The sequence below is a fragment of the Bradyrhizobium iriomotense genome (assembly GCF_018129405.1).
GTDB lineage: Bacteria > Pseudomonadota > Alphaproteobacteria > Rhizobiales > Xanthobacteraceae > Bradyrhizobium > Bradyrhizobium iriomotense_B.
Genome location: NZ_JAFCLP010000027.1, coordinates 1 through 57,228 on the forward strand (window position 1 = coordinate 1; position 57,228 = coordinate 57,228).

The 57,228-nt window shown below is 65.2% G+C and carries 50 protein-coding genes and 1 tRNA gene (1 of these 51 only partly in view); 26 read left to right on the forward strand and 25 right to left on the reverse strand.

Annotated features, from left to right (window positions below; genetic code table 11):
• Nucleotides 1-562: 562 nt before the first annotated feature.
• Nucleotides 563-934 carry a DUF2794 domain-containing protein gene (locus tag JQ592_RS34480; protein ID WP_211407163.1) on the forward strand — a complete coding sequence of 124 codons (372 nt, stop codon included), beginning with the start codon at nt 563-565 and terminating at the stop codon, nt 932-934.
• A 217-nt stretch (nt 935-1,151) separates the two neighbouring features.
• On the opposite strand, the gene JQ592_RS34485 is transcribed toward JQ592_RS34480, so the two are convergent.
• From JQ592_RS34485 to JQ592_RS34500, 4 genes are all read right to left on the reverse strand, one after another.
• Nucleotides 1,152-1,682 (reverse strand): GNAT family N-acetyltransferase, encoded by a 531-nt coding sequence (locus JQ592_RS34485; RefSeq protein ID WP_211407164.1) that lies wholly within the window; start codon nt 1,680-1,682, stop codon nt 1,152-1,154.
• Between the two features lie 317 nt (nt 1,683-1,999).
• Nucleotides 2,000-2,791, reverse strand: a complete 792-nt coding sequence (locus JQ592_RS34490; protein ID WP_026312126.1) for a Bax inhibitor-1/YccA family protein — start codon at nt 2,789-2,791, stop codon at nt 2,000-2,002.
• 269 nt (nt 2,792-3,060) lie between these two features.
• Nucleotides 3,061-5,631, reverse strand: coding sequence for an ABC transporter permease (locus JQ592_RS34495; protein WP_211407165.1), 2,571 nt, complete (start codon nt 5,629-5,631; stop codon nt 3,061-3,063).
• Entirely contained in the window at nt 5,628-6,350 is a 723-nt protein-coding gene (locus JQ592_RS34500; RefSeq protein ID WP_211407166.1) for an ABC transporter ATP-binding protein, read from the reverse strand. Before JQ592_RS34500 ends, JQ592_RS34495 begins: the two co-directional genes overlap by 4 nt.
• Before the next feature lie 55 nt (nt 6,351-6,405).
• Between JQ592_RS34500 and JQ592_RS34505 the strand changes: the two genes are divergently transcribed.
• The 12 genes from JQ592_RS34505 to JQ592_RS34560 all read left to right on the forward strand — a co-directional run bounded on the left by JQ592_RS34505 (nt 6,406) and on the right by JQ592_RS34560 (nt 20,492).
• Nucleotides 6,406-7,041: an arylesterase gene (locus tag JQ592_RS34505; protein WP_211407167.1), complete on the forward strand. Its 636-nt coding sequence runs from the start codon at nt 6,406-6,408 to the stop codon at nt 7,039-7,041.
• Between the two features lie 174 nt (nt 7,042-7,215).
• Nucleotides 7,216-7,752, forward strand: a complete 537-nt coding sequence (gene thpR, locus JQ592_RS34510; RefSeq protein ID WP_211407168.1) for an RNA 2',3'-cyclic phosphodiesterase — start codon at nt 7,216-7,218, stop codon at nt 7,750-7,752.
• Between the two features lie 180 nt (nt 7,753-7,932).
• Entirely contained in the window at nt 7,933-9,120 is a 1,188-nt protein-coding gene (gene zapE, locus JQ592_RS34515; protein WP_211407169.1) for a cell division protein ZapE, read from the forward strand.
• A 247-nt stretch (nt 9,121-9,367) separates the two neighbouring features.
• Complete coding sequence (gene mdh, locus JQ592_RS34520) at nt 9,368-10,336, forward strand: malate dehydrogenase (protein WP_008145224.1); 969 nt, start codon at nt 9,368-9,370, stop codon at nt 10,334-10,336.
• Between the two features lie 206 nt (nt 10,337-10,542).
• A complete protein-coding gene (gene sucC, locus JQ592_RS34525; protein WP_211407170.1) occupies nt 10,543-11,739 on the forward strand; it encodes an ADP-forming succinate--CoA ligase subunit beta in 1,197 nt (398 codons plus the stop codon).
• Nucleotides 11,740-11,743: 4 nt separating this feature from the next.
• Entirely contained in the window at nt 11,744-12,223 is a 480-nt protein-coding gene (locus JQ592_RS34530) for a DUF1579 family protein (protein ID WP_211407171.1), read from the forward strand.
• Nucleotides 12,224-12,259: 36 nt separating this feature from the next.
• Nucleotides 12,260-13,144, forward strand: coding sequence for a succinate--CoA ligase subunit alpha (gene sucD, locus JQ592_RS34535; RefSeq protein WP_211407172.1), 885 nt, complete (start codon nt 12,260-12,262; stop codon nt 13,142-13,144).
• Between the two features lie 137 nt (nt 13,145-13,281).
• Complete coding sequence (locus tag JQ592_RS34540; RefSeq protein ID WP_211407173.1) at nt 13,282-16,239, forward strand: 2-oxoglutarate dehydrogenase E1 component; 2,958 nt, start codon at nt 13,282-13,284, stop codon at nt 16,237-16,239.
• 171 nt (nt 16,240-16,410) lie between these two features.
• Nucleotides 16,411-17,655, forward strand: coding sequence for a 2-oxoglutarate dehydrogenase complex dihydrolipoyllysine-residue succinyltransferase (gene odhB / locus JQ592_RS34545; RefSeq protein WP_211407174.1), 1,245 nt, complete (start codon nt 16,411-16,413; stop codon nt 17,653-17,655).
• Between the two features lie 52 nt (nt 17,656-17,707).
• A complete protein-coding gene (locus tag JQ592_RS34550; RefSeq protein ID WP_211407175.1) occupies nt 17,708-18,469 on the forward strand; it encodes an SDR family oxidoreductase in 762 nt (253 codons plus the stop codon).
• Between the two features lie 57 nt (nt 18,470-18,526).
• Nucleotides 18,527-19,927: a dihydrolipoyl dehydrogenase gene (gene lpdA / locus JQ592_RS34555; protein ID WP_211407176.1), complete on the forward strand. Its 1,401-nt coding sequence runs from the start codon at nt 18,527-18,529 to the stop codon at nt 19,925-19,927.
• Nucleotides 19,928-19,961: 34 nt separating this feature from the next.
• Nucleotides 19,962-20,492: a hypothetical protein gene (locus JQ592_RS34560; protein ID WP_211407177.1), complete on the forward strand. Its 531-nt coding sequence runs from the start codon at nt 19,962-19,964 to the stop codon at nt 20,490-20,492.
• A gap of 239 nt (nt 20,493-20,731) precedes the next feature.
• On the opposite strand, the gene JQ592_RS34565 is transcribed toward JQ592_RS34560, so the two are convergent.
• Nucleotides 20,732-21,322, reverse strand: coding sequence for a DUF4337 domain-containing protein (locus JQ592_RS34565; protein ID WP_211407178.1), 591 nt, complete (start codon nt 21,320-21,322; stop codon nt 20,732-20,734).
• Nucleotides 21,323-21,409: 87 nt separating this feature from the next.
• On the reverse strand, nt 21,410-22,375 hold the full coding sequence (locus JQ592_RS34570; RefSeq protein ID WP_211407179.1) for a tyrosine recombinase XerC: 966 nt from the start codon (nt 22,373-22,375) through the stop codon (nt 21,410-21,412).
• 120 nt (nt 22,376-22,495) lie between these two features.
• Between JQ592_RS34570 and JQ592_RS34575 the strand changes: the two genes are divergently transcribed.
• Nucleotides 22,496-24,706 carry a primosomal protein N' gene (locus tag JQ592_RS34575; RefSeq protein ID WP_211407180.1) on the forward strand — a complete coding sequence of 737 codons (2,211 nt, stop codon included), beginning with the start codon at nt 22,496-22,498 and terminating at the stop codon, nt 24,704-24,706.
• Nucleotides 24,707-25,052: 346 nt separating this feature from the next.
• On the opposite strand, the gene JQ592_RS34580 is transcribed toward JQ592_RS34575, so the two are convergent.
• Nucleotides 25,053-25,550 carry a septal ring lytic transglycosylase RlpA family protein gene (locus JQ592_RS34580; RefSeq protein ID WP_211407181.1) on the reverse strand — a complete coding sequence of 166 codons (498 nt, stop codon included), beginning with the start codon at nt 25,548-25,550 and terminating at the stop codon, nt 25,053-25,055.
• 651 nt (nt 25,551-26,201) lie between these two features.
• On the opposite strand from JQ592_RS34580, the gene JQ592_RS34585 reads away from it, so the two are divergent.
• From JQ592_RS34585 to JQ592_RS34610, 6 genes are all read left to right on the forward strand, one after another.
• The gene (locus tag JQ592_RS34585; protein ID WP_211407182.1) at nt 26,202-26,762 is read left to right on the forward strand and encodes a F0F1 ATP synthase subunit delta; all 561 of its coding nucleotides are present in this window, start codon (nt 26,202-26,204) and stop codon (nt 26,760-26,762) included.
• On the forward strand, nt 26,762-28,291 hold the full coding sequence (gene atpA, locus JQ592_RS34590; RefSeq protein WP_211407183.1) for a F0F1 ATP synthase subunit alpha: 1,530 nt from the start codon (nt 26,762-26,764) through the stop codon (nt 28,289-28,291). The genes JQ592_RS34585 and atpA overlap by 1 nt, the downstream gene beginning before the upstream one ends.
• A 145-nt stretch (nt 28,292-28,436) precedes the next feature.
• The gene (locus JQ592_RS34595; protein ID WP_211407184.1) at nt 28,437-29,312 is read left to right on the forward strand and encodes a F0F1 ATP synthase subunit gamma; all 876 of its coding nucleotides are present in this window, start codon (nt 28,437-28,439) and stop codon (nt 29,310-29,312) included.
• A gap of 34 nt (nt 29,313-29,346) precedes the next feature.
• A complete protein-coding gene (gene atpD, locus JQ592_RS34600) occupies nt 29,347-30,789 on the forward strand; it encodes a F0F1 ATP synthase subunit beta (RefSeq protein WP_211407185.1) in 1,443 nt (480 codons plus the stop codon).
• A 109-nt stretch (nt 30,790-30,898) separates the two neighbouring features.
• Complete coding sequence (locus JQ592_RS34605) at nt 30,899-31,306, forward strand: F0F1 ATP synthase subunit epsilon (protein WP_211407186.1); 408 nt, start codon at nt 30,899-30,901, stop codon at nt 31,304-31,306.
• Nucleotides 31,307-31,458: 152 nt separating this feature from the next.
• Nucleotides 31,459-33,117: an adenylate/guanylate cyclase domain-containing protein gene (locus JQ592_RS34610; protein WP_211407187.1), complete on the forward strand. Its 1,659-nt coding sequence runs from the start codon at nt 31,459-31,461 to the stop codon at nt 33,115-33,117.
• 94 nt (nt 33,118-33,211) lie between these two features.
• Here JQ592_RS34610 and JQ592_RS34615 read toward each other — a convergent pair whose 3' ends face one another.
• The 10 genes from JQ592_RS34615 to proB all read right to left on the reverse strand — a co-directional run bounded on the left by JQ592_RS34615 (nt 33,212) and on the right by proB (nt 43,022).
• Nucleotides 33,212-33,712 carry an RNA pyrophosphohydrolase gene (locus JQ592_RS34615; protein ID WP_211407188.1) on the reverse strand — a complete coding sequence of 167 codons (501 nt, stop codon included), beginning with the start codon at nt 33,710-33,712 and terminating at the stop codon, nt 33,212-33,214.
• Between the two features lie 164 nt (nt 33,713-33,876).
• Nucleotides 33,877-34,383 (reverse strand): RNA pyrophosphohydrolase, encoded by a 507-nt coding sequence (locus JQ592_RS34620; RefSeq protein ID WP_211407189.1) that lies wholly within the window; start codon nt 34,381-34,383, stop codon nt 33,877-33,879.
• Between the two features lie 73 nt (nt 34,384-34,456).
• The gene (locus tag JQ592_RS34625; protein WP_211407190.1) at nt 34,457-35,668 is read right to left on the reverse strand and encodes a divergent polysaccharide deacetylase family protein; all 1,212 of its coding nucleotides are present in this window, start codon (nt 35,666-35,668) and stop codon (nt 34,457-34,459) included.
• A gap of 144 nt (nt 35,669-35,812) precedes the next feature.
• Complete coding sequence (locus JQ592_RS34630; protein WP_211407191.1) at nt 35,813-37,168, reverse strand: S41 family peptidase; 1,356 nt, start codon at nt 37,166-37,168, stop codon at nt 35,813-35,815.
• Complete coding sequence (locus JQ592_RS34635; RefSeq protein WP_211407192.1) at nt 37,165-38,514, reverse strand: murein hydrolase activator EnvC family protein; 1,350 nt, start codon at nt 38,512-38,514, stop codon at nt 37,165-37,167. Before JQ592_RS34635 ends, JQ592_RS34630 begins: the two co-directional genes overlap by 4 nt.
• 33 nt (nt 38,515-38,547) lie before the next feature.
• On the reverse strand, nt 38,548-39,030 hold the full coding sequence (rlmH, locus tag JQ592_RS34640) for a 23S rRNA (pseudouridine(1915)-N(3))-methyltransferase RlmH (RefSeq protein ID WP_211407193.1): 483 nt from the start codon (nt 39,028-39,030) through the stop codon (nt 38,548-38,550).
• A 96-nt stretch (nt 39,031-39,126) separates the two neighbouring features.
• The gene (gene rsfS / locus JQ592_RS34645) at nt 39,127-39,483 is read right to left on the reverse strand and encodes a ribosome silencing factor (protein WP_211407194.1); all 357 of its coding nucleotides are present in this window, start codon (nt 39,481-39,483) and stop codon (nt 39,127-39,129) included.
• A gap of 208 nt (nt 39,484-39,691) precedes the next feature.
• Nucleotides 39,692-40,336 carry a nicotinate-nucleotide adenylyltransferase gene (locus tag JQ592_RS34650; RefSeq protein ID WP_211407195.1) on the reverse strand — a complete coding sequence of 215 codons (645 nt, stop codon included), beginning with the start codon at nt 40,334-40,336 and terminating at the stop codon, nt 39,692-39,694.
• A 22-nt stretch (nt 40,337-40,358) separates the two neighbouring features.
• Nucleotides 40,359-41,666 carry a glutamate-5-semialdehyde dehydrogenase gene (locus JQ592_RS34655; protein WP_211407196.1) on the reverse strand — a complete coding sequence of 436 codons (1,308 nt, stop codon included), beginning with the start codon at nt 41,664-41,666 and terminating at the stop codon, nt 40,359-40,361.
• A 234-nt stretch (nt 41,667-41,900) separates the two neighbouring features.
• Nucleotides 41,901-43,022 carry a glutamate 5-kinase gene (gene proB, locus JQ592_RS34660; RefSeq protein ID WP_211407197.1) on the reverse strand — a complete coding sequence of 374 codons (1,122 nt, stop codon included), beginning with the start codon at nt 43,020-43,022 and terminating at the stop codon, nt 41,901-41,903.
• 212 nt (nt 43,023-43,234) lie between these two features.
• On the opposite strand from proB, the gene JQ592_RS34665 reads away from it, so the two are divergent.
• A complete protein-coding gene (locus JQ592_RS34665) occupies nt 43,235-44,200 on the forward strand; it encodes a Bug family tripartite tricarboxylate transporter substrate binding protein (protein ID WP_211407198.1) in 966 nt (321 codons plus the stop codon).
• A gap of 171 nt (nt 44,201-44,371) precedes the next feature.
• On the opposite strand, the gene JQ592_RS34670 is transcribed toward JQ592_RS34665, so the two are convergent.
• From JQ592_RS34670 to JQ592_RS34680, 3 genes are all read right to left on the reverse strand, one after another.
• Nucleotides 44,372-46,003: an alkaline phosphatase family protein gene (locus JQ592_RS34670; RefSeq protein ID WP_211407199.1), complete on the reverse strand. Its 1,632-nt coding sequence runs from the start codon at nt 46,001-46,003 to the stop codon at nt 44,372-44,374.
• Nucleotides 46,004-46,254: 251 nt separating this feature from the next.
• Complete coding sequence (obgE, locus tag JQ592_RS34675; protein WP_211407200.1) at nt 46,255-47,295, reverse strand: GTPase ObgE; 1,041 nt, start codon at nt 47,293-47,295, stop codon at nt 46,255-46,257.
• Nucleotides 47,296-47,380: 85 nt separating this feature from the next.
• The gene (locus JQ592_RS34680) at nt 47,381-47,863 is read right to left on the reverse strand and encodes a MaoC family dehydratase (protein ID WP_211407201.1); all 483 of its coding nucleotides are present in this window, start codon (nt 47,861-47,863) and stop codon (nt 47,381-47,383) included.
• 254 nt (nt 47,864-48,117) lie between these two features.
• Between JQ592_RS34680 and JQ592_RS34685 the strand changes: the two genes are divergently transcribed.
• Nucleotides 48,118-49,032, forward strand: coding sequence for a DMT family transporter (locus JQ592_RS34685; protein ID WP_211407202.1), 915 nt, complete (start codon nt 48,118-48,120; stop codon nt 49,030-49,032).
• Nucleotides 49,033-49,235: 203 nt separating this feature from the next.
• On the opposite strand, the gene JQ592_RS34690 is transcribed toward JQ592_RS34685, so the two are convergent.
• The 3 genes from JQ592_RS34690 to rplU form a co-directional block, all read right to left on the reverse strand.
• A complete protein-coding gene (locus JQ592_RS34690) occupies nt 49,236-49,829 on the reverse strand; it encodes a GNAT family N-acetyltransferase (protein ID WP_211407203.1) in 594 nt (197 codons plus the stop codon).
• Nucleotides 49,830-49,978: 149 nt separating this feature from the next.
• Nucleotides 49,979-50,248 (reverse strand): 50S ribosomal protein L27, encoded by a 270-nt coding sequence (gene rpmA / locus JQ592_RS34695; protein WP_018643862.1) that lies wholly within the window; start codon nt 50,246-50,248, stop codon nt 49,979-49,981.
• A gap of 102 nt (nt 50,249-50,350) precedes the next feature.
• On the reverse strand, nt 50,351-50,725 hold the full coding sequence (rplU, locus tag JQ592_RS34700) for a 50S ribosomal protein L21 (protein ID WP_063684958.1): 375 nt from the start codon (nt 50,723-50,725) through the stop codon (nt 50,351-50,353).
• A 329-nt stretch (nt 50,726-51,054) separates the two neighbouring features.
• Here rplU and JQ592_RS34705 point away from each other — a divergent pair, with 329 nt between their 5' ends.
• Complete coding sequence (locus JQ592_RS34705) at nt 51,055-52,188, forward strand: ROK family protein (protein WP_211407204.1); 1,134 nt, start codon at nt 51,055-51,057, stop codon at nt 52,186-52,188.
• Nucleotides 52,189-52,424: 236 nt separating this feature from the next.
• Here JQ592_RS34705 and JQ592_RS34710 read toward each other — a convergent pair whose 3' ends face one another.
• Nucleotides 52,425-53,288, reverse strand: coding sequence for an alpha/beta fold hydrolase (locus JQ592_RS34710; RefSeq protein ID WP_211407205.1), 864 nt, complete (start codon nt 53,286-53,288; stop codon nt 52,425-52,427).
• Between the two features lie 137 nt (nt 53,289-53,425).
• Here JQ592_RS34710 and JQ592_RS34715 point away from each other — a divergent pair.
• Nucleotides 53,426-53,515 (forward strand) — tRNA-Ser (locus JQ592_RS34715).
• A 35-nt stretch (nt 53,516-53,550) separates the two neighbouring features.
• Here the strand turns inward: JQ592_RS34715 and JQ592_RS34720 are convergent.
• Nucleotides 53,551-54,462, reverse strand: a complete 912-nt coding sequence (locus JQ592_RS34720) for a LysR family transcriptional regulator (RefSeq protein ID WP_211407206.1) — start codon at nt 54,460-54,462, stop codon at nt 53,551-53,553.
• A gap of 109 nt (nt 54,463-54,571) precedes the next feature.
• Between JQ592_RS34720 and JQ592_RS34725 the strand changes: the two genes are divergently transcribed.
• Both JQ592_RS34725 and JQ592_RS34730 read left to right on the forward strand, forming a co-directional pair.
• Nucleotides 54,572-56,212: an FAD-dependent oxidoreductase gene (locus tag JQ592_RS34725; RefSeq protein WP_211407207.1), complete on the forward strand. Its 1,641-nt coding sequence runs from the start codon at nt 54,572-54,574 to the stop codon at nt 56,210-56,212.
• 79 nt (nt 56,213-56,291) lie between these two features.
• A protein-coding gene (locus JQ592_RS34730; RefSeq protein ID WP_211407208.1) for a Bug family tripartite tricarboxylate transporter substrate binding protein crosses the window boundary here: on the forward strand, nt 56,292-57,228 show its 5' portion. 44 nt of this gene lie beyond the right edge of the window; the window shows 937 of its 981 coding nt (coding positions 1-937); it begins with the start codon at nt 56,292-56,294; the stop codon falls past the right edge of the window.

Here is a 57,228-nt window from a genome sequence, read left to right on the forward strand (position 1 = left end):
CCCCACCGAATCACAGCATCGCCGCCGTGGCAAATACTGATTCCTACCAAAAGAATCTCACGCTCTCAGGATGAGGGGAGAGAGTGTTGGCTCTGATGGGAGAAAGGTCGGTCGCCGTCGGAAACATCCCGACACAAACAAAAAAGGACCAACTCGCGTTGGCCCTCCTTGTCGCGCGTACAGACCCGATCCTGTTCGACCCCGGGGGGCTGGGGGCTGAGGAATCCGGAACCGAAAGGACCGGGTCAACGCACATAACTCTTTTCGCAATGCAGGGCGGCAGGCGCTGGGCGGAAAAGCGGCGAGACTAAGATTCTTGCGCACGATCCCGTGACGGTTCGTCGCGACAGAGTTCTACCCCTGCGTGTGGCCTGGCCCGCACCCGATTCCTCCGGTTGAGCCCCAAGACTCTTTGGAGACTCTTGGGCCTGTTTCCCGGGTTCCATCGAGAGCCCTTGCGGAGGACAGCGGTTGGCGCAATCATGCAATTGTCATGATCCGCGGTTCCGGGGACGGTTTTCGCGGACGAGGGTCATGCCTGTGCGATGAGGAGGCGCTTCCCATGAGCCTGATGCCGGAGGATGCCGATCCAAGCGGGCAGCGCGCGGCGGCGCATCCCGCCGCTGCGAACGCGCAACCGAACCGGGTGACCTTCAACCGGCTCGAGCTGCACCGTATTCTCAATCTCTATGGCCGCATGGTTGCCGACGGCGAGTGGCGCGACTACGCCATCGACTTCCTGAAGGACCGTGCGGTGTTCTCGGTGTTTCGCCGCGCCTCGGAAGTGCCGATCTATCGCATCGAGAAGGATCCGCGCCTCGCACGCAAGCAGGGCATGTACAGCGTGATCTCGGCGACCGGTCTGATCCTGCGCCGCGGCCACGAGCTCGAGCGCGTGTTGCTGGTGATCGACCGCAAGCTGGCGGTGGTGTAGCGGCACGGCCAGTGCCGTAGGGTGGGCAAAGCGAAGCGTGCCCACCGCTCTCGGCGATCGAGGAAAGATGGTGGGCACGGCGCGTTGCGCCTTTGCCCACCCTACGACACCAGTCATGTGGCGAAGTCTTCGTAGCCCGGATGAGCGAAGCGACATCTGGGACTTTGCTTGCCGCGGTCCCGGGTATCGCTGCGCTCACCCGGGCTACGGGACTGCCCTACTTTGTTGGCACCGTGCGCGCGCCCTCGCCGAGGTCACGCTGCATCATCACCGTATCCAGCCAGCGGCCGAATTTCAGCCCGACATTTGGGTGCGTGCCGATCATCTTGAAGCCGCCCCTGGTGTGCACGCCGATCGAGCCGGCATTGGCGGAATCGCCGATCACCGCGATCATCTGGCGGAAGCCGCGCGCCTCGCATTCGGTGATCAGCCGCTCCAGCAGTAATGAGCCGACGCCGCGGCGGTGGAAGGAGGGATCGAGATAGATCGAGTTCTCGACCGTGAAGCGGTAGGCCGGCCGCGGCCGGTAGGCGCCTGCATAGGCGTATCCGGCCACGCGCCCGTCGAGGATGGCGACGAAATAGGGATAGCCGCCGTCCACCAGCGCGCGGTAGCGGCGCGTCATCTCGGCAAGGTCAGGCGGATCCAGCTCGAACGTCGCCGTGCCCTCGCGGACGGCCTGCTGGTAGATGGCGGTGATGGCGGGGAGGTCGGCCTCGGTTGTGGGCCTGATTTCAGGTGCGGACATGAGGAGAAGATTAGAGCCTTCCCGCGGCCGCCGGAAGGGGCCTCGGCGCATCCACACCCGTCATTGCGAGCGGAGCGAAGCAATCCAGAAATGCATCCGCGGAGGAACTCTGGATTGCTTCGCTGTGCTCGCAATGATGAGGAGAGGCTGCTCCCTTGTAGCCCGGATGGAGCGCAGCGAAATCCGGGGCACGTCTCTCCGCGGATACCGCGTTCCCGGATTGCGCTGCGCTCCATCCGGGCTACGGCGCGCTCTCGCCCCAAACAAAAACCCCGGCCTCTCGGCCGGGGTTCGTGTTGTTCTCTCGGGTCTATCGCTTAGTCGCGCTGGCCGAGGAGCTGCAGGAGCAGCGTGAACAGGTTGATGAAATTCAGGTACAGCGACAGCGCGCCGGTGATGGCCGCACGCTCTGCGATGTCACCGCCGGCCGAGGCATAGCCGTAGATGTAGTCGTTCTTCAGCCGCTGCGTATCCCAGGCGGTGAGGCCCGCGAACACCAGCACGCCGACCACCGACACGATGAACTGCAGCATCGAACTCGCAAGGAACAGGTTCACCAGGCTCGCGATGATGATGCCGATCAGGCCCATGAACAGGAACGAGCCCATGCCGGTCAGGTCACGCTTGGTGGTGTAGCCGTAGAGGCTGAGCGCGCCGAAGGTCGCCGCGGTGATGAAGAACACCCGCACGATCGAGGTGTGGGTGAACACCAGGAAGATCGACGACAGCGAGATGCCCATCAGCGCCGAGAACACCCAGAACAGGATCTGGGCGGTCGAGGGGGCGAGACGGTTGATGCCCGCCGAGATCACGAACACCATCGCGAGCGGCGCGAGCATGAACAGCCACTTCAGGGGGCTGACGAACATCGCGTAGCCGAACGGCGTCAGGAACAGCTTGCCGACGCGGACGGCGTCCGCCGTCGGAACGTCGGTCACGGCGGCCATGTAGACGCCGAGCGCAGCAAGGCCCGTGATGGCCAGGCCAATGCTCATGTAATTGTAGATGCGCAGCATATATGCGCGCAGGCCGGCATCGACCGTCGCGGCGTCAACACGCCCGGCGGCCCTGCCGAAAGGAGAAGCGTAGTTACGGTCTAGGTCCGACATGGTCGAATTCCCGCTGGTTGGCCGGTCCGGCATGAGGGTCGCCATGCCGCCGGTTCGTCAAACTTTATCTCGGATACCGCTGCCTGCCGACTAAATTTTGGCTAACAATCGGGGCTCCGAACCCATTCGATATGTGGGAAACTAACACATTCGCTGCAACCGTCCACGCGCGGCTGAATGTCGCCCTTGGCTGCAATCCAGACGGGCAGGCGTGGTTAATCGCAGGAATCGTGCGATTTTGCTCCCGCGCGGCCGGCCGCTACCATTTGTCACAAATTCCGCAACACCGTGGCGGGCTTTTTGTTCAACGCCAGCAGCGTGCCGGCGAGCCCGAGCCCGACCGTGACGATCAGGGCGGCCACCACCACGCCGGCCGCGCTGCCGGCCTGCCAGACGAAGCTGAGCGTCATCAGGCGTGTCACGATCATCCAGGCCGCGATGCTGCCGGCGATCACGCCGAACACGGCAGTGGCAAGCCCGATCAGGAGGTATTCGAGCGCATAGGCGCCGAGCAGCCGCAGACGCGTCGCGCCCAGCGTCTTGAGGATCACCGCATCGTAGACCCGGTGACGGTGGCCGGCAGCGAGGGCCCCGCCCAGCACCAGGATCGCCGAGATCAGGGTCACGGCGCTGGCGCCGCGGATCGCCAGCGCCAGATTGGTCACGACCGAGCCGACCGTCTCCATCACCTCGCGCACGCGCACGCTCGTCACCATGGGATAGGCGTCGGCCACCTCCTTGATGATCTTGCCGTCGCCCGCGGCATCGCCGCCGGCCTCCGTCAGCGTCGCGATATGGGTGTGAGGTGCGCCCTTGAAGGCGTTGGGCGAGAATACTAGGACGAAATTGATGCCCATCCCCTGCCAATCGATGTTGCGCAGATTGCTGATCTTGGCCGGGATGTCGCGGCCGAGCACGTTGACCACGACCTCGTCGCCGAGCTTGAGGCCGAGCCCGTCGGCGATCTTCTTCTCCATCGAGACCAGCGGCGGGCCGGAATAGTCCGCGCTCCACCACTCGCCCTCGACCACCTTGGACCCCTTCGGCAGCTCAGCTGTATAGGTCAGGCCGCGGTCGCTCTGCAGCACCCATTCGGAATCGGTGGTCGGCTTGAGCTCCTCGGCGCGCACTCCGCGCGCGGCGACGATGCGCCCGCGCAGCATCGGCACGTCCTCGACCTTCGCGCCCGGCGCGATCTGCCGCAGATAGCCGTCGAACTGCTCGGCCTGCGTGCTCGGGATGTCGATGAAGAAGAATGACGGTGCGCGGTCGGGCAGCGCTGCGAGGAACTGCCGTCGCAGATTGCCGTCGATCTGGGTGATGGTGACGAGCACGGCGAGCCCGAGGCCCAGCGACAGCACCACCGACGGCGTCAGCGCGCCCGGCCGGTGGATGTTGGCGATCGCAAGCCGCAGCATCGGCAGCCGCGTCCGCGGCAGCCGCCGCGCGATTGTCATCAGCAGGGCGGCGATGCCGCGCAGCAGGGCGAACACGACGACGGAGGAGGCCACGAACACCGCGGCGATGCGCTTGTCGAACGAGAGCCCGATCACGACCGCGACGAGCAGTACGATCACGATGCCCATGAACACGAGATAGCTCGCGCGGGGCCGGTGCCATTCGGAGCTGATGGTGTCGCGGAACAGCGCCGCCACCGGCACGTCATGCACGCGCCCGAGCGGCCACAGGCCGAAGGCGAGCGCGGTCAATAGGCCATAGACGAAGGACAGCGCAAGCTCGTCGGCATGCACGGCCGGCACCACCGGCAGCGGCAGCAGCTTGCCGAACAGCCCGACGATGGCGAAGGGCATGGCGGCGCCGAGCGCCAATCCGATCACGGACCCGATCGCGGCCAGCAGGAGAACCTGCGCCAGATAAATCCCGAACACGTCGCGGCCCGTGGCGCCGACGGCCTTGAAGGCCGCGATCACCTCGAGCTTGCGGTCGATATGGCTCTTGACGGCGTTGGCGACGCCGACACCGCCGACCAGCAGCGCGGCGAGGCCGACCAGCGTCAGGAACTGCGTGAAGCGGCTGATGTTGCGCTCGAGCTGCGGCGAGGCATTGGACCGGCTGCGGACCTCCCAGCCGGCCTGCGGCGCGGCGCTCCGGGCATCCGCGATGAAGGCCTCGGTGGCGCGCTCGCTGTTGGCTGTGTCGGGCAGCTTCACCCGGTAGACCCAGCGCACCAGGCTGCCGGGCTGGATCAGCCCGGTGGCGCGCAGGCCCGCCTCGCTGATCAGGAAGCGCGGGCCGAAGCCGATGCCGCCGGCGAGCTTGTCGGGCTCGGCCTCGACGGTGGAGCGGATCTGGAAGGTCGCAGAGCCAATGGTGACGCGGTCGCCGGTCTTCAGCGAGAGCCGTGCCAGCAGCGTCGGATCGGCGGCGGCGCCGAACGCGCCGTCGTGCTCGGCGAGTAAGTCTGACATCGGCAGCTGTGGTGCCAGCGTGAGCTGTCCCAGCATCGGATAGGTGTTGTCGACCGCCTTCATCTCGACCAGCGCGAGCTTGCCGTCAGCCGAGCGCGCCATGCCGCGCAGCGTTGCGGCAGTCGAGACCGTGCCGCGCGAGCGCAGGAAGGCGACCTCCTCGGGCTTGGCCTCGCGCTGGAACAGCACGAAGGAGACGTCGCCGCCGAGCAGCGTGCGGCCCTCGCGGGCGAGTCCGTCGGAGAGACTCGCCGAGACCGAGCCGACGCCGGCGATCGCCATCACGCCGAGCGCGATGCAGGCGATGAAGACGTAGAAGCCGCGCAGGCCGCCGCGCAGTTCGCGCAGCGCATAGCGCAGCGACAGCGCGACGGCGTTCGGCTTCGCGAACGGTTCGGCAGCGGCGCTCATGCGGGGGCAGACTGCGTGTCGATGCGGCCCGAGCGCAAGCGGATGACGCGATCGCAACGATGCGCCAGCGAGGAATCGTGCGTGACCAGCACCAAGGTCATGCCGCGCTCGGCATGCTTGGTGAAGAGCAGGTCGACGATCTGCTTTCCGGTGGCTTCATCGAGATTGCCGGTCGGCTCGTCCGCGACGAGGATGGCGGGATCGGGCGCCAGCGCACGGGCCAGCGCAACGCGCTGCTGCTCACCGCCGGAGAGCTGCGACGGATAATGATGCAGGCGATCGCCGAGGCCGACCGATTGCAGCTCCTCCGCCGCGCGCTTTGCGGCGTCGGGATTGCCGGCAAGCTCGAGCGGCACCGCGACGTTCTCCAGCGCCGTCATGGTCGGGATCAGATGGAAGGACTGGAAGACGATGCCGACCTGGCGGCCGCGGAAGCGCGCCAGCGCGTCCTCGTCGAGGGCATTGAAAGCCGTGCCGCTCACCACCACCTCTCCGCTATCAGGACGCTCCAGCCCCGCCATCACCATCAGCAGCGTGGATTTGCCCGAGCCTGACGGGCCGATCAGGCCGATCGTCTCGCCCGAGGCGACGCGCAGGCTGATGTCCTTGAGGATGTGAACGCGTGCCGCGCCCGTGCCCAATGAGAGATTGACGTTGGAGATGGCGATGGTGTCCATCGCGGTCGTGGCGAGCGAAGAGGGATAGATGCGAGTGTCCATGGTGCGGTCATATGGCAACTCCGATAGCGCGGTCGAGAGGCGTTACGGATTGTTCATGCACATAGCCGTGTTGATGCTCGCCTTCATGACAATTGCGAACCCGGCCTGGGCGGGCGCGACAAAGCCGGTCAAGCTTGTCGTTCTCGGCGATTCCTTGAGCGCCGGCCTTGGCCTTCCGGCCCAGGAGGCGTTCCCCCAGAAACTTCAAAAAGCCTTGCAAGCCAAGGGCATAGCGGTCGACATGACCAATGCCGGGGTGTCCGGCGACACCACCTCCGGCGGCCGCGACCGGCTCGACTGGTCCGTGCCTGATGGAACCGATGGCGTGATCGTCGAGCTCGGCGCCAACGACGCGCTGCGCGGCATCGACCCCGCCCTGACGCGCACGGCGCTGACCGACATCGTGCAGCGGCTCAAGGCGCGGAAGATTCCAGTCATGCTGTGCGGTATGCTGGCGCCGCCGAATTACGGCGCCGAATACGCGGCGCGCTTCAATTCGATTTATCCGGATCTGGCGAAACAATTCGACGTGCCGCTCTATCCGTTCTTCCTCGAGGGCGTTGCGGCCGACGCCAAGCTCAACCAGGCCGACGGTATCCATCCGACCGCGGCGGGCGTCGACATCATCGTCGGCAACATCATGCCCACGGTGGAGGCATTCCTCGGCACGATAACCGAGCAACGGCGTTGAAAAGCAGGCAACACTAACCCTAATTCCCAGGGTTTTCCCGGGGTGGGCCGCGCGATGCTTCGCAGAGTCACACAACTGCGATAGGAATCAGGGTACCGGTGATTCGTCGCCGGCTCTAATTTGGATATGGTTCTCGCCTCGAGGGCTGTAGCCAAGCATCGGGAGTGCGAAACGATGCCGCGTTTGTTCACTGGTCTGGAAATTCCGGCCGACATCGGCCAGTCGCTTTCCAACTTGCGGGGCGGCCTTCCCGGCGCCCGATGGATCGATCCCGAAAATTATCACGTCACCCTGCGCTTCATCGGCGACATCGACGGCGTCTCCGCCAACGAGATCGCCTCGATGCTGTTTCGCGTCGATCGCAAGCCGTTCGAGGTGAAGGTGCAGGGCCTGCAAAGCTTCGGCGGCCGCAAGCCGCGCGCGGTGGTCGCAACGATCGCGCCGAGCAAGCCGCTGATGGAATTGCAGGCCGAGCTCGAGCGCATGATGCAGCGGATCGGTCTCAACCCCGAGGGCCGCAAGTTCATCCCGCACGTCACGCTGGCCCGGCTGCACGACGCCTCCGACCGCGACGTCGCCGACTATCTGTCGCTGCGCGGCTACTTCCCGAGCAAGGCGTTCATGGCCGAACGCTTCGTGCTGTTTTCCTCGCGCGCCTCCACCGGCGGCGGCCCGTATATCGTCGAGGACGCCTACGAGCTGTGTGAGTAGCGCAGCTCTCGTGCCCCGGCCGCAGAGCCGGGGCCCAGCGTTCCGCGATGAACGAAATAGTGGGTCCCGGCTCTGCGCAGCAGCGTTACACGCTGCAGCGCGTCCGGGACACGAAACGCGCATACCCCGCCCACCAATTCGCGGCTTGCAATTTCCGCCCATCTCTGGCGGTAAGGGGCCATGCTCTCCACCCCCAATTCCTCATTCCGTGAGGCATACCAGGCCGAGATCGCGTCCGGCGCGATCGAGCCGGACGCTGCGCAGGCCGAGGTCGCCGAAGCCTATGCGGCGCTCGACCTGCGGCTCGCAAGTTACAAGCCCGCGCGCAAGCAGGGCCTGCTCAGCCGCCTGTTCAGCAGCAGTGACAAGGACGATGCGCCGCGCGGCCTCTACATCCACGGCGAGGTCGGCCGCGGCAAGACCATGCTGATGGATCTGTTCTTTCAGCACTCCTCGGTCGAGCACAAGCGCCGCGCGCATTTCCACGAATTCATGGCGGATGTGCATGAGCGCATCTACGACTATCGCCAGAGCATCGCGCGCGGCGAGATCGCCGACGGCGACGTCATCGCGCTGACGGCGACTGCGATCTTCGAGGAGAGCTGGCTGCTCTGCTTCGACGAATTCCACGTCACCGACATCGCGGACGCGATGATCCTGGGACGCCTGTTCGCGAAATTGTTCGAGCTCGGCACCGTCGTGGTCGCGACCTCCAACGTCGCGCCCGACGATCTCTACAAGGGCGGCCTCAACCGCTCGCTGTTCCTGCCCTTCATCAAGCAGATCACCGACCACATGGACGTCGCGCGGCTCGATGCGCGCACCGACTTCCGGCTGGAGAAGCTGCAGGGCGTGCCGATGTGGCTGACGCCGGCCGATGGCGATGCGGATGCCGCGCTCGACCGCGCCTGGTCGCGGATGTCGGGCGGGGCCAAATGCAGGTCGCGCGACATCTTGATCAAGGGCCGCATCCTGCACGTGCCGTGCTCGGCCCACGGCGTGGCGCGGTTCTCGTTCGCCGATCTCTGCGAGAAGCCGCTCGGCGCATCCGACTACCTCAGGCTGGCGCACGACTATCACACCATCCTGGTCGACCATATTCCAGTGATGGACTTCTCCCAGCGCAACGCCGCCAAGCGCTTCATCACGCTGATCGATACGCTCTATGACAATGCCGTGAAGCTGATGGCCTCGGCTAACGCCAACCCGATCTCGCTCTACCTCGCCACCGAGGGCACCGAGGCCATGGAGTTCAAGCGGACGGCGTCGCGCCTGATCGAAATGAGCTCGGAATCCTATCTGGCGCTGCCTCACGGCCGCAAGGATTCCACCGCGAGCGGCTCCACCAAGGGCCTGGTGGAGACTTAAGTCCTATTCCCGTCGAAGGTACCGCTGTCATTCCGGGGCGCCCGCGCAAACGCGGGCGAACCCGGAATCCCGAGATTGTCGCGAGATTCCGGGCTCGCGACTTTCGTCGCGCCCCGGAATGACAGGGCTGCGTGCCCGAGGCATCGGCAAGCCCGACAAATGGGCATCCGCCGACTTGAACGCGGGAAGCGAAAGGGATAACCACCCATCAGTTTTCCCTCCTCACGTGTCTAAAGGACAGGTTCACATGGCGCGCGACAAGATTGCTTTGATTGGCTCCGGTCAGATCGGCGGAACGCTGGCTCACCTCATCGGCCTGAAAGAACTGGGCGACGTCGTGATGTTCGACATCGCCGAGGGCGTGCCGCAGGGCAAGGCGCTCGACATCGCGCAGTCCTCGCCGGTCGACGGCTTCGACGCCCACTACACCGGCGCGAACTCCTACGAAGCGCTCGACAACGCCAAGGTCTGCATTGTCACCGCCGGCGTGCCGCGCAAGCCCGGCATGAGCCGCGACGACCTCCTCTCCATCAACCTCAAGGTCATGGAGCAGGTCGGTGCGGGCATCAAGAAGTACGCTCCCGACGCCTTCGTCATCTGCATCACCAATCCGCTCGACGCGATGGTCTGGGCGCTGCAGAAGGCTAGCGGCCTGCCGCACAAGAAGGTCGTCGGCATGGCCGGCGTGCTCGACTCCGCGCGCTTCCGCTACTTCCTGGCCGATGAATTCAACGTCTCCGTTGAAGACGTCACCGCCTTCGTGCTCGGCGGCCACGGCGACACCATGGTGCCGCTGGTGAAGTACTCCACCGTTGCCGGCATCCCGCTGCCCGACCTCGTCAAGATGGGCTGGACCTCGCAGGCGCGCCTCGACGAGATCGTCGACCGCACCCGCAACGGCGGCGCCGAGATCGTTAACCTGCTCAAGACCGGCTCGGCCTTCTATGCGCCGGCGGCCTCCGCGATCGCGATGGCCGAGAGCTATCTGCGTGACAAGAAGCGCGTGCTGCCCTCGGCCGCCTACCTCAACGGCGAATACGGCGTGAAGGACATGTATGTCGGCGTGCCCGTCGTGATCGGCTCCAAGGGTGTCGAGCGCGTCGTCGAGATCGAGCTCGCCGGCAAGGACCGCGAAGCCTTCGACAAGTCGGTCGGCGCCGTACAGGGCCTGGTCGACGCCTGCAAGAAGATCGCACCCGATCTTCTCGGCCGCTAAGGCGCAAACAATCCCGCCGAAGATCGAAAACCGGTCTTCGGCGGTTTCACTTCCGGACCCCGCTTGACCGGGGCGGGTTCCGGCTCAGCAGTCCAGAGATCGATGTCAAAGAATCCGGGTTGCAGTTCCTGTGGTATATGGTATGCCAGCCACAAGACTGAGGTGGGCCCAAGAGGTCACCGCCCGCGGGTTCAGGGAGCGACCATATGAATATCCATGAATATCAGGCCAAAGCGCTGCTGGGTGAGTTCGGCGTGCCGATCTCCAAGGGCGTGCCGGTCCTCAAAGCGGCCGACGCGGAAGCTGCGGCCAAGGCGCTGCCCGGTCCGGTCTGGGTGGTGAAGAGCCAGATCCATGCCGGTGGCCGCGGCAAGGGCAAGTTCAAGGAAGCCTCGGCCGGCGACAAGGGCGGCGTCCGCATTGCCAAGTCGGCCGCGGAGGTCTCTGAATTCGCCAAGCAGATGCTGGGCGCGACGCTGGTGACCGTGCAGACCGGCCCCGCCGGCAAGCAGGTCAACCGCCTCTACATCGAGGACGGCTCCGACATCGACAAGGAATTCTACCTGTCGATCCTGGTCGACCGCGAAACCTCGCGCGTCTCCTTCGTCGTCTCGACCGAAGGCGGCGTCAACATCGAGGACGTCGCGCACAACACGCCCGAGAAGATCGTCACCTTCTCGGTCGATCCCGCCACCGGCATCATGGGCCATCACGGCCGCACGGTCGCGAACGCGCTGAAGCTCTCCGGTGATCTCGCCAAGCAGGCGGAAAAGCTCACCGCGCAGCTCTACGCGGCCTTCGTCGCCAAGGACATGTCGATGCTGGAGATCAACCCGCTGGTCGTGACCAAGCAGGGCCAGCTCCGCGTGCTCGATGCCAAGGTCTCTTTCGACGACAACGCGCTGTTCCGTCACCCCGAGGTGCTCGCGCTGCGCGACGAGACCGAGGAAGACGCCAAGGAGATCGAGGCGTCCAAGTACGACCTCAATTACGTCACCCTCGACGGCAACATCGGCTGCATGGTCAACGGCGCGGGTCTCGCCATGGCGACGATGGACATCATCAAGCTCTACGGCATGGCGCCGGCCAACTTCCTCGACGTCGGCGGCAGCGCCAGCGTTGATAAGGTTGCGGCTGCCTTCAAGATCATCACCGCCGATCCCAACGTGAAGGGCATCCTGGTCAACATCTTCGGCGGTATCATGAAGTGCGACGTGATCGCCGAGGGCGTCACGGCTGCGGTGCGCCAGGTCGGCCTCACCGTCCCGCTGGTGGTCCGCCTCGAAGGCACCAATGTCGAGCTCGGCAAGAAGATCATCCTTGAATCCGGACTGAACGTGGTGCCCGCCGACAATCTCGACGACGCCGCGCAGAAGATCGTGAAGGCCGTCAAGGGAGGCTAAGGCCATGACCCAGGACCATCTCGCCGCATCATCTCCGCTCCCCGAGCACACGCGCCTCGCCGCGTTCGCCGGCGAATGGGATGGCGAGGAGGTGGTCTTCCCGTCGCGCTGGAACGCGGGCGGGCCGGCCACCTCTCACGTCGTCGCGCGCATGGACCTGAATGGATTTTATCTGATCCAGGACGCGGTGCAGATGCGCGACGGCAAGCAGAGCTTCGCCACCCACGGCATCTTCACCTACGACCGCGACGACCGGACCTACAAATTGTTCTGGTACGACTCGCTCGGTTACACGCCGCCCTCGCCCGCCTCCGGCGGGTGGGTCGGCCAGACCCTGACGCTGGTGCGCGGCTCGCTCCGCGGCAATGCGCGCCACGTCTACGAGATCATCAATGAGGATTCCTACTCGTTGAAGATCCAGTTCTCGCCGGACGCGGAAGGCTGGGCTGACGTCCTCACCGGCGTCTACCGCCGCATCCACTGACCCTCTCACTCTGTTAGTTTCGCGAAAGCAGACCTCATGTCCATCCTGATCGACAAGAACACCAAGGTCATCTGCCAGGGCTTCACCGGCAAGAACGGCACGTTCCATTCCGAGGCCGCGATCGCCTACGGCACCAAGATGGTCGGCGGCACCTCGCCGGGCAAAGGCGGCTCGACGCATCTGGGCCTGCCGGTGTTCGACACCGTGCGCGATGCGCGTGAGAAGACCGGCGCCGATGCGTCGGTGATCTACGTGCCGCCGCCGGGCGCGGCGGACGCGATCTGCGAAGCCATCGACGCCGAGATCCCGCTGATCGTCTGCATCACCGAGGGTATTCCGGTCGTGGACATGGTCCGCGTGAAGCGTTCGCTGATCGGCTCCAAGTCGCGCCTGATCGGGCCGAACTGCCCGGGCGTCATGACCGCCGGCGAGTGCAAGATCGGCATCATGCCCGCCAACATCTTCAAGACTGGCTCGGTCGGCATCGTCTCCCGCTCGGGCACGCTGACCTATGAAGCCGTGTTCCAGACCTCCCAGGAAGGCCTCGGCCAGACCACCGCGGTCGGCATCGGCGGCGACCCGGTCAAGGGCACCGAGTTCATCGACGTCCTCGAAATGCTGCTGGCCGACCCCAAGACCGAATCGATCATCATGATCGGCGAGATCGGCGGTTCCGCCGAGGAGGACGCCGCCCAGTTCCTCAAGGACGAGGCCAAGCGCGGCCGCAAGAAGCCGATGGTCGGCTTCATCGCCGGCGTCACCGCCCCTCCCGGCCGCCGCATGGGCCATGCCGGTGCGATCATCTCGGGCGGCAAGGGCGACGCCGGTTCCAAGACCGAGGCGATGAAATCGGCAGGGATTACAGTGTCCCCGTCGCCCGCCCGCCTCGGCCATACGCTTGCCGAAAAGTTGAAAGGCTAATTCACTTCTTCGTACTTTTCCGGGCGAAGTTTCGCAGCAAATAGGGTAAAGGGTGCCTGTCGCGCCGAGCCTCTGCCGGGGAGCTCGGCGCCAGCGCCGTTTGTTATGCGCGAACCGAAATCGCCAGGAACTCAAGTATGTCTCGCCAGGACGCGAACGCAGCCTTTGCCCTGTCATCGTTTTTGCAGGGCACCAACGCCACCTACATCGACGAAATCTACGCCCGCTACGAGAAGGACCCGTCCTCGGTCGACGCCGAGTGGCAGGAGTTCTTCAAGAGCCTCAACGACCAGCCCGCCGACGTCCGGAAGAACGCGGAAGGCCCGTCCTGGGAGCGGGACAACTGGCCGCTGTCACCCAAGGATGATCTGACCTCCGCGCTCGACGGCAACTGGGCCGAAGTCGAGAAGGCGGTCGGTGCCAAGATCGCCGCCAAGGCGCAGGCCAAGGGTGCCGAGATCTCCTCCGCCGACGTGCTTCAGGCCACGCGCGACTCCGTCCGCGCCTTGATGCTGATCCGCTCGTACCGCATGCGCGGCCACTTCCACGCCAAGCTCGATCCGCTCGGCATCGAAGCCCAGCGCAACCGCGAAGAGCTCGACCCTCGCACCTACGGCTTCAGCGAAGCCGATTTCGACCGCAAGATCTTCCTCGATCACGTTCTCGGCCTCGAATATGGCTCGCTGCGCGAGATCACCGCGATCTGCGAGCGCACCTACTGCCAGACGCTCGGCGTCGAGTTCATGCATATCAGCAATGCCGCGCAGAAGGCCTGGATCCAGGAGCGGATCGAGGGACCCGATAAGGAGATCTCGTTCACTCCTGAAGGTCGCAGAGCCATCCTGACGAAGCTGGTCGAAGCCGAGGGTTTCGAAAAGTTCTGCGACACCAAGTTCACCGGCACCAAGCGCTTCGGCCTCGATGGCGGTGAAGCGCTGATCCCCGCGCTCGAGCAGATCATCAAGCGCGGCGGCAATCTCGGCGTGAAGGAAATCGTGCTCGGCATGCCGCATCGCGGCCGCCTCAACGTGCTGACCCAGGTGTTGGGCAAGGCCCATCGCGCGCTGTTCCACGAGTTCAAGGGCGGCTCGGCCAACCCCGACGCGGTCGAAGGCTCGGGCGACGTCAAGTACCACCTCGGCGCCTCCTCGGACCGCGAGTTCGACGGCAACCGCATCCATCTGTCGCTGACCGCCAACCCCTCGCATCTCGAGATCGTCGATCCCGTCGTGCTCGGCAAGGTCCGCGCCAAGCAGGACCAGCACGGCGATCCCCCGGACATGCGCATCTCGGTGATGCCGCTGCTGATGCACGGCGACGCCGCGTTCGCCGGCCAGGGCGTGGTCGCGGAATGCTTCGGCCTGTCGGACCTGAAGGGCTACCGCACAGGCGGCTCCGTGCACTTCATCGTCAACAACCAGATCGGCTTCACCACCTATCCGCGTTATTCCCGTTCTTCGCCTTATCCGTCGGATGTGGCGAAGATGATCGACGCGCCGATCTTCCACGTGAACGGCGACGATCCGGAAGCCGTGGTGTTCGCGGCCAAGGTCGCGACCGAGTTTCGGCAGAAGTTCCACAAGCCGGTCGTGATCGACATGTGGTGCTATCGCCGCTACGGCCACAACGAGGGCGATGAGCCCGCGTTCACCCAGCCCGTGATGTACAAGCGGATCGCGGCACATCCCTCGACCCTCACTCTCTACTCCAAGCGCCTGATCGCCGACGGCGTGGTCACCGAGGGCGAGGTCGACAAGCTGAAGGCCGACTGGCGCTCGCGGCTCGACGCCGAGTTCGAGGCCGGCACCTCCTACAAGCCGAACAAGGCCGACTGGCTCGACGGCAAGTGGTCCGGCTTCAAGATCGCCGACCAGGAAGAGGATGCGCGGCGCGGCGTCACCGGCGTCGACATCGCCACGCTGAAGGACATCGGCCGCAAGATCACCAAGGTGCCGGACGGCTTCCGCGTTCACCGCACCATCCAGCGTTTCCTCGACAACCGCTCGAAGGCGATCGACACCGGCGCCGGTATCGACTGGGCGACCGGCGAGGCGCTGGCGTTCTGCTCGTTGCTCAACGAAAACCATCACGTCCGCCTGTCCGGACAGGATTCGGAGCGCGGCACCTTCTCGCAGCGCCATTCGGTCCTGATCGACCAGGAAGACGAGAGCCGCTACACGCCGTTCAACCATCTCGGCCACGAGCAGGGCCACTACGAGGTCATCAACTCGCTGCTGTCGGAAGAGGCCGTGCTCGGCTTCGAATACGGCTACTCGCTCGCCGAGCCGAACACGCTGACGCTGTGGGAAGCCCAGTTCGGCGACTTCGCCAATGGCGCGCAGGTCGTGTTCGACCAGTTCATCTCCTCGGGCGAGCGCAAATGGCTGCGCATGTCCGGTCTCGTCTGTCTGCTGCCGCACGGCTATGAGGGCCAGGGACCGGAGCACTCCTCGGCGCGCCTCGAGCGTTACCTGCAGATGTGCGCGGAAGACAACATGCAGGTGGTCTACCCGACCACGCCGGCGAACTACTTCCACGCGCTGCGCCGGCAGCTGCATCGCGAGATCCGCAAGCCGCTGATCATGATGACGCCGAAGTCGCTGCTGCGTCACAAGCGGGCGGTGTCGCGTCTCGAAGAGCTCGCGAAGGGAACGACCTTCCACCGCATCCTCTACGATGACGCCCAGATGCTGCCGAGCGAAGCCGTCAAGCTCGTTCCCGACGAGAAGATCCGCCGCATCGTGCTGTGCTCCGGCAAGGTCTATTACGACCTCTACGAGGAGCGCGAGAAGCGCGGCATCGACGACATCTACCTGATGCGCGTCGAGCAGCTCTATCCGGTGCCGCTGAAGGCGCTGGTGGCCGAGCTGTCGCGCTTCAAGAAGGCCGAGCTGGTGTGGTGCCAGGAAGAGCCCCGCAACATGGGTGCCTGGCACTTCATCGAGCCCTATCTGGAATGGGTGCTGAACCAGGTGAACGGTGTGAGCCGGCGTCCGCGTTATGTCGGCCGCGCCGCTTCCGCCGCGACCGCCACGGGTCTGATGTCCAAGCATCAGGCTCAGCTGAAGGCGTTCCTGGACGAAGCACTGAGCTGAACTTTTTGAACTGCGTCATGCCCCGCCTTGTGCGCCATCGCGCACCGGAGCGGGGCATCCAGTAGCCGTGACGTGAATGCGAACGTCCCGGCTTGCTGGATGGCCTGCTTTTGGCCGGCCGATGACACCTGAATTCATGACCGCTACTGGCGATCCCTTAAGGAAGAGACCATGACTGAAATTCGTGTGCCGACGCTCGGCGAATCCGTCACCGAGGCCACCATCGGCCGCTGGTTCAAGAAGGCCGGCGATCCCGTCGCTGTCGACGAGCCCTTGGTGGAGCTCGAGACCGACAAGGTCACCATCGAAGTCCCCGCGCCCTCCGCGGGCACGCTGAGCGAGATCATCGCCGCCGATGGCGCGACCGTTGCGGTCGGCGCGCTGCTCGGCCAGATCACCGACGGTGCCGGCGCTGCCAAGCCCGCCGCCGCGCCGGCCAAGGCTGCTGCGCCTGCCGCCGCCGCTGCTTCTGCGCCCGCGCCGGCGCCCGCTGCCGCCAAGGCGCCGCCGGCCGATGCGCCGCTCGCTCCGTCCGTGCGCAAGCTGTCGGCCGAGACCGGCATCGATGCCTCCACCGTTCCCGGCTCCGGCAAGGACGGCCGCGTCACCAAGGGCGACATGCTGGCTGCGATCGAGCGCGCCGCGTCCGCGCCGACCCCGGTCAACCAGCCCGCCGCCGCCGTGCAGGTGCGCGCGCCGTCGCCGGCCGATGACGCCGCCCGCGAAGAGCGCGTCAAGATGACCCGCCTGCGCCAGACCATCGCGCGGCGCCTGAAGGACGTGCAGAACACCGCGGCCATGCTGACGACCTTCAACGAGGTCGACATGACCAACGTCATGGCGCTGCGCGCGCACTACAAGGACGCGTTCGAGAAGAAGCACGGCGCCAAGCTCGGCTTCATGGGCTTCTTCACCAAGGCCGTCGTGCAGGCGCTCAAGGACATCCCGGCCGTCAACGCCGAGATCGACGGCAGCGACCTGATCTACAAGAACTACTATCACATCGGCGTCGCCGTCGGCACCGACAAGGGCCTCGTCGTGCCCGTGGTGCGCGACTGCGACCACAAGTCGATCTCTGACATCGAGAAGGGCATCGCCGATTTCGGCCGCCGCGCCCGTGACGGCCAGCTCAAGATCGACGAGATGCAGGGTGGCACCTTCACCATCACCAATGGCGGCATCTACGGCTCGCTGATGTCGACCCCGATCCTGAACGCGCCGCAGTCCGGCATCCTCGGCATGCACAAGATCCAGGAGCGGCCGATGGTCGTCGGCGGCAAGATCGAGGTCCGCCCGATGATGTATCTGGCGCTGTCCTACGATCACCGCGTCATCGACGGCAAGGAAGCCGTCACCTTCCTGGTTCGCGTCAAGGAGAGCCTGGAAGATCCGGCGCGCCTGGTGCTCGATCTCTGATCCCTGATGCTCTGCGAGCGCCGTCGCCATTCGCGACGGCGCATGTCGAACCATGGAGGCGCGCGTGACGGATAAAGTCGTTGTCATCACCGGCGGCAGCCGCGGCATCGGGCGGGCGACCGCGATTGCGGCGGCCGCGCGCGGCTTTCGCGTCGTGGTCGGCTATGCCAGCAACAAGACCGCGGCCGACGAAGTCGTAGCTACGATCGAGGCCAGCAACGGCAAGGCCATCGCGGTGAAATGCGATGTCGCCGAGGAAAGCGACATCCTCAACCTGTTCAGGGAAGCCGACAAGTTCGGCACGCTCGGGGCGCTCGTCAACAATGGCGGCATCGTCGGCAAGAGCGGCGTGCGCGTCGACGAGATGTCGGCCGAGCGCATCCAGCGCGTCATGGCCGTCAACGTCACCGGCTCCATCCTCTGCGCGCGCGAAGCCGTGAAGCGGATGTCGACCAAGCACGGCGGCAAGGGCGGCGTCATCGTCAACCTGTCCTCGGTGGCGGCCCGTCTCGGCGCACCCAATACCTATGTCGACTACGCCGCGTCCAAGGGCGCGGTCGATTCCTTCACGGTTGGCCTCGGCTACGAAGTCGCAAACGAAGGCATCCGCGTCGCCGCGATCCGTCCCGGCCTGATCGACACCGATATCCACGCTGCCGGCGGCGAGCCCGACCGCGCCCATCGTCTGGCCCACATGGTGCCGATGAAGCGCGTCGGCACCGCCGACGAAATCGCCAACGCCATCGTCTGGCTGCTGTCGGACGAGGCCTCCTACGTCACCTCAGCCATTCTCGATGTGTCCGGCGGACGCTGACGCGCCGCGCGGACGCTGACACATCCTCATCACGCTAAACCTACGGGACTTTCTCTCATGGCTACCTACGATCTCGTCGTCATCGGCACCGGACCGGGCGGTTATGTCTGCGCAGTGCGCGCTAGCCAGCTCGGCATGAAAGTCGCCGTGGTCGAAAAGAACGCAACGCTCGGCGGCACCTGTCTCAATGTCGGCTGCATGCCGTCCAAGGCGCTGCTGCATGCCTCCGAGATGTTCGAGGAAGCCGGGCACTCCTTCGCCAAGATGGGCGTGTCGGTGTCGTCGCCGAAGCTCGATCTGCCCGCGATGATGAACTTCAAGCAGCAGGGCATCGACGGCAACGTCAAGGGCGTCGAGTTCCTGATGAAGAAGAACAAGATCGACGTGCTCAAGGGTACCGGCAAGATTCTCGGCACCGGCAAGGTCGAGGTCTCCGCCGACGGCAAGTCGCAGGTGGTCGAGACCAAGAACATCGTGATCGCCACCGGCTCCGACATCGCGCGCCTGAAGGGTATCGAGATCGACGAGAAGCGCATCGTGTCGTCGACCGGCGCGCTGTCGCTGGAGAAGGTGCCAGGCAGATTGCTGGTCATTGGCGCTGGCGTGATCGGGCTCGAACTTGGCTCTGTGTGGCGGCGGCTTGGATCCGAAGTCATGGTGGTCGAATTCCTCGATCGCATTCTGCCCGGCATGGACGGCGAGATCGCCAAGCAATTCCAGCGCATCCTTGAAAAGCAGGGATTTGCATTCAAGCTGGGTTCGAAGGTCACCGGCGTCGAAGTGAACAGCAAGGCATTGCTCGCGAAAATCGAGCCGGCTGCCGGCGGTGCCGCCGAGACCATCGAGGCCGATGTCGTCCTGGTCTGCATCGGCCGCACGCCCTACACGGACGGGCTCGGCCTGAAGGAGGCCGGCGTGGCACTCGACCCGCGCGGCCGCGTCCAGATCGACCCGCATTTCGCCACCAGCCTGAAGGGCGTCTATGCCATCGGCGACGTCGTCGCCGGCCCGATGCTCGCGCACAAGGCCGAGGATGAGGGTGTTGCGGTCGCGGAGATCATCGCCGGCCAGGCCGGCCACGTGAACTACGATGTGATCCCGGGCGTCGTGTATACCACGCCGGAAGTGTCCTCCGTCGGCAAGACCGAGGAGGAGCTGAAGCAGGCGGGTGTCGCTTATACCGTCGGGAAGTTTCCCTTTACCGCCAACGGCCGCTCCAAGGTCAACCAGACCACTGATGGCTTTGTGAAAATTCTCGCAGATGCGAAGACCGATCGCGTGCTCGGCGTGCACATTATCGGCATTGAGGCCGGCGAAATGATCCATGAAGCCTGCGTTCTCATGGAGTTTGGTGGCAGTGCGGAAGATCTCGCGCGCACCTGCCACGCCCATCCGACCCGCTCGGAGGCCGTCAAGGAAGCCGCGCTTGCAGTCGGCAAGCGGGCCATCCATATGTAGGCTCGCGCCTAGCGACGAATCGGGCGGGAAACACATGCTGCGCCGCCTTCTTCAACCGGTCTGGGTCCTGCTTGCGATCGTCTTCCTGATCGAAGCCTGGCTGTGGGACCACCTCGAACCGATCGTCGCGCGGGTTGTCGCAGCCATCCCGCTCGCACGTTTCAAGCAATGGCTGACGGAGCGCGTCGACGCGCTGTCGCCGGCCATGACGCTGATCGTGTTCGCGGTCCCCATCATTCCGCTGTTTCCGCTCAAGCTGGTCGGCCTGTGGCTGCTCACGCATGAGTACTGGACCAGCGCGGTCTTCACGATCATTTTCGCGAAAATGCTCGGCGTCGGCGTCACCGCCTTCGTGTTCGACGTCACACGCGACAAGCTTTTGGAGATGCACTGGTTCGAGCGGATCTACGATCTCGTGATGAAGGTGCGCGCCAAGGCGCACCTGCTGGTCGACCCGATCAAGCGGCGCATCCGCGAGCTGATCACCGGCAATGGCGAAGGCTGGTCCGCCCGCACGCTGCGTTTGATCCAGCGTTTCCGCAAGAGCGTGCACCAGGCGCGGTAGCTGCCCGTCACATATCACGGTCCCGTAGCCCGGATGAGCGAAGCGACATCCGGGACCTTCGTTCGCGGCTGCATATTCGCTGCTCGCCACACATTCGCTGTCATCGCCCGGCTTGACCGGGCGATCCAGTATTCCAGAGACGTCAATCGAATACGGAGAAGCCGCGGCGTACTGGATGCCCCGGTCAAGCCGGGGCATGACACTGTCTGTGTGGCGTCAAACCGCGCGTCACACACCCCTCAATGCAAATGCACCAGATGCGGCCACCACAGGCCGAGGGCGGTCATGATCAGGCCGGCGAGCGTCAAGATGCCGCCGACATAGGCCAGCGCGATCATGCCGGTGATGATGGTGGCGGACGCCAGCACGATGCCGATCTGGAAGGCGGCCGACGCCAGCTCGAAGTGATGGTACTTCGCGGTCGCCTCGTCGCGCTCGTGCTCGGCATGCTTGGCCTTCTCGGCAAGCTGCTCGGTGCCTTCGCCGGTCTCGGGCTCGGAGCGGTAGCGCGCCGCGGTCTTGGTCCAGTCGTCGACCTGCTTCTGCACGGCCGCCTTCAGGGCGTCGTCGGTCGTACCGGCCAGCGTGAGCTTGCCCTGTTCGGAGGCGGTCAGCACCACGGTGCGACGGATGCTCTTGGCCTGGAAGAACGCCCAGAGATTGGCGGCCTCGACGTTCTTGCTGATCGATTCGGTCTGGGCGCCCTTGCCGAGCGTCTCCGAGATCGCAAGGAACAGCGCCAGCACGGCGATCAGGAGGGCGATCTTCTTGTTCGAGCCGGACGCGTGCTCGGCGTGCTCGGCGTGCTCCATGCTTTCGTGTGCGCTCATATGACCTCCTGTCTGGTTCCCCACGATTGACCGAACCGCGAGCGCCGCGCAAGAGGCACGCGCGTGATGACAGCTTGATGTCAGGATTCAGCGCCGCGGATGCGCGCTGGCATAGACTTCCAGCAGGCGCTCGGAATCGATGCCGGTGTAGATCTGCGTGGTCGAGAGCGAGGAATGGCCGAGCAGTTCCTGGATCGCGCGCAAATCGCCGCCGCGCGACAGCAGATGTGTGGCGAAGGAGTGGCGGAGCGCGTGCGGCGTGGCGCTGTCGGGCAGGCCGAGCGCGCCGCGCAGCCGCTCCATCGCGAGCTGGATGATGCGCGGGCTCAAGGGGCCGCCGCGCGCGCCGACGAAGATCGGCCCGTCCGCCGGCAGCGGATACGGGCACATCGCTACATATTCCTGCACCAGCTCCAGCACGTTCTGCAGCACCGGCACCATGCGCGTCTTGTTGCCTTTGCCGGTTACGACCAGCACGTCGCCTTCGCCGGGCTTCGGCACCTCGCGGTGTTTCAGACCGAGCGCTTCGGAGATGCGCAGGCCCGAGCCATAGAGCAGCGCCATCACCGCGGCATCGCGCACCAGGATCCAGGTCTCGCGCTCCTCCCCGGCGCGTTCGTCGGCATCCGCAAGACGCTTTGCGGATGCCATCGGCAACGGCTTCGGCAGGCTCTTTGCAACTTTTGGCGCGCGTATCGCGGAGAGCGCGCCGACCTTGCCCTTGCCTTCGCGCTCGAGGAAGCGGCCGAACGAGCGCAGGCCCGCCAGCGCGCGCATCAGGCTGCGTCCGGCAATGTCGTCGGCACGGCGCATCGCCATGAAGGCGCGCACGTCGGTGGCCTCCAGCGACGCAAACCGTGCCAGCGTCACCCGCTCGCCCCAATGGGCACAGAGGAAATCCAGGCACTGCCGCAAGTCGCGGCCATAGGCCTCCAGCGTCTTCGGCGACAGCCGCCGCTCGGCGCCGAGATGCGACAGCCAGCGCGCCATCTCCTGCGCGATCGAGGGATCGGCGCTGGCGAGCTCGATCAAGGGGGCGGCCGCTTTGCTCATGCGCTCTGGACGTGGTGATTCCGCACAGTATATCGCATCACACTCGTTTATCGTTCGCTAAGGCCGGCACGTAGCGCTAGCCTTCAGGCCCCGGGTTCCGATTCTCCCTCCAGACTGTTGATGGATCACACCTCGCGCAGCAACACCGCCCCCGCCAACGCGACCCGCATGGTCGACGTGCTGGTGCCGGTCGCGCTCGACCAGACCTATTCGTACAAGGTGCCGCGCGGCATGGAGCTGAAGGCCGGCGATCTCGTCGGTGTGCCGCTCGGTGCGCGCGAGGTGCTGGCCGTGGTCTGGGGGGAGAACGCCAATCCCGACCCGCGCCTGCACAACCGCCTCAAGGAGGTCAACGAGAAGCTCGACATTGCGCCGCTGAAGCCCGAGCTGCGCCAGGTCGTCGACTGGGTCGCCAATTACACGCTGAGCCCGCGCGGCATGGTGCTGCGCATGTGCCTGCGGATGGGCGAGAATCTCGGCCCCGAGCGGGTACGTCCCGGCGTGCGCCTGACCGGCGATCCGCCGCGGCGGCTGACGCCGGCGCGGCAGCGGGTGATCGAGGTGCTGTCGGACCGGCTGCTGCACGGCAAGTCCGAGGCCGCCAAGGAAGCGGGTGTTTCGGCCGGCGTGATCGACGGCCTTGTCGACGAGGGCACGCTCACGGTCGAGCCGATGCCGCCGCCTGCGCCGCCGCCGGCGCCCGACCCTGAATTCGGCCGGCCGGATTTCTCGCCGCTGCAGCGGGCCGGCGTCGATGCGATGCGCGCGCTTGCGGCGAATGGCACCTTCCACGTCGCGCTGCTCGACGGCGTCACCGGCTCCGGCAAGACCGAGGTCTATTTCGAGGCCGTTGCGGAAACGATCCGCCGCGGCAAGCAGTCGCTGATCCTGATGCCGGAAATCGCGCTCACCGGCCAGTTCCTCGACCGATTCGCGCAGCGCTTTGGCGTGCGGCCGATCGAATGGCATTCCGGGCTGACGCCGCGCACCCGTGCGCGCAATTGGGCCGCGATCTCCGAAGGCAGCGCGCCGGTCGTCGTCGGCGCGCGCTCGGCGCTGTTCCTCCCTTACGCCAATCTCGGCCTCATCGTCGTCGATGAGGAGCACGACCAGGCCTACAAGCAGGACGATGGCGTGCATTATCACGCCCGCGACATGGCGGTGGTGCGCGCGCATATCGCAAAAATCCCGGTGGTGCTGGCCTCCGCGACGCCGTCGGTGGAATCCGAGGTCAATGCGCGCAAGAACCGCTATCAGCGCATCGCGCTGCCCTCGCGCTTCGGCGGCCAGCACATGCCGCATATCGAGGCGATCGACCTGCGCCGCGAGCCGCCCGCGCGCGGCCGCTTCATCTCGCCGCGGCTTGCGGGCGAGCTCAGAACCGCGATCGAAAAGCGCGAGCAGGCGCTGCTGTTCCTCAATCGCCGCGGCTATGCGCCGCTGACGCTGTGCCGTGCCTGCGGTCACCGCTTCGCCTGCACCATCTGCGATGCCTGGCTGGTCGATCACCGCTTCCGCCAGCGCCTCGTCTGTCACCATTGCGGCTTCTCGATGCCGCGTCCGCACATCTGTCCGAACTGTTCGGCCGAGGAATCGCTGGTCGCCGTCGGTCCCGGCGTGGAGCGCCTGCAGGAGGAAGCGGCCGCGCTGTTTCCGGACGCGCGTACCATGGTGCTGTCGAGCGATCTCATCACCTCGATCGAGACGATGCGCAGCGAGCTTGCCGAGATCGCGGAGGGCCGGGTCGACATCATCATCGGCACGCAGCTCGTCGCCAAAGGCCACAATTTTCCGCGGCTCAATCTGGTCGGCGTGGTCGATGCGGATCTTGGCCTATCCAACGGCGATCCGCGCGCGGCGGAGCGGACCTGGCAATTGCTCAACCAGGTGATCGGCCGCGCCGGCCGCGAGCAGGGCCGCGGCATCGGGTATCTGCAGACCCATCAGCCCGATCATCCCGTGATGAGGGCGCTGATCGCCTGCGACCGCGAGGCCTTCTACGACAGCGAGATCGATCTGCGCGAGAAGACGCTCTATCCGCCATTCGGCCGGCTCGCGAGCCTGATCATCTCCGCAGGCGACCGCCCGAGCGCGGAAGGACTCGGCCGCCGTCTCGTCGCGCTCGCGCCGCGCGACGAGCGCGTGGTGGTGCTGGGGCCGGCCGAGGCGCCGCTCGCGGTCATCAAGGGCCGCTACCGCTTCCGCATCCTGGTGAAATCGGCGCGCGGTTTCGATCTCTCGGACTATTTGCGCAACTGGCTCGCGGTCTGCCCGAAGCCGACAGGCAATCAAAAGCTCGAAGTGGACGTCGATCCGCAGAGCTTTTTGTAGGCCACCGCTCTCTCCACGTCATTGCGAGGAGCTCGCGACAAAATTGCGAAGCAATTTTGCGCTGATGCGACGAAGCAATCCAGAGTCTTTCCGCGGAAAGATTCTGGATTGCTTCGCTGCGCTCGCAATGACGAAGCGCCTGTAGCCCGGATGGAGCGAAGCGCAATCCGGGACAAGCCGATCCGCAACGCGCGGCCCCGGATTTCGCTGCGCTCCATCCGGGCTACGGCTGTGCGCCCTCGCAATGACGGGACGTAAAAAAGCCCGCGGTCCCCCAAGACCGCGGGCTTGTTTCATACGCGCATCAAACTGATGAAAACTGCGCGTGAGGCGCCTGGAGCGCGCCTTAGGAGACGACTTCCGCGGTGACGCGGCCGACGCCGGCGCCGGTGAGGCCGATGGCGCGGGCTGCACCCGTGGAGAGGTCGAGGACACGGCCGCGAATGAACGGGCCGCGGTCGTTGATGGTGACGACCACGCTCTGGCCGCGGTGGGTGACGCGCAGCTTGGTGCCGAAGGGCAGCGAGCGGTGCGCGGCGGTCAGGGCGTTCTGGTTGAAGCGCTGGCCCGACGCGGTGCGGCTGCCGGACTCGTTGCCGTAATAGGACGCCATGCCGGAGAAGCTGTGGCCCGTGCCCGAGGACGGCGTCATCGCCGCATTGGCGTTGCGCCAATCGGAGGTCGGGTTGCTATCGGTTTGGGCGTGGTGGCGGTGATGATGCCGGTGATGCCTGGATTTTGCGGAAGCCTCGGTGGCAGTTCCACCGACGATGAGAGTTGCGGCGACGAAAGCGATCGCCGTGCGCGGCCGGGTCACAAAGCCCAGCGTCTTCAAAGACAGCATTTAGTGGTCCCTAAGCTAGTATTGCCACATATGTGGCTAGTGGAGCCCCCATCAGTTTGTGAGCGGATTGGCGTTTCGATTCCTAATGAGGCATGAATTAGGCAGTAGATTCGGTATGTATCGTCATGAAATATCTTGTTACCGCCGCACGATATTCAGCCGATGTTCCGTAATCTTCGGCTTTAACGATTCGTTAACCTCATGATTACTTGCTAATACTGTAAAGCGAAGTCATCGCCTCCAGCATTTAGGATTGGGTAAGTATTCGGCGAGTGGAACGGCCCGAAGCGGGAATCACGCCTCAGCGATCCGTGTTCATGGCGGCTATGCGCTGAGGGCAGGAACCAAAGTGCGGGATGCCGCTGTCAGGCTCACGGCAATTCCGTGGTGCGGCAGGTCCGCCGCCTTGGCGGCCGGAGAGTCCTCGCGGAGTGCGACGAACTGGCGACAGAACCCCATGCCTTTAATTTGGCGTCATGTTGCACGTGCGCGCCTGCTATGTTAGCAAAGCCGCGATTTTAACGGACCCGGCACCTCCCGTGTCGGCCGAAAATCGAAGTCCCGCTTGAATTCCAAGGGCTTGGATCGCTAGGCGCCGCTTCGTGGCGACGGTTTTTCCCTTGCGAGTTTGACAGCAAAAAGAGCGCGTCTGTGGCTGCAGAAGATACGTCCGTTTCAGGTGTGTCCGGCCGTTATGCAACGGCCTTGTTTGAACTGGCCCGCGACCAGAAAGTGGTCGACGAGGTCAAAGCCGATCTCGACAAATTCGAGGCCTTGCTGAACGAGAGTGCCGATTTGAAGCGCCTCGTCCGCAGCCCGGTGTTCGCGGCCGAGGTCCAGTCCAAGGCCCTCTCGGCCGTGCTGGAGAAGGCCGGCATCGCCGGGATCTCCGCCAATTTCCTCAAAGTGCTGACCGCCAACCGCCGCCTGTTCGCGGTGGCCGACGTCATCCGCGCCTACCGCGCCCTCGTCGCCAGGTTCAAGGGCGAGACGACGGCCGACGTGACCGTGGCGGAAGCGCTCTCTGACAAGAATCTCGACGCTCTCAAGGTTGCCCTGAAGTCGGTGACCGGCAAGGACGTCGCGCTGAACGTGAAAGTCGATCCCGCGATCATCGGTGGCCTCGTCGTCAAGCTGGGCAGCCGCATGGTCGATGGTTCGCTTCGCACCAAACTCAATTCGATCAAGCACGCGATGAAAGAGGCAGGCTGATGGACATCCGCGCCGCGGAAATTTCCGCGATCCTCAAGGACCAGATCAAGAATTTCGGCCAGGAAGCTGAAGTCTCCGAAGTCGGACAGGTGCTGTCCGTCGGCGACGGTATCGCCCGCGTCTACGGTCTGGACAACGTCCAGGCCGGTGAAATGGTCGAGTTCGAGAACGGCACGCGCGGCATGGCGCTGAACCTCGAAACCGACAACGTCGGTGTCGTTATCTTCGGTGCCGACCGTGAGATCAAGGAAGGCCAGACCGTCAAGCGCACCCGCGCCATCGTGGACGCGCCGGTCGGCAAGGGCCTGCTCGGCCGCGTCGTCGACGCGCTCGGCAACCCGATCGACGGCAAGGGCCCGATCCAGGCCGACAAGCGCATGCGCGTCGACGTCAAGGCGCCCGGCATCATTCCGCGCAAGTCGGTGAGCGAGCCGATGGCGACCGGCCTCAAGGCGATCGACGCCCTGATCCCGATCGGCCGCGGCCAGCGCGAGCTGATCATCGGCGACCGCCAGACCGGCAAGACCGCGATCGCGCTCGACACCATCCTGAACCAGAAGCCGCTCAACGCGCAGCCGGACGAGAACATCAAGCTGTACTGCGTCTACGTCGCAGTCGGCCAGAAGCGTTCGACCGTCGCCCAGTTCGTGAAGGTGCTGGAAGAGCAGGGCGCGCTCGAATATTCGATCGTCGTCGCCGCCACCGCCTCCGATCCGGCGCCGATGCAGTACATCGCGCCCTTCACCGGCTGCACCATGGGCGAGTACTTCCGCGACAACGGCATGCACGCGGTCATCATCTATGACGATCTGTCCAAGCAGGCCGTCGCCTACCGCCAGATGTCGCTGCTGCTGCGCCGCCCGCCGGGCCGCGAAGCCTATCCGGGCGACGTGTTCTATCTGCACTCCCGCCTGCTCGAGCGCGCGGCGAAGCTGAACAAGGACCAGGGCTCGGGCTCGCTGACGGCGCTGCCGGTCATCGAAACCCAGGCCAACGACGTGTCGGCCTACATCCCGACCAACGTCATCTCGATCACCGACGGCCAGATCTTCCTGGAAACCGACCTGTTCTTCCAGGGCATCCGTCCCGCGGTGAACGTCGGTCTGTCGGTGTCGCGCGTCGGCTCCTCGGCGCAGACCAAGGCCACCAAGAAGGTCGCCGGCAAGATCAAGGGCGAGCTCGCGCAGTACCGCGAAATGGCGGCGTTCGCGCAGTTCGGCTCCGACCTCGACGCCTCGACCCAGCGCCTGCTCAACCGCGGCTCGCGCCTCACCGAGCTCCTCAAGCAGCCGCAGTTCTCGCCGCTGAAGATGGAAGAGCAGGTTTGCGTGATCTGGGCCGGCACCAACGGCTATCTCGATCCGCTGCCGCTCAACAAGGTGAAGGCGTTCGAGGACGGCCTGCTCTCGCTGCTGCGCGGCAAGCACGCCGAGATCCTCAACGCGATCCGCGACAGCCGCGATCTCTCGGACGACAGCGCTGGCAAGCTGAAGTCGGTGGTCGAAGGCTTTGCGAAGAGCTTCGCGTAACAGCAAGCATGGCCGGATCCTTCCGGCCATGACCGCTTCGCGAGAGGCAAACCAACAGGAAGCATGCCCGGCGCCCGGCCGGGCATTGCGGTAGGGACAGGCTAGCGGTCCGACGCTTCAGTCGAACCGCCGGGGTGAACGAAGAATGGCGTCACTTAAAGACATGCGCGTCCGCATCGCCTCCACCAAGGCGACGCAAAAGATCACCAAGGCCATGCAGATGGTCGCGGCCTCCAAGCTGCGCCGCGCGCAGACCGCGGCGGAAGCTGCGCGTCCCTATGCCGACAAGATGAGCGCGGTGATCTCCAACATCGCCAGCGCCGCGGCGGGCTCGCCCGGCGCGCCGGCGCTGCTGGCCGGCACCGGCCGCGATCAGGTTCACCTGCTGCTGGTCTGCACCGGCGAGCGCGGCCTGTCCGGCGCCTTCAACTCCTCGATCGTGCGTCTCGCGCGCGAGCGCGCCCTTGCGCTGGCTGCGCAGGGCAAGGAAGTGAAATTCTTCTGCGTCGGCCGCAAGGGCTACGAGCAGCTCCGCCGCCTGTTCGACAAGCAGATCGTCGAGCATCTCGATCTGCGCAGCGTGCGCCAGCTCGGCTTCGTCAACGCCGAGGATATCGCCAAGAAGGTGCTGGCCCGTTTCGACGCCGGCGAGTTCGACGTCTGCACGCTGTTCTACTCGCAATTCAAGTCGGTGATCGCGCAGGTCCCGACCGCCCAGCAGATCATTCCGCTGGTTGTCGAGGAAGGCGCTGCGAACGGCAGCGCGACCTCTTACGAATATGAGCCGGAGGAGGACGAGATCCTCGCGCGCCTGTTGCCGCGCAATCTCGCGGTGCAGATCTTCCGCGCCCTGCTCGAGAACAACGCTTCGTTCTACGGCGCGCAGATGTCGGCGATGGACAACGCCACCCGCAACGCCGGCGAAATGATCCGCAAGCAGACGCTGGTCTACAACCGCACGCGTCAGGCTCAGATCACCAAGGAACTCATCGAAATCATCTCCGGCGCAGAAGCAGTCTGACCGGACACGAAATTCGGATCGAAGGAGACAGTAAATGGCTACAGCAGCCACACAGATCGGTCGCGTTACCCAGGTCATGGGCGCCGTCGTCGACGTGCAGTTCGAAGGCCACCTGCCGGCCATTCTCAACTCGCTGGAGACCAAGAACGGCAACAACCGCCTGGTGCTGGAAGTCGCGCAGCATCTCGGCGAGTCGACCGTCCGCACGATCGCGATGGACGCCACCGAAGGTCTGGTGCGCGGCCAGGAAGTGACCGACACCGGTCAGCCGATCTCGGTTCCCGTGGGTGCCGGTACGCTCGGCCGCATCATGAACGTCATCGGCGAGCCGATCGACGAGGCCGGCCCGATCAAGTCGGAAGGCACCCGCGCCATCCATCAGGAAGCGCCGACCTATACCGACCAGTCGACCGAAGCCGAAATTCTCGTCACCGGCATCAAGGTCGTCGATCTGCTCGCTCCGTATGCGAAGGGCGGCAAGATCGGCCTGTTCGGCGGCGCCGGCGTCGGCAAGACCGTGCTGATTCAGGAGCTGATCAACAACGTCGCCAAGGCGCACGGCGGTTACTCCGTGTTCGCCGGCGTCGGCGAGCGTACCCGCGAGGGCAACGACCTCTATCACGAGTTCATCGAGTCCAAGGTCAATGCCGATCCGCACAATCCGGATCCGAGCGTGAAGTCGAAGTGCGCTCTCGTGTTCGGTCAGATGAACGAGCCGCCGGGCGCCCGTGCCCGCGTCGGTCTGACCGGTCTGACCGTCGCCGAGCACTTCCGCGACCAGGGTCAGGACGTGCTGTTCTTCGTCGACAACATCTTCCGCTTCACGCAGGCGGGTTCGGAAGTGTCGGCGCTGCTCGGCCGTATTCCTTCGGCGGTGGGTTATCAGCCGACGCTCGCCACCGACATGGGCGCGCTGCAGGAGCGCATCACCACCACGCAGAAGGGTTCGATCACCTCGGTGCAGGCCATCTACGTGCCGGCCGACGACTTGACCGACCCGGCGCCCGCGACCTCGTTCGCGCACTTGGACGCCACCACGGTGCTGTCGCGCGCGATCTCGGAAAAGGGCATCTATCCGGCGGTGGACCCGCTCGACTCGACCTCGCGCATGCTCTCGCCGCTGGTCGTCGGCGAGGAGCACTATGCCGTCGCCCGTCAGGTCCAGCAGGTGCTGCAGCGCTACAAGTCGCTCCAGGACATCATCGCCATTCTCGGCATGGACGAGCTTTCGGAAGAGGACAAGCTGACGGTGGCCCGCGCCCGCAAGATCGAGCGCTTCCTGTCGCAGCCGTTCCACGTCGCCGAAATTTTCACGGGTTCGCCCGGCAAGTTCGTCGAGCTCGCCGACACCATCAAGGGCTTCAAGGGCCTGGTGGACGGCAAGTACGATCATCTGCCGGAAGCTGCCTTCTACATGGTCGGTACCATCGAAGAGGCGGTCGAGAAGGGCAAGAAGCTGGCCGCTGAGGCGGCCTAAGCAACTCGTCATCGCCGGGCTTGACCCGGCGATCCATCAAAAGAGAATTTTGATGGATGGACCCGCGGGTCAAGCCCGCGGGTGACAAGCGGAAAACAACGGATAGCCCATGGCCACCTTCCACTTCGATCTCGTCTCTCCGGAAAAGCTCGCCTTCACGGGCGAGGTCGATCAGGTCGACATCCCCGGCGTCGAGGGTGACTTCGGCGTGCTGGCGGGACATGCGCCGGTCGTGGCTGCGATCCGGCCCGGCATCCTCACCATCACAGCCGGCGGTAGGCACGAGAAGGTCATCGTGCTCGGCGGCCTCGCCGAGGTCTCCGAGAGGGGCCTGACCGTGCTCGCCGACGTCGCGACCTCGCTGGCCGAGCTCGATCGTGCCCAGTTCGCCGAGACGATCGCGGAGATGGAAGAGGGGCTGAAGGAGCACGAAGGCGGCGAGCTCGATCAGGCCATCGAGCGGCTCGATCACTTCAAGAGCATCCAGCAGCAGCTCAACTCCACGGCCATGCACTAAGCCCCGGCGCAACCGCTCCGGGGCTCAAGCTTCAAAATTCCAGAACAAGTTCAGCGCTCGTCACCGACCGTGGCGGGCGCTGAAACTTTGTTGCACCGCCCCAGAGATAGCGGCATTCTGCGCCCGCGAATTTGTTCCGGGGCGGGTCACAGATGAAACGCAAGATCGCGGCGATTTTCGCAGCCGATATTGCCGGTTATTCGAGGCTGGTCGCGGAAGACGAAGAGGAGACGCTGCGGCGTCTCGCCTCCTATCGCGAGGTCGTCGACGATTTCATCGCCAAGGCGGGCGGGCGCATCTTCAACACGGCGGGCGATGCCGTGCTCGCGGAATTTCCGAGCGCGGTCGATGCCGTGCGCTGCGCGATCGACATCCAGGAAAGCTTGCGGACCCGCAACATGGCGTACCCGCCGAGCCGGCAGATGTCGTTCCGCATCGGCATCACCATCGGCGATGTGGTCGAGCGCGATGGCGATCTGTTAGGGGACGGCGTCAACATCGCCGCGCGGCTGGAGGGGCTCGCCGAGGTCGGCGGCATCTGCGTCTCCCGCGCGGTGCACGAGCAGGTCGCCAACAAGCTGTCGGTGCACTTCGCCGATATCGGCGCGCAGGAGGTGAAGAACATCCCGACGCCGGTGCACGCCTACATGGTGGCGATGCGGCGCGAGGACGGCAGCTATACGAAGCCGCAGGTGAAGAAGGCGGTCTCCAAGGTTGCCGCGGCGCCGGTGTGGATGTGGCCGCTGGTGGTCGCCGTCGTCTCGATCGTCGCCATCATCGTCTCGGGTTTCCTCTACAACACCAAGCTCAAGCAGACGGCGACCGCCGCATCGACGCCGGCCGCCGTTCCAAGCGCAACGCCGACCGCGATGGCGGCAACGCCGAGTCCGATGCCGACCCAAATGGCAAAGGCGCCGATGACGCCGCCGAACGCCGGCGCTGCGATGGCGCCGATGCCCGCGCCGTCACCCTCCGCCGCGCCGACAACGGGCAAGCTTGCCGCCGACAGCGTGCCTTTTATCAACGAGCGCATCCGCAACTATCTGGCTGGCGACTATGCCGCGGCCGGTGACTACAAGGCGTTCGCGCTCAATGTCGGCGGCTTCACCGGCTCGGCGTTGAACCAGCCGAACGAGGAGGCCGCGCGCAACTCCGCGGTCGAGCAGTGCCAGAAGCGCGCCGATGCCGCGCAATCGCCGCGGCGCTGCGAGCTCTATGCGGTCGGCGACAACGTCGTCTACGCGCACGGCAAGCCGCCGATGCCGCCGGCTCCCTATTTCCGGCATGACGCGATGACCGAGCGGGCGTTCGTCTCGAAGGATTTTCCGATCGTGCGCGATCCGCAAAAAGTCCGGCTCGAGAACATGTTCGTGCCCGCGGCGAAATCCCGCTCGGTCGCGCTCGGCCCGGGCGGACAATATTTCATGGTGCTGGGCGCATCATCCGCTGAGGACGCGGCGCGGCGTTCGCTGGAATCGTGCGGCGCGATCGCCGGCGTGCCCTGCCTGGTCGTTGCGATCGATGACAATTTCGTCGTGCCGATCCCGACCCTGCTCCGGATCACCGGCCTGTTCTACGCCGCCTCCAACGCCCAGATCGGGGCGGATGCCCGCGACGAGGTCGTGCGCAAGCTCGCGGATGCCATGGGCTGGAACGCCGTCGCCGTCGGCACCTCAGGCCGCCCCGGCCTCGGCCTGAAGGCCGCCGACGAGCAGACCGCCGTCAACTCCGCCCTCGCCGACTGCGCCAGGCGCGACCGCGACTGTCACGTCATCGCCATCGGCCCGTTCACGGTGGGACCGATTAATTAGGGCGTGCCGTGCTTGGGTCGGGTCCGACTTCCCGGCGAAAATTCTCTCATGATTTCAATCCCGTTCTACTGTGCATGGGGTTGTTTTCGCAGTTTCAGTTTCCGAAGGCCGCAAACTCTCGCGCCACCGCGTGGTAGACGTCACGCCGGAACGGCACGACGAGGTCGGCGACCCGGTCGAGGCGCTCCCAACGCCAGGCATCGAACTCGGCGGGCTGGCCGTTGCGCGGCGTCAGCGGATCGATCTCGTCGTCCTTGCCGGTGAAGCGCAGCGCGAACCACTTTTGGCGCTGCCCGCGAAATCTTGCGAGGCGGTGCGTCTGCGGTCCGTCGTAAGGCGGGAATTCATAGGTGAGCCAGTCCGTCTCGCCGAGATAGTCGGCGCTGACGACGCTGGTCTCTTCCCACAGCTCGCGCATCGCCGCGTCGCGCAGATTCTCGCCCTCGTCGACGCCGCCCTGCGGCATCTGCCAGTCGAGCCCCGGCAGAATGATCTCGGGCCCGTCGCCCTTGAAGCGGTGCCCGATCAGGACATGGCCATCGGCATTGAACAGCGCGATCCCGACGTTGGGGCGATAGGGTTTTTCATTCGTCACGCGTAAATCTCTCATCGTCATTCCGGGGCGCGCAAGGCGCGAGCCCGGAATCCATAACCACAGGCGGTAATTGGTTGAAAGGCCGTGGTTGCCATCCGCCGCCTCACTTCTCCCTGGGGGTATGGATCCCCGCCTTCGCGGGGATGACCGCGAGGGTGTGGCGACTATTCATCCGCCAGCGCGGAAAATTCCTTCACCACGCGCTCATAGACCGGGCGCTTGAACGGGATGATCAGCCCGGGGAGGTTCTTCATCGGCTCCCAGCGCCAGCTCACGAATTCGGCCTTGTGGCCGCCGCCGCCGGGCTTCTCGACGTTGATCTCGCTGTCCTTGCCGGTGAAGCGCACCGCGAACCATTTCTGGCGCTGGCCGCGATAGCGGCCCTTCCAGGCGCGGCCGGCGACCGTGCGCGGGATGTCGTAGATCAGCCAGTCCGGGACTTCGCCGAGCCGCTCGACCGAGCGCACGCTGGTCTCCTCATAAAGCTCGCGCTTGGCGGCTTCCCAGGTGTCCTCGCCGGGATCGACGCCGCCCTGCGGCATCTGCCAGACATGGGCGTCGTCGACATGCTCGATGCCACCGGCGCGGCGGCCGATGAACACCAGTCCCTTGGTATTGATCAGCATCACACCGACGCAGGTCCGGTAGGGCAGATCCTCGTAACGCGCCATTCCGCCAGACCTCTTGCCTGCACTTGGTGGGCATGCCGGTCCCGCGCGACCCGTGCCGTACCAATCCGTTGATTTAGCTGGATTTTGATTTCAGCATCGCGGTTGTCAATGGCACCAAAAGGATACCTCGGTCGCCCAATGTCTTGGTCCAGGCACTGACGCGCTCGATGGAGACCGGCAGGGCCGAGGCGGTCCCGACGGCGACGCCGCGCTCGCGCGCCGCCGATTCGAGCTTGGTCAGGGCGCGGTCGATCTCGGTCGGGGTCGGCACCACGTCGATCGCGATGTCGCCCTTGCCGAACGGCATCGACGCGCTCGCCGCGGCCTGGGGCGCGATGCTGCGCGGCGAGGAGCCGTCGTCGAAGAAGCCGAGGCCGCGCTTGGCCGCTTCGCGGATGATCGGCTGCATCGCCGGCTCTGTCGCGATGAAGCGGGCGCCCATGAAATTGGCGAGACCGGCATAGCCCTGCATCCGGCTGAGGTGCCAGTACAGGCGGTCCATGTTCTGGTCGGGGCTGAGTGAGGTCAGCAGCGTCTGCGGCCCCGGATCGTTGTCCGGGAAGTCGTAGGGCTCCATCGGGATCTGCAGGAAGATCTCGTGGCGCTGGGCGCGCGCCCGCTCGGCGAGCTTGCCGGGATCGGCCCCGTAGGGCGTGAAGGCCAGCGTCACCGCCGGCGGCAGCTTCATGATCGCGTCTAGGGTCTTGGCGGCGCCGACGCCGAGGCCGCCGATCACGATGGCGACCACCGGCATCCTGGCGGCCTTGGCGCGGTCGGCGTCCGCGGCATAGACGTTGAACGGCTTCAGGTCTCCGGCGGCCACGGGGATCATGCCGTAGCGCGACTTCTCCAGCAGCTTCGGATCGATCCCGGCCATGACCGGCGGCGGGGCGGACGCCGCCTCGCCCTTGTCGGCGGCATCGCCGGCGCCGATCACCACGTCGCGCCGCGTGCCGGTCGAGCCGTCGATCATGGTGACGGTCTTCTGCTCTCCGGGCGCGGCCTGCTTCGGCGCTTCCCTGGTGTCCTGCTTGCTCTCGTGCCTGGTTTCGGAAGCCGCCGGCTTCTCGTCCGCGGCTTTGGGCTCGCGGATCGCGATCCGCGTCATCGGCTCGCCGCCGAGCGGGTCCTTGTTGAAGATGGCGAAGCCGGCAAAGGTGACCAGGAACAGGCCGAGCAGCACGGCCAGCAGCTGCATGGCGGTGAACGGCAGCCGCAGCCGGCGCTTGCGGCGCGGCTTGTCCTGTCCGAGCGGGGCGCTCAGATCATCGGCCGTTTCAGTCATGCGCGATCCCGAATCACTGATCACGACGATACCACGGCGGGGTCAAGCGGCGGCAGGCCGGGATAGGCCGGGGACGACAGGAGTTCCAAGCAAAAAGGGCGGCTCGAGGAGCCGCCCTTTTCGGAAGATTGCTGATACGCCGACTTAGTTCGCCGCTTTGGGCTTGTCGGTCGCGGCCTTGTCGGTGCCCGGCGTGGGCGCGGCGGAGGCGCTGTTCTTGATGCCGTGGAGCAGGTCGTCGGCGAGCTTGAGCGCCTTGTCGTCCTTGGCGTCCGGCGGCACGTAGGACTGCGAGCCGGTCTTCTCGTCGCCGTCGTTCTTGAGATGGCCGCGCAGCGAAGCCTCGCCCTTGGTGTCGGTGCGCGACTTCAGCTCGTCCGGCACGTCCTGCAGCACTTCGATATCAGGCACGATGCCCTTGGCCTGGATCGACTTGCCCGACGGCGTGTAGTAGCGCGCCGTGGTCAGGCGCAGCGCGCCGTTGCCCGAGCCGAGCGGGATGATGGTCTGCACCGAGCCCTTGCCGAACGAGCGCGTGCCGACGATGGTCGCGCGCTTGTGGTCCTGCAGCGCACCGGCGACGATCTCGGAGGCCGAAGCCGAGCCGCCGTTGACCAGCACGATGACCGGCTTGCCCTTGGTGAGGTCGCCGGCATGCGCGGTGCGGCGCTGGGTCTCCTCGGCATTGCGGCCGCGAGTCGACACGATCTCGCCCTTCTCCAGGAACGAGTCGGAGACGGTCACCGCTTCCTCGAGCAGGCCGCCCGGATTGTTGCGGAGATCGATGATGTAGCCCTTCAGCTTGTCGCCGATCTGATTCGAGAGGTTGGTGACCTCGCGCTTCAGGCCTTCGGTGGTCTGCTCGTTGAAGGTGGTGATGCGGATATAGCCGATGTCGTCGGCCTCGACGCGCGCGCGCACCGAACGGACGCGGATGTTGTCGCGCACGAGCGTCACGTCGAGCGGATTGTCCTGACCCTTGCGGATGATCTTGAGCTTGATCTTGGTGTTGACCGGACCGCGCATCTTCTCGACCGCCTGGTTCAGGGTCAGGCCCTGCACCGCCTCGTCGTCGAGATTGGTGATGATGTCGTTGGCCATGATGCCGGCGCGCGAAGCGGGCGTGTCGTCGATCGGCGAGACCACCTTGATCAGGCCGTCTTCCATGGTGACCTCGATGCCGAGGCCGCCGAACTCACCGCGGGTCTGCACCTGCATGTCGCGGAAGCTCTTGGCGTCCATGTAGCTCGAATGCGGATCGAGGCCGGTGAGCATGCCGCTGATCGCGGATTCGATCAGCTTGGTATCGTCGGGCTTCTCCACATAGTCGGAGCGCACGCGCTCGAACACGTCGCCGAACAGATTGAGCTGGCGATAGGTGTCCGCGGTGGCGGCTCGCGCGCTGGAGCCCATGAACACCGCGCGCGGCTGGGTCATGAACAGCGTCAGCGCCGCACCGGTGGCCGCGCTGAGGAGGATTACTGAAGTCTTGCGCATCATCCGCGAACCTTCTCGCCTTCATTTGCGGCCCACCATGGGCCTGGATCGATTGGAGTGCCGTCTTTACGGAACTCGACATACAGCACAGGTTGACTCGCGTTCGTGGCGAGAATGGAGGCGACTTGAGATGTCGACCCCATGGTCGCGACAGGCTCCCCCGTGAGCACAAACTGTCCGATGTTGACCGAAATGCGCTCCATCCCGGCGATCAGGACATGATACCCGCCCCCGGCGTTGAGGATCAAGAGTTGTCCATAGCTGCGGAATGGGCCGGCATAGACCACCCAGCCATCGCACGGCGTCGTGACCTGGGAGCCGGGCTTTGTCGCCAGCGAAATGCCCTTCTGCACCCCGCCGACCCCGTCGGAACCGCCAAAGTCCCTGATCTTGTTACCGTTAACCGGAAGGGGCAGGAGGCCCTTGGCCGAGGCGAAGGCGATCGCGGGGGTGGTTCTGGACCGGTCCTTGAAAGCGGCGGGGCCGGATTTGGCGCTGGCGGCTGCGTTTGCCGCTGCCTTGGCCTCGGCCTGCCTTGCAGCCTCGGCGGCTTTCTCGGCCGCCTTGGCTGCGCTTTGCAGGTCCTGCTCCATCTTGGTGATCAGTCCCTGGAGATCGCCGACCTGCCTTGAAAGCGCGATCGCGCGCGAGCTTTCGGCGTCGAGGTCTTTTTCGCGCGCGGACTGCTGGCGCTGCCGCTCGTCGATCAGGGCGGTGAGGCGGGTCTGGTCGCTCCGGACCTTGTCGCGGTCGGCGGCGAGCTGGTCGCGCTCGCTCGCGATGTTCTTGCGTAAGGCCACGAGCTCGCCGAGCTCGCCTGCGATCTTCTCCGCGCGGCCGCGCAATTCCGGCACGACGGCACCGAGCAGCATCGCCGTGCGTAAGGATTGCAGCGCGTCCTCAGGGCGCACCAGCAGCGCCGGCGGTGTGCGCCTTCCGGCTCGCTGCAACGCCGCCAGCACTTCGACGATGTCGGCGCGGCGCGAATCGAGCGAAGAGCGCATCTGCTGCTCGCGGCCGTTCAGCGTCTTCAGCCGCGCTTCGGCTTCGTCGATCTTGGTCTCGACGGCACGCACATTAGCGGCGGTGTCGATCAGCTGCTGATTGAGCTGGGTGCGATCCTGGCCGAGAGCGGTGATCTCGGCCTTGAGCTTGGCCTGCGCTTCCTCCGCGCTCTTTTGCCTGGCGCGGGCGGCTTCCAGCTCCTGCTCGCGCTGCTTGATGGCGTCGGGCGAGACGGCCGCGGTCTGGGGCGCCGGCGCTGTCGTCTGAGCTTGCGCGAGGCTTGCGCCTGCGAGGTTTGCGCCTGCGAGGCTTGCGATCAGCAGATTGAGGACGGGCGCTCGCATCGCTTTAGGCAAAGGTGCTCGTTGTGGCGCGGATCACGCGCGGTGATAGGGGTGGCCGGCCAGGATGGTGGCGGCCCGATACAGCTGTTCCAGAAGCATGACGCGAACCATTTGGTGCGGCCAGGTCGCAGAGCCGAACGCGATCGCGAGCTTGGCCTTACGGCGCAATTCGGGCGAAAGTCCGTCCGCCCCTCCGATCACGAAGATAGTATGTCCTGCTCCCTCGTCTCGCCAGCGTCCGAGATGCCGTGCGAATACGGTGGAGTCGAGATTCTGGCCGCGCTCGTCCAGTGCCACCAGGATGGATTTGTCCGGGATATGCGCCGAGATCGCCGCGGCCTCCTCGGCCATCCGCGTTGCGGTGTCGCGTGCGCGGCTCTCGGGAATTTCGTGGATGCTGAGCTCGCGGAATCCAAGCTTGCGGCCGGCCTCGTCGAACCGCTGGAAATAACGGTCGGCAAGCTCCCGTTCGGGGCCCTGCTTCAGCCGGCCCACCGCAATGACAGCAACACGCATGTGGTTTCAGCGTCGTGTTTTCGAGGTCGCGCGCATCAAGCGCGCGCACGACGCTAGCATGCGCGTCAGCCGATTCGAAATCGGCTTCGTCAGCCTCTAGATCGCCTTCGCCGCCCCTGGGCCCTGCGTGTACAACCGCTCAAGGTTGTAGAACTCGCGGACCTCGGGTCTGAACACGTGCACGATCACATCGCCGGAATCGATCAGCACCCAGTCGCAATTGGGCAAGCCCTCGACATGGATGTTCTTGATGCCGTTTTCCTTGAGGCCCTTCGTCACATTCTCCGCGATCGCACCGACGTGCCGGTTCACCCGGCCGGTGGTGACGATCATGAAGTCGGAGTATGCCGATTTGCCGCGAAGGTCGATGGTGACCGTCTCTTCCGCCTTCATATCCTCGAGGCGGGAGAGGATCAGGCTCAGCGTCTTGTCGGCGTCGGGTTGCGCCTTCAAGGCCGCAGCTTTGGTCGATGTTTTACGCGTAGGCTTAGCAACCTTGGGTAAAACAGACTTGGACAATACAGATGTGGCCAGGGACCATTCCTTTCACTGTATCGCGAGGACCGAATCCGGCGCTCACGGGTGACACTACATCATGTGGGGTTAAGGGTTTCAATATGCCAGAGAGCCCGATGTCCCCACGACGCCGGCACACTCCGTCTCACTTCGTACCTTTCCAGCTCCCGTCCGGGTTCCGTAAGCCGGTCGAGGACAGATTCAGCTTCAATCCGGTCAGGAACACCCAGGCCGGCGCCGGCCGGTCCGCAAGCAGCGCTGCCTTGCTCTCCGGCAGACGGTAACGAGATAGCGCTTGGGCGGCGGGCGAGGCGAGGGCGCGAAAACTCTGCGGTGGGCGATCGATGACCGCCATCGGCACCTGGCCGGCGATGCGCCGCCAGTCCTGCCAACGATGGAATTGAGCGAGGTTGTCGGCGCCCATAATCCAGACAAAGCGCAGGCCAGAGAAGCGGCGGCGCAAGGTGTTGATCGTGTCGATAGTATAGCGGGTGCGAATGACGGATTCGAGACAGCTCACCTCGATGCGCGGATCATCGGCGACATCGCGCGCGGCCTGCATGCGCGCGCCGAGCTCATGCAGATTGCCGTTCTCCTTGAGCGGATTGCCGGGGGTGACCAGCCACCAGACTCGATCGAGCTGCAACCGCTTGAGCGCGAACTGACTGATCGCGCGATGCGCCTGATGCGGCGGATTGAACGAGCCGCCGAGCAGGCCGATGCGCATCCCCTCCGTATGGGGCGGGACCGCTTGCGCCACAGAGCGCGGCACGACGAAATTGTTGCTCAATGGCAGCGCCCCGCAAAGTTGCTTACGGCCGCGTCTGCCCGGTGCCGTGAACGCGATATTTGAAGCTCGTCAGTTGCTCGGCGCCGACAGGGCCGCGGGCGTGGAAGCGGCCGGTGGCGATGCCGATCTCGGCGCCGAAGCCGAACTCACCGCCATCGGCAAACTGCGTCGAGGCGTTGTGCAGCACGATCGCGGAATCGACCTCGCTCAGGAATTTCTTCGCCGCACGCTCGTCGGCGCTGACGATGGCATCGGTGTGATGCGAGCCGTGATTCTGGATATGCGCGATCGCGCCGTCGACGCCGTCCACGACTTTCGCCGCGATGATCGCGTCGAGATATTCGGTGTCCCAATCGTCTTCGCTGGCAGCCTTTACGCGTGCATCGGCCTTCTGCACGGAATCGTCGCCGCGCACCTCGCAGCCGGCATCCAGCAGCATCTCGACGAGCGGCTTCAGGTTCTTCGCAACTGCCGCGCGATCGACCAGCAGCGTCTCGGCCGCGCCGCAGACGCCGGTGCGGCGCATCTTGGCGTTGAGCACGATCGACTTGGCCATGGCGAGGTCGGCACTGGCATCGACATAGACGTGGTTGACGCCTTCGAGATGCGCGAACACAGGCACGCGAGCTTCCTGCTCGACGCGCGCGACGAGGCTCTTGCCGCCGCGCGGCACGATCACGTCGATGGCGCCGTTCAACCCTGACAGCATCATGCCGACCGCCGCACGGTCGCGCGTCGGCACCAGAGTGATCGCGGCCTCGGGGAGCCCCGCTTCGCGCAGGCCCTGCACCAGGCATTCATGGATCGCGCGGCAGGAGCGGAAACTGTCGGAGCCGCCGCGCAGGATCACGGCATTGCCTGATTTCAGGCACAGCACGCCTGCATCCGCCGCAACGTTCGGACGGCTCTCGAAAATCACGCCGACGACGCCGAGCGGCACGCGCACGCGTTCGATGGTCATGCCGTTCGGCCGCTGCCAGCTCTCGGTGACGACGCCGATGGGATCGGCGATGCCGCGTACGATGCCGACACCTTCGGCCATCGACTCGACCCGCGCCGGCGTCAGCGTCAGGCGGTCGATGAAGGAGGAGGTCATGTTGCCGGAGGCGCGGGCCTCCGCGACGTCCTCGGCATTGGCGGCAAGAATCGCGGCCGCGTTGGCGCGGATTGCCCGCTCCATGGCCTCCAGCGCCCGGTTCTTCTGCTCCGGCGGCGCCAGCGCCAGCACACGCGCGGCCGCGCGGGCACGGGTGGCGAGATCGGACATCAGCGCCAAGAGATCGCTAGTCCGATCGGCATTGCCGTCAACGGCTTTGAGGGGTGCGGCCATGGGGTTCAACCTTCTGCTAAGGCGGTGTCCTAGCACGGAAATCCCGCTTTTGCGAAGGGCGGGCAGGGTATGGCAGGTCTCCCCAGTGGCGGGCCGGCTAGGTCACTGGCCTAGAGCCACGTCATTCCGGGGCGGTGCGTCAGCACCGAACCCGGAATCTCGAGATTCCCCGGTGCGCAATTGCGCACCTGAGGTCTGGTCCTTCGGACCATCCCGGAATGACGGAGGCGGCCCTTACCCGCCCACCACCAGATCGTCGCGGTGGATCATCTCCGCGCGGCCGCTGATGCCGAGGATGGCCATTACGTCCGGCGAGGAGCGGCCCTTGATGCGCTCGGCATCATCGGCGTCATAGGCGATCAGGCCGCGGCCGATCTCGCTGCTGTCGGGGCCGCGCACGATCACGGCATCGCCGCGGGCGAACTGGCCCTCGACCTTGATCACGCCGGCCGGCAGCAGGCTGGCGCCGGCGCGCAGGGCGGTCACCGCGCCGGCGTCGATCGTCAGCGTGCCCTTCGGCTCCAGCGTGCCCGCGATCCAGCGCTTTCGCGAGGTGATGGGATTGGCGGGCGTCAGGAACCAGGTGCAGCGGCCGCCATCGGCGATCGCCTGCAGGGGATGCTCGATCTTGCCGGAGGCGATCAGCATGTGGGTGCCGCCGGTGGTGGCGATCTTCGCCGCCTCGACCTTGGTGCGCATGCCGCCGCGCGACAGCTCGGACTCGGCGTCACCCGCCACGGCCTCGATCTCGGAGGAGATGCTGTCGACGACGGGAATGAGTTTGGCGTTCGGGTTGTTCTTCGGCGGCGCGTCGTAGAGCCCGTCGATGTCGGACAGCAGCACCAGCAAGTCGGCGCTCGCCATGGTGGCGACGCGCGCGGCGAGGCGGTCATTGTCGCCATAGCGGATCTCGGTGGTCGCGACCGTGTCGTTCTCGTTGATCACGGGGATCGCGCGCCACTCCAGCAGCTTGCCGATGGTGGAGCGGGCATTGAGATAGCGGCGGCGCTCCTCGGTGTCCTGGAGCGTGACCAGGATCTGGCCGGCGTCGATGCCGTGTGCCCCGAGCACCTCCGACCAGATCCGCGCCAGCGCGATCTGGCCGACGGCGGCGGCGGCCTGGCTCTCTTCCAGCTTCAGCGGACCGCGCGGCAATTTGAGCCGGCTGCGGCCGAGTGCGATCGAGCCCGAGGACACCACGAGGACGTCGCGCCCTTCCTTGTGCAGCTTGGCCATGTCGTCGGCGAGCGCGGCGAGCCAGGACGCCCGCACCTCGCCCTTGTCGGAATCGACCAGCAGCGCGGAGCCGACCTTGACGACGATGCGGCGAAATTGACTGAGTTCGGGGCTGGCCATGTGTGTCTGTGTTGGCGCCTTGACGCGATTGCTCTGCATTTGGAAACGGCGGAGCGACAGGCGGCGCCGATGAGGCCAGCTTTTGCAGCAGGACGATGGCCGACGCAAGGCGGCCGGCATGGTAAACGGCGCGGGGCGGGCTTGTCTTTGGCCTTGTTTCGGACGGCAGTGCGGTTCTAATGCCGCCAACGAATGGTCTGGAGGGGAAACGTATGGATCGCCGCACATTCATGGCCGGATGTCTCGGGCTGCCACTGCTGGCGCAGGCGGGCGGGGCGCACGCGCAGGCGGGGCTGACGAAAATCATCTTCCCGTTCGCGGCGGGGGCCGGCGGCGACACGCTGTGCCGGCTGATCGCGCAGGAGATGGCCCCAGTGCTGCAACGGACCATGGTGGTCGAGAACCGCACCGGCGGCGACGGCCTGATCGGCATCAAGGCGGTGAAGGGCGCAAGCCCCGACGGCAGCATGGTGCTGGTGACGACAGGGCCGACCATGTATCTGCTGCCGATGGTGGAGGCGACGCCGAGCTTCGACACGGCCAAGGATTTCATGCCGGTGTCGCTGCTGGCGCGGTTCGAATTCGCAGTGGTGATCGGTCCGCAGGTCGATGCCGCCGATTTCAAAGCCTTTGTCGCCTGGCTGAAGGCGCATCCCGACAAGACCTCGTTCGGCGTGCCCAGCAACGGCACGATTCCGCACTTCATGGGCTCCAGGCTCGAGAAGGATCTGGGCATTCCCCTGACCCGCGTGCCCTATCGCGGCAGTGCGCCGATTCTCAATGATCTCGTCGGCGGCCACATCTCGTTCGGCATTACGACATTGGCGGACGCGCTGCCGCAGCATCGTGCCAAGGGCGTGAAGATCATCGCGGTCTCGAGCGCGGAGCGTTCGCCGTTTGCGCCTGACGTGCCGACGCTGAGGGAGAGCGGCATCGATCTCGTCGCTGACGCCTGGTACGGCATGTGGCTTCCCGCCGGCAGCCCGCCGGAGTTTGCGAGCAAGCTCGGCGCAGCCGCGAGCGCGGCGCTCGCCAGGCCGGAAGTGAGGGAGAAGCTGACGGCGATCGGGCTGATCCCGGTCGGCAGCAATGCGGAAGGACTGTCGAAAGAGCTCGCCGCCAACTCGGCATTCTGGCAGCCGATCGTGAAGGCGACGGGGTATAAGATCGAGAATTGAGGCGGGCTGCCTCTTCTCCCTCTCCCCGTTCTTACGGGGAGAGGGTTGGGGTGAGGGGCTGCCTCCGCAAAAGCGCTGACAGTTAGACTCGCGGAGAGTCCCCCTCACCCGGATCGCATCTAGCGATGCGATCCGGCCTCTCCCCGCAGGCGGGGAGAGGCGAAGACAAGCTCACATCTTCGCGCGCTGCGCGATGCCGTCCTTGATCGCCGCAAGCTCTTTCTCATCCCAGATGCCGATCAAGACCCCACCCTTTACCTGGAGCTGATTGTCGGCATAGGCCGCGATCTTCTCGCGCGGCGTGGTGATGTGGTCGCTCGGATGCAGCGCCCAGTCGAACAGCTCGGCCTGCAACCGCGCGATGATGCCGGCGCATTCGGGATCGTCGCCGCGATCCAGAAACTCCTCCGGGTCGGTTTCGAGGTCGTACAGCATCGGACGGAAGCCGGAGGCGTGGATGTATTTCCAGCGGCCGTCGAACACCATGAACAGGCGGCAGCGTTCGATCGGCTGGTTCAGCTTCAGCCGCACGTCCTGCATGGCGTAGTCGTATTCGGAGAACGCCACCTTGCGCCATTCCGGCTTCTCACCGCGCAGCAGCGGCAGCAGCGAGCGGCCCTCGAGGATGTGGCCCGGCACCTTGCCGCCGAAATAGTCGACGAAGGTCGGCGCGAGATCGATACCCTCAACCAGCGCGTCGCTGCGGGTACCGCGCGTGGCGTCGGCTTCCCTGGAGGGATCGATGATGATCAGCGGGATCTTCGCCGATTGCTCGTGGAACAGGTCCTTCTCGCCCATCCAGTGATCGCCGAGATAGTCGCCGTGATCGGAGGTGAACACGATCATGGTGGTTTCCAGCAGGCCACGTTCTTCCAGGAACTTCATCAGCACGCCCATCTGGTCGTCGATCTGGGTGATCAGGCCCATATAGGTCGGGATCACCTTCTCGCGGGCATCGTCGCGCGCCATGTTGCGGGAGTAGCGCATGTCCATATAGGCGCCGAACACCGGGTGCGGATTCTGCCGCTCGCGCTCGGAACGGATCACGGGGATCATGTCGTCCGTCGAATACATGCTCGCATAGGGCTCTGGCGCGATGTAGGGCCAGTGCGGCTTGATGTAGGACAGATGCAGGCACCACGGCCGGCCGTCGGTCTCGGCCTCGCTGATGAAGTCCATCGCGCGCCGCGTCATGTAGGGCGTCTCGGAATGTTCTTCGGGCACGCGCGCGGCCTTGTCGGCGTGCACCAGCAGCCAGCCGTTCTGCAAGCTACCATCCTCGGCAGCGCCGGAGTTGGCCCAGTGCTCCCAGGGATTGGTGGCTTCAAAGCCCTGCTGGCGCAGATACTCGTCGTATTTCGGACGCGGCCGGCCCGTCGGATGCAGGCCGTCGTCGCGCTCATAGGGCTCGAAGCCGCATTCGGCGACATGCGCGCCGATGATCGATTCCGGGGGAATGCCGAGCGCCTTCATGCCTTCGAGGTCGGGCGCCATGTGGGTCTTGCCGACCAGCACGTTGCGCACGCCGATCTTGTTGAGATGATCGCCGAGCGTGGGCTCGCCGACGCGCAATGGCCAGCCGTTCCAGTGCGAGCCGTGCGAGCGCATGTAGCGCCCGGTGTAGAACGACATCCGCGACGGGCCGCAGATCGGCGATTGTACATACGCCTTGCTGAACAGCACGCCGCGCTTCGCCATGGCGTCGATGTTTGGCGTCTTCAGCGTGGGATGGCCGGTGCAGCCGAGATAATCATAGCGAAGCTGGTCGCACATGATCCAGAGAACGTTCTTCGCGCGCGCCATGCGTCGGCCCTGCCGTTTCTTGATTGTTTGATGCTGCGATATTGGAGCGCCGGTGGCAACCTGCCAGTGATGCGCGAGCCCGCTATCGCACAATCAGTGTCGTCCCGGCGCAGGCCGGGACCCATAACCACGAATGTTCGTGGCACGAAGGCTCCCACTCCGAGTCTTCGTCAAACTGCTCCCTGGGGGTATGGGTCCCGGCCCCCCGTGCGCAATTGCGCACTAGGCCGGGACGACGCTGGGGAGATAGTTTAGGCCGACCACGGCTCCGCTTCAGCCGCGCTCTTTGCCTTGGCGGAGACCGGGCTTTCGCCGATCACGTCTGCCAATGCGCGCAAGGCTTCCTTCACGCCCTGGCCGGTCGCGCCGGAGAGCAGCAGCGGCGTCTTCTTGGCGGCGCGCTTCAGACGGTCCTTCTGCTTCTTCAGTTCATCCGGCTCGACCGCGTCGATCTTGTTCAGCGCGATGATCTCGATCTTGTCGGTGAGCTGCCCGCCATAGGCATCGAGCTCCTTGCGCACCGTCTTGTAGGCCTTGCCGGCATGCTCGCTTGTTGCGTCGACGAGATGCAGCAGCACGCGGCAGCGCTCGACATGGCCGAGGAAACGGTCGCCGAGGCCGGTGCCTTCATGCGCGCCTTCGATCAGGCCGGGAATGTCCGCCAGCACGAATTCGCGGCCGTCGGCGTTCACGACGCCGAGCTGCGGATGCAGCGTGGTGAAGGGATAATCGGCGATCTTCGGCCGCGCCGCGCTGACCTTGCTGAGGAAGGTGGACTTGCCGGCATTGGGCATGCCGACGAGACCGGCGTCGGCAATGAGTTTCAGCCGCAGCCAGATCCACCGCTCTTCGCCGGGTTGGCCGGGATTGGCGTTGCGCGGCGCGCGGTTGGTCGAGGACTTGAAATGCGCGTTGCCGAAGCCGCCATTGCCGCCCTCGGCCAGCACGAATTTCTCGCCGACCTTGGTGAAGTCGTGGATCAGCGTCTCGCGATCCTCGTCGAAGATCTGCGTGCCCACGGGGACCTTCAGCACGATGTTCTTGCCGTTGGCGCCGTGACGGTCCGAGCCCATGCCGTTCTCGCCCTTCTGGGCCTTGAAGTGCTGCTGGTAGCGGTAGTCGATCAGCGTGTTCAGCCCGTCGGCCACCTCGATGATGACATTGCCGCCGCGGCCGCCATTACCGCCGGAGGGGCCGCCGAATTCGATGAACTTCTCGCGGCGGAACGCCACGCAGCCGTTCCCGCCGTCACCGGAGCGGATATAGACCTTTGCTTCGTCGAGGAATTTCATGGGCCATAGGTAGGCCAGCCGGTCCCGCGCGGCAACCTGAATTGGCCTGTGAAACGGCCGAATTTTAAGCGATTTCCGTCCTTGCTTAACCCGCCGGTCGCCTGCGGATCAGGAATTTCTGTGTGCCCTCAAGCACCAGTTCCTTGCGCTGGTTGAACACGGTGCTCCGAAGCATGACCGTGCCGGTCGTACGCCCCGGCACCAGCTCGGTGACCTCGAGCGCGGGATAGATGGTGTCGTCGGCGTACACGGGCTTGAGGAACCGGCTCGATTGCTCGAGGAAGCCGACCAGGGAGTCCTCGACCATGAACGGAAACAGGCCGGCGCCGGGCGCGGTGTGGATCAGGGTCTGGAAGCCGTGGGCGAGCAGATGCGGCATGCCGCGGCTGCGGCAATATTCCACGTCGTAGTGCACGGGATGGGTGTCGCCGCTCGCGGTCTGGAATGCCGCGAACACCGCCGAGGTCTGGGTGCGGCTCGGCAGCACGAAACGCTCGCCGACCACGAAATCCTCAAACCAGCGTTGCGTGGGGATCATGCGATGCTGGGTCGGATCGAAATCGGTCATGTCCAAGCTCTCTTGCCGGTGCGGTGCCTATCGCTACCGCGACGCGAAGAGTGCGACAATCCGTTCAATTCGGCGTGGCGGGCTTGTCCCTGTTGCCCACGTCATTAAAACGACCGCAAGCGATACTATTCGCCGATTCCTGATGCTCTCTCCCCGTCATTGCGAGCGCAGCGAAGCAATCCAGACTGCTACCTGCGGAAAGATTCTGGATTGCTTCGCTGCGCTCGCAATGACGGGCTCTCACAGTCCGATCAATGCCCTTCTTCAAGAACCTCTCCGCCTATGACGACCGCTCCGCGCGCCTGGCCGGCATCGCGCTGATGGTGCTGTCGATCTTCATGTTCTCGTTCGGCGATGCCATGGGCAAGTTCCTGGTCGGGACCTACTCGGTGGGGCAGCTGCTGTTTCTGCGCGCCTGCGCGGCACTGCTCTTGCTGTCGCCGCTGATCTGGAAGCAGCGCCACCAGTTCCTGCATCTGGAGCGGCCGGGCCTGCAGCTGTTTCGCGTCGTGCTCTCGACGCTCGAGGTCGCCGCCTTCTTCCTTGCCACGGTCTATCTGCCGCTCGCCGACGTCATCACCTATTATCTCGCCGGTCCCATCTTCGTCACCGCGATGTCGGCGATCTTTCTGGGCGAGAAGGTCGGCTGGCGGCGCTGGACCGCGATCCTGATCGGCTTCTGCGGCGTCCTGATCGCGCTGCGGCCGTCGGCACAGACCGTCAGCCTGCCGGCGCTGATCGCACTCGGAGGCAGTCTCTCCTTCGCAACGCTGATGCTGATCACGCGCAGCCTGCGCAAGACGCCCGACATCGTGATGGCGTCTTCGCAATTCATCGGCACGTTCTCGCTGGGCGCAGTGCTGTCGGCATTCCACTGGGTGCCGCCGACCTCAGGCAGTCTCGTGATCTTCGCGATGGCCGGGCTCATCTCGGTGACCGCGCTGTTCTGCGTCAACCGCTCGCTCAAGCTGGCGCCGGCCAGCGTCGTGGTGCCGTATCAATATTCGATGATCGTCTGGGCCGTGATCTTCGGCTTCGTCGTGTTCGGGGATGTCCCCTCGGTCGCAACGATCGTCGGCGCGGCGATCATCATCGGCGCGGGATTCTATATTTATCTGAGGGAGCGGGATCTGGGGCGAGAGAGCGCGGAAGTGAATCCGCCGGCGTGAACGCAGCCGACTCATTTCGCCGTCGTCCCGGACAAGCGTAGCTCCGGGCAGCGCGTAGCGTTGTCGGGAGCGAAGCGCAGATCCGGGACCCATACCCACAGGGAGACGTTTTGCGAAGACTCGGAGTGGGAGTCTTCGCATCACCAGCAGTCGGGGTAATGGGTCCTGGCTTTCGCCAGGACGACACGCGGTAGGAGTTGGCCCTACCTCACCCGTCGCGCACTGCTCCAGCTCTTCAGCGAGGCCCACACCCTGCGCGACAAGCGGAAGCAGTCGACCGGCGTCGAGGAGCCCAGCGCCAGGAAGCGGTGCAGCTGCACGCCGCTCCACTGGAAGCCGCACTTCTCCAGCACCTTGCGCGAGGCCGGGTTGGTGACGCGGGCGCCGGCATGGAGATGATCGTCCTCGTACTCCTCGAAGAAGAAGTCGATCGCACCGCGCGCAGCCTCGGTGGCGAAGCCCTGGCCCCAATGCTCGACGCCGAGCCAGTAGCCGAGCTCGGCATTGCCGGGCTTGGTGCAGTCGATCCCGACCATGCCGACCGGGCCGCTGTCGTGCTCGATCAGGAACACGGTCTCGCTGCCGAGCTCGGCGGTGGCGCGGACGAACTCGACGGCGTCGTCCTGCGAATAGGGATGCGGCAGCCGGCGCGTGTTCTCGGCGACGCGGCGGTCGTTGGCGAGCCGGGCGATGGTCCTGACGTCGGCGAGGGTCGGCCGCCGCAAGGTCAGCCGCTCGGTGGCGACGACGCTCGGTCTCGCCTCCCGCAAGGTCACGCTCGAGAAATCCTGCAACATGTCCGGCTCCGTGAAAGTCACTAAGTCAAAGTGAGCAAGTCAAAGAAAAGGGGAGGCCGGTTTCCCGCCTCCCCTGGAGCCTTCGATCTCTTGATCTCTGGACTCCGCCGGTTTGGTAGGACCCGGCGGACTCCAATTTGATCCACCGTCTATTCAGCCGCCTCTGCGATCGGGAGTACCGATACGAAGGTGCGGCCGTTGGCTTTAGCCTGGAACGCAACACGACCTTCGACCTTGGCGAACAAAGTGTGGTCCGTGCCCATGCCGACATTAAGGCCGGGGTGCCAGGTGGTGCCGCGCTGACGCGCAATGATGTTGCCGGGAGTGACGATCTCCCCGCCGAACGCCTTGATGCCGAGGCGCTTGCCCTTCGAATCGCGTCCGTTACGCGATGAACCGCCTGCTTTTTTGTGAGCCATGGCTCGTCTCCGAAATCCTGCGTATTTCTAGATCAATTCCTTGACGGAATCATTTCACGATTTCTCACGCATCAATTCGTGAATTGGCGTGATCACATCCCGTTATTCGGCGGCTTCCTTCACCACCTTCTCCTTCTTCGGACGCGGGCCCTTGGTGGGCTTGGCGCCGTCCGCCAGGATCTCGGAGATGCGGAGGACCGTGATCTCGTCGCGATAGCCGCGCTTGCGGCGCGAGTTCTTGCGGCGGCGCTTCTTGAAAGCGATGACCTTGGGGCCGCGCTTGTGGTCGAGCACCTCGACCGCAACCGAGGCGCCGGCCACCGTCGGAACGCCCAGCACCGGCGTGTCGCCGCCGAGCACCAGAACTTCATTCAACTGCACGATCGAGCCGACTTCGCCTTCGATCTTGCCAACTTCGAGAACATCATCCGGCACGACGCGGTATTGCTTGCCGCCGGTTTTGATGACTGCGAACATCGTTCTTTCTCCGTGTTCAATCCCGGCCTCGGGACGAGCATCGTCCGGGTCGGCTTTTTGTCAGTCGCTATGGGTTATGTACGTTTTGTGCGGGTGGGAGCTATCCCTTTGAAAACCCACGCAAAAACAAGCGGCGCGAGAAACGCCCCGCGCCGGCTGTGGGACTTATAGCGGCCAACAGCCGCAAGTCAAGGAAAACCGCCAAAAACGGCCCGGATTTGAAGGATTTGGCCGCGCTGCCGGCCGTCAGCCGAATCTCGGCCGGCTTTGCAACAAACCGGTTCCCCCGCCGTTAGTCCGCCGGAACAGGTAGGCGGGCAAGGGCTCCCATGGCAACAGACGAACTGGTCAAGACGACGGGCATCGCCCATCACGGCGCCGAGCGGCTGCCGTCGGTGGACGTCGACAGCTTCAACATCGAGATGAAGGACGAGGATGGTTTCCTCGGCGACCGCGCCAGCAAGGGCGCGTTTCGCGACATCCTCGACCGCTGGCGCAAGCCGCTGCGCAAGACCGGCGAAGACCCGTTCGGCAAGGAGCCTTCGGAGAACATCAGCAAGAAGACGCTGGACGCGATCCTGATCGGCGACGACACCGAGGCTTCGGCGGTGGTGCACAGCGCGATCGAGGACTTTGCGCAGGAGCTCGCTTACGTCACCCGGCGCTTCCTCAAGACCAAGGCCTGGGCCAAGACCGAGCGCATCGTGGTCGGCGGCGGCTTTCGCGATTCCAGGCTCGGCGAGCTCGCGATCGCGCGTGCCGAGATCATCCTGAAATCCGAGGATTTCAAGATCGACATGATGCCGATCCGCCATCACCCCGATGAAGCCGGCCTGCTCGGCGCGCTGCATCTGGCGCCGTCCTGGATCTTCGAGGCCCATGACAGCATCCTCGCCGTCGATATCGGCGGCACCAACATCCGTTGCGGTCTGGTCGAGACCAACTGGAAGAAGGCCAACGACCTGTCGAAGGCGAAGGTCGTGAAGTCCGAGCTGTGGCGTCATGCCGACGACGAGCCGACGCGCGAGGGCGCGGTGAAGCGGCTCACCAAGATGCTGAAGGGATTGATCCTCGAAGCCGAAGAGGAAGGTTTCAAGCTCGCGCCCTTCATCGGCATCGCCTGTCCCGGCGTGATCAACGCGGACGGCTCGATCGAGAAGGGCGCGCAGAACCTGCCGGGCAATTGGGAGAGCAGCAAGTTCAACCTGCCGGCGAGCCTGATCGAGGGCATCCCCGAGATCGGCGGGCACGACACCGCGATCGTGATGCACAATGACGGCGTGGTTCAGGGCCTCTCCGAGGTGCCGTTCATGCAGGATGTCGAGCGCTGGGGTGTGCTCACCATCGGCACCGGGCTCGGCAATGCCCGCTTCACCAACCGCCGCAAGGAGAACGGCGGCAACGGCAAGGACCGGGATTCCACGGATAACGGGAAGAAAAAAGGTAAGAACGACAAGGAGTAACCTTGATCGGTTAGGTTAAGGACCGGATTGCGTTGCGGGGCGCGGGCTGCACGCTAGGGTCGAATCGTCGTCTCACCCTGACCGGCGAAGCCGCCCTTCCCGGCCAGCATTGCAATGAGCGGCACGGGACCGCCAGTGTTTACCGCGTCTGGCGGTCCCACCCCGTTCTTCAGAGCGTTTTCGAGCGAAGTGGACACCGGTTCGCGCCAGGAAAACGCGTCAAAACAAGAAATCTCTCAGCTCCAGCCGACACGCTGAAAGAACGCCGCGATCTCCGCCGCCGCGCGATCCGGATCTTCCCGATGCGGGAAGTGGCCGACGCCGGGAAACATCTTCAGATCGAGCGCACTGAAGGTCTCGGACAGCCGATCGGTCCACGCATAGGGAAACAGCGGATCGTGCTCGGCCCAGCGCACGCAGGTCGGCACAATGATCGGCGGAAGCGGTAGTGCCTCGCCCTTCATCATCGCGACCCGCCCGGCATGCGAGGCCCGGTAATGCGCAAAGCCGCCGGCGAGATTGCCGGGCTTGAAGTAATTGTCGGCGAAGGCGTCGAGGACGTCGTCGAAGGCGTTCTTCCGATGCGCCCAGCCCTTCAGGAAGTGGCTGATATAGAGCCGGCAGCTCTCCCGGCTCGCCCCGACCAGCGCCGGCGCCATCTCCATCTGGTGGAAGGACTGGTACCAGATGTGGTTGAGCCTGTCCGGCGCCGCCATGCGCGGCCCGATGCCGGGATAAACGAAATCGAAGAAGAAGAGCCCGGCGAGCCGCTTCGCCGCCTGCCGCGCCAGCGGCTGCATCACGGCGCCGCCGACGTCGTGCCCGACCAGGCCGAATCGGTCGATGCCGAGCCCGTCCATCAGCGCCAGCATGTCGGCGGCATGGCCGTCCGGCCCGTAAGGCCCGTCCGGCTTGTCGCTGTCGCCGAAGCCGCGGAGGTCAGGCGCGATCAGGGTGAATCGGTCCGCCAGCCGGGCCATTACCGGCTCCCAGGTCAGCCAGAATTCCGGCCATCCATGCAGCAAAAGCAGTGGTTTTCCCGTTCCGGTGCGAACCAGGTGGAAATCGGCGCCGTTGGCCCTGACCGTCAGATGCTCCATGGCAGTTCCTTCCCAAAGCAGGGATAGCGGGCGAAAAGAGGCAGCGGATTTTCCCCTTTCGCGCCTTGTCTGGCCCGCCATCCTCGCCTATTAACGCCCCCAACCACAGGGGCCGCTGCTCCTATATGGCGCCTTCAGGAGAGGTGGCAGAGTGGTTGAATGCACCGCACTCGAAATGCGGCATAGGTGCAAGCCTATCGGGGGTTCGAATCCCTCCCTCTCCGCCATAGCAAAGACGACGCTTCCAAATAGCTCCGCAATATCAGCCTGATGCCGGTGCCGTTCGGCCCGCCAGCACCATCCGCGCCGTCGCCACGAACGCCTGCGCCGCCGGCGACAGCGTTCGCCCTTGCCGCTGCAGCAGCGATACCGGTCGCGTGAGGGCGGGGCGCACCAGCGGTCTGGCGATCAGCGTCGGAAACTGGTCGGCCGGCAGCATGGTCGCCGGGAGGATGGCGAGGCCGAGGCCCTGCGCCGTCATGGCGAGCGCGGTGTTGATCAGCGTCACTTCATAGGTCGGATCGAGGCGCTTGCCCTGCGCGCTAAGTGCCTGATCGATCTGCATGCGGATCCGGGTCTCGCGGCGCATCGCGATGGTCGGCAGTTGCGCGAGTTCGTCCCATGTGAGGGCACGGCGCGCGGCGAAGTCCGCGGTGCGGCGGCCGATGGCGCTGAGGCGGCCGCTTGTCAGTGTCTCGATCGTCATGTCGGCAAATTCGCCCTCCACGCTGCCGATCGCGAACTCCGCATCGGTCGTGCTCAGGCGTGGCACGAGATCGTCGGCGGCAACGTCGCGCATGTCGATCTCGATATCGGGATGGCTGGCGCGGAATTTTGCGAGCACTGACGGCATTAGCGCCGAGGCGGCGCCGGCCGACGCGACGAACGCGACGCGGCCGGCGCGGGCCTGCGCGAGGTCGCGCATCCGGCGCGACAGGCCCTGCGCATCGCTCAGCATGCGTTCGGCGGCGTGGAACGCCTCGTCTGCGGCCAGCGTCGGCTGCACCGAGCGCGTGGAGCGGTCGAACAGTTTGACGCCAAGCTGGGCTTCGAGCTGCTGGATCAACAGGCTCGCCGCCGATTGCGTGATCCCGAGCTCGCGGGCGGCCCGCGTGATGCTGCGTGTCCGGTACACGCCCGTGAAGGCCCGCAATTGGCGCAAGGTGACATTCATAGGCAAAGCTCATGAATTGATGAGTTCTTTCCGGCTTATCGCATAAACGGACCTGCAATAAAATGCATGCTGCGCGGACGGAGAATCCGCAGCGAGGATGGGAGCGAACATGAGGACACAGGTACTGGTGGTGGGCGCGGGGCCCGTCGGATTGACCGCGGCGATGGACCTCGCCTCGCGCGGGATCGATGTCGTCGTCGCGGAGATCCGTCACGCCGGCGATCCGCCCAGCGTCAAGTGCAATCACGTGTCGGCGCGCTCGATGGAGATTTTTCGCCGGCTCGGCGTTGCCGCCAAGCTGCGCGATGCGGGCCTGCCTGAGGACTTCCCGAACGACTGCTCCTATCGAACCACGGCGACCGGCATCGAGCTCTGCCGCATCGACATTCCCTCGCGCGCGCGACGCTACAGCGCGACCGGCGGCCCCGACACCTGGTGGCCGACGCCCGAGCCGCCGCACCGGATCAACCAGATCTATCTCGAGCCGATCCTGTTCAGCCATGCCGCGGCGCAGCCGCGGATCAAGATCCTGGCACGCACGGAAATCACTGATATCGCCCAGCACAGCGACCATGTCGTCGCACTCGCGCGCGATCTCGACAGCGGCAGCTCGCTCCGCATCGAAGCGTCCTTCGTGATCGGCTGCGACGGCAGCCGCTCCCTTGTTCGCAAATCGATCGGCGCCAGCCTGTCCGGCACGCCGGTGATCCAGCGCGTGCAATCGACATTCATCGAAGCGCCGCAACTGAAAGAGTTGATGGGCGCGCACAAGCCGGCCTGGATGGTGCTCTCGCTCAATCCGCGCCGCTCCGGCACCACGGTTGCGATCGACGGTCACGACCGCTGGCTGATCCACAATCATCTCAAGCCCGACGAGCCCGAATTCGACTCCGTCGATCGCGACTGGTCGATCCGCGCCATCCTCGGCGTCGACGACCGGTTCGAGTACAAGGTCCTCAGCAAGGAGGACTGGGTCGGGCGTCGCCTCGTGGCCGATCGCTTCCGCGACCGCAGGGTCTTCATCTGCGGCGATGCCGCGCATCTGTGGATGCCCTATGCCGGCTACGGCATGAATGCGGGCATTGCAGACGCCGTCGACCTCTGCTGGCAATTGGCGGCGCATCTGAACGGCTGGGCGCCGGCCGCGATCCTCGATGCCTATGAGGCGGAGCGCCAGCCCATCACCGAGCAGGTGTCGCGCTTTGCCATGGATCACGCGATGAAGATGATGGCGCAACGCGGCGGCGTCTCCGCGGAGATCGAGGACGACACGCCGCGCGGCCACGCCGCGCGCGCGGCACTGGCGAGAGCGGCCTACGATCTCAACGTGCAGCAATATTGCTGCGCCGGCCTCAACTTCGGCTACTATTACGATGCCTCGCCGATCATCGCCTATGACGGCGAGACGCCGCCGCCTTACGCGATGGGCAGCTTCACGCCCTCCACCGTGCCGGGCGCCCGCGCGCCGCATCTGTTCCTGCGCGACGGACGATCACTCTACGATGCCTTCGGCGCCGGCTACACATTGTTGCGGTTCGACCCGGCGATCGATGTGACACGGCTGCAATCTGCCGCGGTGGAACGCGGCGTGCCGCTTGCGCTGGTCGATATCGCGCCGGAGGAGGCGAACGGCGCCTATGCTGGAAAGCTGGTGCTGGCGCGGCCCGATCAGCACATCGCCTGGCGCGGACAGGCCGCGCCCGAAGATCCACCGGGCCTGCTGGCGCGCATCACCGGCGCTGCGGCGTAAGGCGACTTCAAGCGGATGGCTTGACGGCGCAGCCCGTCAGGCCGTGTTTTAAAAACAACAACGCACTGAGGAGGAGAACGTGTTTCACGTTGCAAGGCGCCGCATCCTGGCCGTGCTGACGGCTGCGACTTTCGCCATGTTGCCGCTGGAGGCGGGCCGTGCCGCTTATCCCGAGCAATTGATCAAGATCATCGTGACCTTCCCGCCCGGCGGCAGCGCTGACACCGTCATCCGCGCGCTCGAGCCGCTCGTCACCGCCGAGCTCAAGCAGAGCCTGGTGATCGAGAACCGCGCGGGGGCCGGCGGCAACATCGGCATGGCCGCGGTCGCGCAGGCCAGGCCCGACGGCTACACGCTCGGCGTTGCACCTGCGGGCGCGCTGACGGTGAATCCGCACCTCAATTCCTCGATGCCGTTCGAGCTGAAGGATCTCGCGCCCATCACCCTGCTCGCGGAAATTCCCTTTGTGCTGGTCGCCTCCGCAAATATCCCGGCGCACACCACCGCGGAGACGATCGCGCTCGCCAAGGCCAAGCCGGGCGCGCTGTCGATCGGGCATGGCGGCAACTCGACGGCGATGCATCTGACCGCCGCGCTGTTCACGCAGAAGACCGGGATCGCCATGGAGCTGGTCCCGTATCGCGGGACCGCGCCGGCGACGGTCGATGTTCTCGCAGGACATGTTCCTTTCGCGGTGCTGGACATTCCGTCATCGCGGCAATTGATCCTCGACGGCAAGCTCAACGCGATCGGCGTTTCCTCCGCGCGCCGTCTTTCATCCTTGCCCGACGTGCCGACGCTTGCCGAGAGCGGCATTGCGGGTTTCGAATCCGTCGGCTGGTTCGGGCTCGTTGCTCCCGCCGGCACGCCTGCGGATGTCATCGGCAGGCTGAACGAAGCCTTCACCAAAGCCCTGAAGGATCCCGCGGTGGCGGAGAAGATCCGGACTCTCGGCGCAGAGCCTGCGCCGACCTCGCCCGAGCAGTTCGGCCGCTTCATTCAGGACGAAAGCACGA

Coding starts and splice junctions, on each gene's coding strand:
- JQ592_RS34480 (WP_211407163.1), top strand. CDS start 563: ATGAGCCTGATGCCGGAGGATGCCGATCCAAGCGGGCAGCGCGCGGCG.
- JQ592_RS34485 (WP_211407164.1), bottom strand. CDS start 1,682: ATGTCCGCACCTGAAATCAGGCCCACAACCGAGGCCGACCTCCCCGCC.
- JQ592_RS34490 (WP_026312126.1), bottom strand. CDS start 2,791: ATGTCGGACCTAGACCGTAACTACGCTTCTCCTTTCGGCAGGGCCGCC.
- JQ592_RS34495 (WP_211407165.1), bottom strand. CDS start 5,631: ATGAGCGCCGCTGCCGAACCGTTCGCGAAGCCGAACGCCGTCGCGCTG.
- JQ592_RS34500 (WP_211407166.1), bottom strand. CDS start 6,350: ATGGACACTCGCATCTATCCCTCTTCGCTCGCCACGACCGCGATGGAC.
- JQ592_RS34505 (WP_211407167.1), top strand. CDS start 6,406: ATGCACATAGCCGTGTTGATGCTCGCCTTCATGACAATTGCGAACCCG.
- thpR (WP_211407168.1), top strand. CDS start 7,216: ATGCCGCGTTTGTTCACTGGTCTGGAAATTCCGGCCGACATCGGCCAG.
- zapE (WP_211407169.1), top strand. CDS start 7,933: ATGCTCTCCACCCCCAATTCCTCATTCCGTGAGGCATACCAGGCCGAG.
- mdh (WP_008145224.1), top strand. CDS start 9,368: ATGGCGCGCGACAAGATTGCTTTGATTGGCTCCGGTCAGATCGGCGGA.
- sucC (WP_211407170.1), top strand. CDS start 10,543: ATGAATATCCATGAATATCAGGCCAAAGCGCTGCTGGGTGAGTTCGGC.
- JQ592_RS34530 (WP_211407171.1), top strand. CDS start 11,744: ATGACCCAGGACCATCTCGCCGCATCATCTCCGCTCCCCGAGCACACG.
- sucD (WP_211407172.1), top strand. CDS start 12,260: ATGTCCATCCTGATCGACAAGAACACCAAGGTCATCTGCCAGGGCTTC.
- JQ592_RS34540 (WP_211407173.1), top strand. CDS start 13,282: ATGTCTCGCCAGGACGCGAACGCAGCCTTTGCCCTGTCATCGTTTTTG.
- odhB (WP_211407174.1), top strand. CDS start 16,411: ATGACTGAAATTCGTGTGCCGACGCTCGGCGAATCCGTCACCGAGGCC.
- JQ592_RS34550 (WP_211407175.1), top strand. CDS start 17,708: ATGGAGGCGCGCGTGACGGATAAAGTCGTTGTCATCACCGGCGGCAGC.
- lpdA (WP_211407176.1), top strand. CDS start 18,527: ATGGCTACCTACGATCTCGTCGTCATCGGCACCGGACCGGGCGGTTAT.
- JQ592_RS34560 (WP_211407177.1), top strand. CDS start 19,962: ATGCTGCGCCGCCTTCTTCAACCGGTCTGGGTCCTGCTTGCGATCGTC.
- JQ592_RS34565 (WP_211407178.1), bottom strand. CDS start 21,322: ATGAGCGCACACGAAAGCATGGAGCACGCCGAGCACGCCGAGCACGCG.
- JQ592_RS34570 (WP_211407179.1), bottom strand. CDS start 22,375: ATGAGCAAAGCGGCCGCCCCCTTGATCGAGCTCGCCAGCGCCGATCCC.
- JQ592_RS34575 (WP_211407180.1), top strand. CDS start 22,496: ATGGATCACACCTCGCGCAGCAACACCGCCCCCGCCAACGCGACCCGC.
- JQ592_RS34580 (WP_211407181.1), bottom strand. CDS start 25,550: ATGCTGTCTTTGAAGACGCTGGGCTTTGTGACCCGGCCGCGCACGGCG.
- atpA (WP_211407183.1), top strand. CDS start 26,762: ATGGACATCCGCGCCGCGGAAATTTCCGCGATCCTCAAGGACCAGATC.
- JQ592_RS34595 (WP_211407184.1), top strand. CDS start 28,437: ATGGCGTCACTTAAAGACATGCGCGTCCGCATCGCCTCCACCAAGGCG.
- atpD (WP_211407185.1), top strand. CDS start 29,347: ATGGCTACAGCAGCCACACAGATCGGTCGCGTTACCCAGGTCATGGGC.
- JQ592_RS34605 (WP_211407186.1), top strand. CDS start 30,899: ATGGCCACCTTCCACTTCGATCTCGTCTCTCCGGAAAAGCTCGCCTTC.
- JQ592_RS34610 (WP_211407187.1), top strand. CDS start 31,459: ATGAAACGCAAGATCGCGGCGATTTTCGCAGCCGATATTGCCGGTTAT.
- JQ592_RS34620 (WP_211407189.1), bottom strand. CDS start 34,383: ATGGCGCGTTACGAGGATCTGCCCTACCGGACCTGCGTCGGTGTGATG.
- JQ592_RS34625 (WP_211407190.1), bottom strand. CDS start 35,668: ATGACTGAAACGGCCGATGATCTGAGCGCCCCGCTCGGACAGGACAAG.
- JQ592_RS34630 (WP_211407191.1), bottom strand. CDS start 37,168: ATGATGCGCAAGACTTCAGTAATCCTCCTCAGCGCGGCCACCGGTGCG.
- JQ592_RS34635 (WP_211407192.1), bottom strand. CDS start 38,514: ATGCGAGCGCCCGTCCTCAATCTGCTGATCGCAAGCCTCGCAGGCGCA.
- rlmH (WP_211407193.1), bottom strand. CDS start 39,030: ATGCGTGTTGCTGTCATTGCGGTGGGCCGGCTGAAGCAGGGCCCCGAA.
- JQ592_RS34655 (WP_211407196.1), bottom strand. CDS start 41,666: ATGGCCGCACCCCTCAAAGCCGTTGACGGCAATGCCGATCGGACTAGC.
- proB (WP_211407197.1), bottom strand. CDS start 43,022: ATGGCCAGCCCCGAACTCAGTCAATTTCGCCGCATCGTCGTCAAGGTC.
- JQ592_RS34665 (WP_211407198.1), top strand. CDS start 43,235: ATGGATCGCCGCACATTCATGGCCGGATGTCTCGGGCTGCCACTGCTG.
- JQ592_RS34670 (WP_211407199.1), bottom strand. CDS start 46,003: ATGGCGCGCGCGAAGAACGTTCTCTGGATCATGTGCGACCAGCTTCGC.
- obgE (WP_211407200.1), bottom strand. CDS start 47,295: ATGAAATTCCTCGACGAAGCAAAGGTCTATATCCGCTCCGGTGACGGC.
- JQ592_RS34680 (WP_211407201.1), bottom strand. CDS start 47,863: ATGACCGATTTCGATCCGACCCAGCATCGCATGATCCCCACGCAACGC.
- JQ592_RS34685 (WP_211407202.1), top strand. CDS start 48,118: ATGCCCTTCTTCAAGAACCTCTCCGCCTATGACGACCGCTCCGCGCGC.
- JQ592_RS34690 (WP_211407203.1), bottom strand. CDS start 49,829: ATGTTGCAGGATTTCTCGAGCGTGACCTTGCGGGAGGCGAGACCGAGC.
- rpmA (WP_018643862.1), bottom strand. CDS start 50,248: ATGGCTCACAAAAAAGCAGGCGGTTCATCGCGTAACGGACGCGATTCG.
- rplU (WP_063684958.1), bottom strand. CDS start 50,725: ATGTTCGCAGTCATCAAAACCGGCGGCAAGCAATACCGCGTCGTGCCG.
- JQ592_RS34705 (WP_211407204.1), top strand. CDS start 51,055: ATGGCAACAGACGAACTGGTCAAGACGACGGGCATCGCCCATCACGGC.
- JQ592_RS34710 (WP_211407205.1), bottom strand. CDS start 53,288: ATGGAGCATCTGACGGTCAGGGCCAACGGCGCCGATTTCCACCTGGTT.
- JQ592_RS34720 (WP_211407206.1), bottom strand. CDS start 54,462: ATGAATGTCACCTTGCGCCAATTGCGGGCCTTCACGGGCGTGTACCGG.
- JQ592_RS34725 (WP_211407207.1), top strand. CDS start 54,572: ATGAGGACACAGGTACTGGTGGTGGGCGCGGGGCCCGTCGGATTGACC.